52 protein-coding genes, 3 tRNA genes and 1 riboswitch (2 of these 56 cut by a window edge) are annotated in these 55035 nt (G+C 64.7%); of the genes, 21 read left to right on the top strand and 34 right to left on the bottom strand.

Features of this window, described 5'->3' with window-relative positions:
* Together PVE35_RS21500 and yjiA are read left to right on the top strand one after the other, a co-directional pair.
* Positions 1–37, top strand: the final stretch of a protein-coding gene (locus tag PVE35_RS21500; RefSeq protein ID WP_268179114.1) for a hypothetical protein. Its footprint begins 113 nt before the window's first position; the window shows 37 of its 150 coding nt (coding positions 114–150); its start codon lies beyond the left edge, outside the window; the stop codon is at positions 35–37.
* 1013 nt (positions 38–1050) lie between these two features.
* A complete protein-coding gene (gene yjiA, locus PVE35_RS21495) occupies positions 1051–2031 on the top strand; it encodes a GTPase (protein ID WP_277372928.1) in 981 nt (326 codons plus the stop codon).
* Between the two features lie 11 nt (positions 2032–2042).
* On the opposite strand, the gene PVE35_RS21490 is transcribed toward yjiA, so the two are convergent.
* Positions 2043–2414, bottom strand: coding sequence for a PilZ domain-containing protein (locus PVE35_RS21490; RefSeq protein ID WP_268179112.1), 372 nt, complete (start codon positions 2412–2414; stop codon positions 2043–2045).
* Between the two features lie 166 nt (positions 2415–2580).
* Here PVE35_RS21490 and PVE35_RS21485 point away from each other — a divergent pair, with 166 nt between their 5' ends.
* Positions 2581–3087, top strand: a complete 507-nt coding sequence (locus PVE35_RS21485; RefSeq protein WP_277372927.1) for a DUF3015 domain-containing protein — start codon at positions 2581–2583, stop codon at positions 3085–3087.
* A gap of 62 nt (positions 3088–3149) precedes the next feature.
* Here PVE35_RS21485 and glyA read toward each other — a convergent pair whose 3' ends face one another.
* Together glyA and PVE35_RS21475 are read right to left on the bottom strand one after the other, a co-directional pair.
* Positions 3150–4403, bottom strand: coding sequence for a serine hydroxymethyltransferase (gene glyA / locus PVE35_RS21480; RefSeq protein ID WP_268179110.1), 1254 nt, complete (start codon positions 4401–4403; stop codon positions 3150–3152).
* A 184-nt stretch (positions 4404–4587) separates the two neighbouring features.
* A complete protein-coding gene (locus PVE35_RS21475) occupies positions 4588–8700 on the bottom strand; it encodes an EAL domain-containing protein (RefSeq protein WP_268184388.1) in 4113 nt (1370 codons plus the stop codon).
* Positions 8701–9086: 386 nt separating this feature from the next.
* Between PVE35_RS21475 and ettA the strand changes: the two genes are divergently transcribed.
* On the top strand, positions 9087–10754 hold the full coding sequence (gene ettA / locus PVE35_RS21470) for an energy-dependent translational throttle protein EttA (RefSeq protein WP_268179109.1): 1668 nt from the start codon (positions 9087–9089) through the stop codon (positions 10752–10754).
* A 128-nt stretch (positions 10755–10882) separates the two neighbouring features.
* Here the strand turns inward: ettA and PVE35_RS21465 are convergent, their stop codons facing one another.
* Both PVE35_RS21465 and PVE35_RS21460 read right to left on the bottom strand, forming a co-directional pair.
* Positions 10883–11215, bottom strand: coding sequence for a PilZ domain-containing protein (locus PVE35_RS21465; RefSeq protein ID WP_268179108.1), 333 nt, complete (start codon positions 11213–11215; stop codon positions 10883–10885).
* 152 nt (positions 11216–11367) lie between these two features.
* A complete protein-coding gene (locus PVE35_RS21460; RefSeq protein WP_277372926.1) occupies positions 11368–13695 on the bottom strand; it encodes a DUF1631 domain-containing protein in 2328 nt (775 codons plus the stop codon).
* A gap of 360 nt (positions 13696–14055) precedes the next feature.
* Here PVE35_RS21460 and PVE35_RS21455 point away from each other — a divergent pair.
* The 3 genes from PVE35_RS21455 to PVE35_RS21445 all read left to right on the top strand — a co-directional run bounded on the left by PVE35_RS21455 (position 14056) and on the right by PVE35_RS21445 (position 14299).
* Positions 14056–14131, top strand: a tRNA-Asn gene (locus tag PVE35_RS21455).
* A gap of 9 nt (positions 14132–14140) precedes the next feature.
* Positions 14141–14217 (top strand) — tRNA-Pro (locus PVE35_RS21450).
* Between the two features lie 6 nt (positions 14218–14223).
* Positions 14224–14299, top strand: a tRNA-Lys gene (locus PVE35_RS21445).
* A 59-nt stretch (positions 14300–14358) separates the two neighbouring features.
* On the opposite strand, the gene PVE35_RS21440 is transcribed toward PVE35_RS21445, so the two are convergent.
* From PVE35_RS21440 to PVE35_RS21420, 5 genes are all read right to left on the bottom strand, one after another.
* Entirely contained in the window at positions 14359–16194 is a 1836-nt protein-coding gene (locus PVE35_RS21440) for a potassium transporter Kup (RefSeq protein WP_277374921.1), read from the bottom strand.
* A 91-nt stretch (positions 16195–16285) separates the two neighbouring features.
* Complete coding sequence (locus PVE35_RS21435) at positions 16286–17587, bottom strand: NAD(P)/FAD-dependent oxidoreductase (protein ID WP_268179106.1); 1302 nt, start codon at positions 17585–17587, stop codon at positions 16286–16288.
* Positions 17588–17650: 63 nt separating this feature from the next.
* Positions 17651–17824, bottom strand: a complete 174-nt coding sequence (locus PVE35_RS21430) for a DUF3094 family protein (RefSeq protein WP_268179105.1) — start codon at positions 17822–17824, stop codon at positions 17651–17653.
* A 27-nt stretch (positions 17825–17851) separates the two neighbouring features.
* Positions 17852–18367 (bottom strand): MOSC domain-containing protein, encoded by a 516-nt coding sequence (locus tag PVE35_RS21425; RefSeq protein ID WP_277372925.1) that lies wholly within the window; start codon positions 18365–18367, stop codon positions 17852–17854.
* Entirely contained in the window at positions 18364–18993 is a 630-nt protein-coding gene (locus PVE35_RS21420; RefSeq protein WP_268179103.1) for a DUF1780 domain-containing protein, read from the bottom strand. The genes PVE35_RS21425 and PVE35_RS21420 overlap by 4 nt, the downstream gene beginning before the upstream one ends.
* 100 nt (positions 18994–19093) lie before the next feature.
* Here PVE35_RS21420 and PVE35_RS21415 point away from each other — a divergent pair, with 100 nt between their 5' ends.
* Positions 19094–19783, top strand: coding sequence for an energy-coupling factor ABC transporter permease (locus tag PVE35_RS21415; protein WP_268179102.1), 690 nt, complete (start codon positions 19094–19096; stop codon positions 19781–19783).
* Between the two features lie 101 nt (positions 19784–19884).
* Positions 19885–20100, top strand: a complete 216-nt coding sequence (locus PVE35_RS21410; RefSeq protein WP_268179101.1) for a hypothetical protein — start codon at positions 19885–19887, stop codon at positions 20098–20100.
* Positions 20101–21060: 960 nt separating this feature from the next.
* Here PVE35_RS21410 and yacG read toward each other — a convergent pair.
* The 6 genes from yacG to miaB form a co-directional block, all read right to left on the bottom strand.
* Complete coding sequence (gene yacG / locus PVE35_RS21405; RefSeq protein ID WP_268179100.1) at positions 21061–21255, bottom strand: DNA gyrase inhibitor YacG; 195 nt, start codon at positions 21253–21255, stop codon at positions 21061–21063.
* Positions 21252–21863, bottom strand: a complete 612-nt coding sequence (coaE, locus tag PVE35_RS21400; RefSeq protein WP_268179099.1) for a dephospho-CoA kinase — start codon at positions 21861–21863, stop codon at positions 21252–21254. The genes yacG and coaE overlap by 4 nt, the downstream gene beginning before the upstream one ends.
* 85 nt (positions 21864–21948) lie before the next feature.
* Positions 21949–22788, bottom strand: coding sequence for an HlyC/CorC family transporter (locus PVE35_RS21395; RefSeq protein ID WP_268179098.1), 840 nt, complete (start codon positions 22786–22788; stop codon positions 21949–21951).
* Between the two features lie 6 nt (positions 22789–22794).
* Positions 22795–23274: an rRNA maturation RNase YbeY gene (gene ybeY, locus PVE35_RS21390; protein WP_268179097.1), complete on the bottom strand. Its 480-nt coding sequence runs from the start codon at positions 23272–23274 to the stop codon at positions 22795–22797.
* Positions 23267–24259, bottom strand: coding sequence for a PhoH family protein (locus PVE35_RS21385; protein ID WP_268179096.1), 993 nt, complete (start codon positions 24257–24259; stop codon positions 23267–23269). The genes ybeY and PVE35_RS21385 overlap by 8 nt, the downstream gene beginning before the upstream one ends.
* Before the next feature lie 87 nt (positions 24260–24346).
* Positions 24347–25690 carry a tRNA (N6-isopentenyl adenosine(37)-C2)-methylthiotransferase MiaB gene (miaB, locus tag PVE35_RS21380; RefSeq protein WP_277372924.1) on the bottom strand — a complete coding sequence of 448 codons (1344 nt, stop codon included), beginning with the start codon at positions 25688–25690 and terminating at the stop codon, positions 24347–24349.
* Positions 25691–25954: 264 nt separating this feature from the next.
* Between miaB and PVE35_RS21375 the strand changes: the two genes are divergently transcribed.
* Positions 25955–26278, top strand: a complete 324-nt coding sequence (locus PVE35_RS21375) for a DUF1820 family protein (protein ID WP_013717157.1) — start codon at positions 25955–25957, stop codon at positions 26276–26278.
* A gap of 92 nt (positions 26279–26370) precedes the next feature.
* On the opposite strand, the gene PVE35_RS21370 is transcribed toward PVE35_RS21375, so the two are convergent.
* From PVE35_RS21370 to PVE35_RS21350, 5 genes are all read right to left on the bottom strand, one after another.
* Positions 26371–26919 (bottom strand): tetratricopeptide repeat protein, encoded by a 549-nt coding sequence (locus PVE35_RS21370; RefSeq protein ID WP_268179093.1) that lies wholly within the window; start codon positions 26917–26919, stop codon positions 26371–26373.
* 106 nt (positions 26920–27025) lie between these two features.
* A complete protein-coding gene (locus PVE35_RS21365) occupies positions 27026–27658 on the bottom strand; it encodes a hypothetical protein (protein WP_277372923.1) in 633 nt (210 codons plus the stop codon).
* The gene (gene hemL / locus PVE35_RS21360; protein WP_277372922.1) at positions 27658–28947 is read right to left on the bottom strand and encodes a glutamate-1-semialdehyde 2,1-aminomutase; all 1290 of its coding nucleotides are present in this window, start codon (positions 28945–28947) and stop codon (positions 27658–27660) included. Before hemL ends, PVE35_RS21365 begins: the two co-directional genes overlap by 1 nt.
* A 22-nt stretch (positions 28948–28969) precedes the next feature.
* Positions 28970–29593 carry a thiamine phosphate synthase gene (gene thiE / locus PVE35_RS21355; protein WP_277372921.1) on the bottom strand — a complete coding sequence of 208 codons (624 nt, stop codon included), beginning with the start codon at positions 29591–29593 and terminating at the stop codon, positions 28970–28972.
* Positions 29590–30387 (bottom strand): hydroxymethylpyrimidine/phosphomethylpyrimidine kinase, encoded by a 798-nt coding sequence (locus tag PVE35_RS21350; RefSeq protein WP_277372920.1) that lies wholly within the window; start codon positions 30385–30387, stop codon positions 29590–29592. Before PVE35_RS21350 ends, thiE begins: the two co-directional genes overlap by 4 nt.
* Positions 30388–30641: 254 nt before the next feature.
* Between PVE35_RS21350 and PVE35_RS21345 the strand changes: the two genes are divergently transcribed.
* The 3 genes from PVE35_RS21345 (at position 30642) to PVE35_RS21335 (ending at position 35521) form a co-directional block, all read left to right on the top strand.
* Entirely contained in the window at positions 30642–33035 is a 2394-nt protein-coding gene (locus PVE35_RS21345) for a hybrid sensor histidine kinase/response regulator (protein WP_268179088.1), read from the top strand.
* 198 nt (positions 33036–33233) lie between these two features.
* A complete protein-coding gene (locus PVE35_RS21340; protein ID WP_277372919.1) occupies positions 33234–33875 on the top strand; it encodes a TetR/AcrR family transcriptional regulator in 642 nt (213 codons plus the stop codon).
* Positions 33872–35521, top strand: coding sequence for an acyl-CoA dehydrogenase family protein (locus tag PVE35_RS21335; RefSeq protein ID WP_277372918.1), 1650 nt, complete (start codon positions 33872–33874; stop codon positions 35519–35521). The genes PVE35_RS21340 and PVE35_RS21335 overlap by 4 nt, the downstream gene beginning before the upstream one ends.
* A 233-nt stretch (positions 35522–35754) precedes the next feature.
* Here the strand turns inward: PVE35_RS21335 and PVE35_RS21330 are convergent, their stop codons facing one another.
* Positions 35755–36498, bottom strand: a complete 744-nt coding sequence (locus PVE35_RS21330) for a carbonic anhydrase (protein WP_277372917.1) — start codon at positions 36496–36498, stop codon at positions 35755–35757.
* A 324-nt stretch (positions 36499–36822) separates the two neighbouring features.
* A riboswitch (cobalamin riboswitch) is annotated at positions 36823–37026 on the top strand.
* Positions 37027–37064: 38 nt separating this feature from the next.
* On the opposite strand from PVE35_RS21330, the gene PVE35_RS21325 reads away from it, so the two are divergent.
* Together PVE35_RS21325 and amn are read left to right on the top strand one after the other, a co-directional pair.
* Positions 37065–37748 carry an energy-coupling factor ABC transporter permease gene (locus PVE35_RS21325; RefSeq protein ID WP_277372916.1) on the top strand — a complete coding sequence of 228 codons (684 nt, stop codon included), beginning with the start codon at positions 37065–37067 and terminating at the stop codon, positions 37746–37748.
* 100 nt (positions 37749–37848) lie between these two features.
* Positions 37849–39321, top strand: a complete 1473-nt coding sequence (gene amn, locus PVE35_RS21320) for an AMP nucleosidase (RefSeq protein WP_277372915.1) — start codon at positions 37849–37851, stop codon at positions 39319–39321.
* Positions 39322–39424: 103 nt separating this feature from the next.
* Here the strand turns inward: amn and PVE35_RS21315 are convergent, their stop codons facing one another.
* Positions 39425–40396 (bottom strand): threonine dehydratase, encoded by a 972-nt coding sequence (locus PVE35_RS21315; RefSeq protein WP_277372914.1) that lies wholly within the window; start codon positions 40394–40396, stop codon positions 39425–39427.
* Between the two features lie 80 nt (positions 40397–40476).
* On the opposite strand from PVE35_RS21315, the gene PVE35_RS21310 reads away from it, so the two are divergent.
* Entirely contained in the window at positions 40477–41820 is a 1344-nt protein-coding gene (locus tag PVE35_RS21310) for a PLP-dependent aminotransferase family protein (RefSeq protein ID WP_277372913.1), read from the top strand.
* A gap of 93 nt (positions 41821–41913) precedes the next feature.
* Here PVE35_RS21310 and PVE35_RS21305 read toward each other — a convergent pair whose 3' ends face one another.
* Positions 41914–42360, bottom strand: coding sequence for a GNAT family N-acetyltransferase (locus PVE35_RS21305; protein WP_277372912.1), 447 nt, complete (start codon positions 42358–42360; stop codon positions 41914–41916).
* A 59-nt stretch (positions 42361–42419) separates the two neighbouring features.
* Positions 42420–43451 carry an NAD(P)-dependent alcohol dehydrogenase gene (locus PVE35_RS21300; RefSeq protein WP_268179079.1) on the bottom strand — a complete coding sequence of 344 codons (1032 nt, stop codon included), beginning with the start codon at positions 43449–43451 and terminating at the stop codon, positions 42420–42422.
* A 174-nt stretch (positions 43452–43625) separates the two neighbouring features.
* Here PVE35_RS21300 and PVE35_RS21295 point away from each other — a divergent pair, with 174 nt between their 5' ends.
* Positions 43626–44195, top strand: coding sequence for a pseudouridine synthase (locus tag PVE35_RS21295; protein ID WP_277374920.1), 570 nt, complete (start codon positions 43626–43628; stop codon positions 44193–44195).
* A 146-nt stretch (positions 44196–44341) separates the two neighbouring features.
* On the opposite strand, the gene PVE35_RS21290 is transcribed toward PVE35_RS21295, so the two are convergent.
* The 5 genes from PVE35_RS21290 to PVE35_RS21270 form a co-directional block, all read right to left on the bottom strand.
* Positions 44342–44734 carry a globin gene (locus tag PVE35_RS21290; RefSeq protein ID WP_268179078.1) on the bottom strand — a complete coding sequence of 131 codons (393 nt, stop codon included), beginning with the start codon at positions 44732–44734 and terminating at the stop codon, positions 44342–44344.
* Between the two features lie 53 nt (positions 44735–44787).
* Positions 44788–45006, bottom strand: coding sequence for a DUF2788 domain-containing protein (locus PVE35_RS21285; protein WP_268179077.1), 219 nt, complete (start codon positions 45004–45006; stop codon positions 44788–44790).
* A gap of 90 nt (positions 45007–45096) precedes the next feature.
* Entirely contained in the window at positions 45097–45576 is a 480-nt protein-coding gene (locus PVE35_RS21280; RefSeq protein WP_277372911.1) for an Lrp/AsnC family transcriptional regulator, read from the bottom strand.
* Positions 45577–45903: 327 nt separating this feature from the next.
* Positions 45904–46785 (bottom strand): cation diffusion facilitator family transporter, encoded by an 882-nt coding sequence (locus tag PVE35_RS21275; protein ID WP_268179075.1) that lies wholly within the window; start codon positions 46783–46785, stop codon positions 45904–45906.
* 4 nt (positions 46786–46789) lie between these two features.
* Positions 46790–47209, bottom strand: a complete 420-nt coding sequence (locus PVE35_RS21270; protein ID WP_268179074.1) for a polyribonucleotide nucleotidyltransferase — start codon at positions 47207–47209, stop codon at positions 46790–46792.
* Between the two features lie 175 nt (positions 47210–47384).
* Here PVE35_RS21270 and hrpB point away from each other — a divergent pair, with 175 nt between their 5' ends.
* Together hrpB and PVE35_RS21260 are read left to right on the top strand one after the other, a co-directional pair.
* Complete coding sequence (gene hrpB / locus PVE35_RS21265) at positions 47385–49919, top strand: ATP-dependent helicase HrpB (protein ID WP_277372910.1); 2535 nt, start codon at positions 47385–47387, stop codon at positions 49917–49919.
* A gap of 7 nt (positions 49920–49926) precedes the next feature.
* Positions 49927–50733, top strand: coding sequence for a TlpA disulfide reductase family protein (locus PVE35_RS21260; protein WP_277372909.1), 807 nt, complete (start codon positions 49927–49929; stop codon positions 50731–50733).
* Positions 50734–50737: 4 nt separating this feature from the next.
* Here the strand turns inward: PVE35_RS21260 and PVE35_RS21255 are convergent, their stop codons facing one another.
* A complete protein-coding gene (locus tag PVE35_RS21255) occupies positions 50738–51388 on the bottom strand; it encodes a transporter substrate-binding domain-containing protein (RefSeq protein ID WP_277372908.1) in 651 nt (216 codons plus the stop codon).
* Between the two features lie 178 nt (positions 51389–51566).
* Positions 51567–52658, bottom strand: a complete 1092-nt coding sequence (locus tag PVE35_RS21250) for an endonuclease/exonuclease/phosphatase family protein (RefSeq protein WP_268179058.1) — start codon at positions 52656–52658, stop codon at positions 51567–51569.
* A gap of 123 nt (positions 52659–52781) precedes the next feature.
* Between PVE35_RS21250 and PVE35_RS21245 the strand changes: the two genes are divergently transcribed.
* The gene (locus tag PVE35_RS21245; RefSeq protein ID WP_277372907.1) at positions 52782–53627 is read left to right on the top strand and encodes an SDR family oxidoreductase; all 846 of its coding nucleotides are present in this window, start codon (positions 52782–52784) and stop codon (positions 53625–53627) included.
* 119 nt (positions 53628–53746) lie between these two features.
* Here the strand turns inward: PVE35_RS21245 and PVE35_RS21240 are convergent, their stop codons facing one another.
* A complete protein-coding gene (locus PVE35_RS21240; protein WP_268179056.1) occupies positions 53747–54151 on the bottom strand; it encodes a VOC family protein in 405 nt (134 codons plus the stop codon).
* A 31-nt stretch (positions 54152–54182) separates the two neighbouring features.
* A complete protein-coding gene (locus PVE35_RS21235) occupies positions 54183–54851 on the bottom strand; it encodes a YciC family protein (RefSeq protein WP_277372906.1) in 669 nt (222 codons plus the stop codon).
* 157 nt (positions 54852–55008) lie between these two features.
* On the opposite strand from PVE35_RS21235, the gene PVE35_RS21230 reads away from it, so the two are divergent.
* Positions 55009–55035, top strand: the start of a protein-coding gene (locus tag PVE35_RS21230; protein ID WP_268179054.1) for an NYN domain-containing protein. 453 nt of this gene lie beyond the right edge of the window; 27 of the gene's 480 nt are visible here — the first part of the coding sequence; its start codon is at positions 55009–55011; its stop codon lies beyond the right edge, outside the window.

The following is a 55035-nucleotide window of genomic DNA, read 5'->3' as shown; positions in this document are numbered from 1 at the left end:
TCGCCAGGCCGCCGAGGCAGCCTGCCGCGCTCACTGAGGTAGGCTTGCAAGCAGCGGGGTAGGGTGGCATCCCCAGGGTTCGGACGGACGCTGTCTGAACCCGCAATCCTTGTGGCTTCCTTCACGGTGGTCAGCCCGTGGGTCAAGGTGTCGGTGTAAAGTCGGTCTTGATACCGGATTGGCAAGTTTGTGTGTTGGGTGGTGGCTTGCTTGGTGTTTTGGACGCCGCTTTGGGTGTCTTCAGATATTCCGGGTTTCGCCCCCTCGGGCGACTCACTTTTCTTTGAACTGCGCAAAGAAAAGTAAGCAAAAGAAACGCACCCCCGCCATCCGGCCCCGGCTGCGCCGGGGTTCGTTCGCTCCATCGTCGCTCCTAGGGTCGGCGTACATGGGCCATCCCTGGCCCATTACGCCTCTCGCGGCATCCATGCCGCTCGCCCCTCTGCGCAACGATTCCACTCACCCTCCTGAAGGGGGACTTTCGCGCGCCTGAGCGAACCGGCATTTCAGGGTATGCGCAGTGTGTTCTGGTAGCTATGAAGTAGCGATGTGGCTACCGAGTTAAACCAATACTTTCATTCGCGTAGTTTCATCTCGCCGGCTTTCAGCCGGCATCCCGGTCAGCCCTACGGCTGACCTCATGTTCAAGCACTGCGCACTACTTCTGGGTTACCGCAGGTTCAGGCGTGTGCAGAGCCCGCCCAGGAGGGTGAGCGGAATCGTCGTGGAAGAGGTTGAGCGACATGGATGTCGCGAGAGCCACGATGGGCCATGGATGGCCCACCGTGGCGGGCCTCTGGAGCGGCGATGGAGCGAACGAACCCTGGCGCAGCCAGGGCCGGATGATCGGGCGGAGGGTTTTGGTTACTTTTGCCCGTCAAAAGTGACTCGCCCGGGAGGGCGAAACCAAAGACATCAACAAAAACGCGGCAATGCGGAACAGGCACAAAAACAACCAACACCGTATTGCCAATCCGGTATCAACCAAGCATTCCCCTCCCTAAAATGCGCGTCACCTTCAATCTTGACGCCCCCGCGAGGATTCACCGCATGTCACCTGCCGCCATTCCCGTCACCGTGCTCACTGGCTTTCTCGGGGCCGGCAAGACCACTCTGCTGCGCCATATGCTCAAGGCCGAGCATGGGCTGCGCCTGGCGGTGATCGAGAATGAATTCAGCACCGCGCCCATCGATGGGCAGTTGCTCGGTGACGACCCGGTGAAGCTGGTCACCCTGGCCAACGGCTGCCTGTGCTGCTCGATCCTTGGCGAACTGGAGAAGGCCTTGTTGCTGCTGCTGGAGAAGCTCGACAAGGGTGAGCTGGCCTTCGAGCGCCTGGTGATCGAGTGCACCGGCCTGGCCGACCCCGCGCCCGTGGCGCAGACCTTCTTGTCCACACCGGAGCTGAGTGAACGCTATCGGCTCGATGGCATCGTCACCCTGGTCGATGCCGTCAACGCCGAGCGCCACCTGAGCGAAACCATCGCCCAGGCACAGGTCGGCTTTGCCGATCTCATCCTGCTGAGCAAGACCGATCTGGCCGTTGCTGGCAGCGTCGAGGCGCTGCGGGCGCGTTTGCAACGGATCAACCGGCGTGCGTCGATCCAGGCGGTCGAGCATGGCCGCATCGAGCTCGCTACCTTGCTCGACCTGCGTGGCTTCGACTTCGAGCCCAGGCCGACGCGCGGCTTGATGCTGCGGCCGCTGGCGCCTGTGGCGAACAAGCCGGATCGTATCCAGACCCTGGTGCTGGAAAGCGCCGAAGCCATCGATGCGCAGCGCCTCAGCGCCTTCATCGAAGGCTTGCTGGGGCGCTTCGGCAATGCGCTGCTGCGCTACAAGGGGGTGCTGGCTGTGGCGGGAGAGCCGCAACGCCTGGTGTTCCAGGGCGTGCTGCGCTTGTACAGCTTCGACTGGGGCAGCGAATGGGGCGTGGACGAGCCACGCGAAAGCGTGCTGGTGTTCATCGGGGACGACTTGCCGGAGCAGGAGATTCGCCAGGGCTTCGCCGAACTGACCCAGCCTGGCTGAACCGAGCCGCTTCAGGCCTTGCTGCCAAGTGCCGCCAGTTCGCGCTCCAGCAGCTCTTCGTCTCCAAGGTTGAGTTCTACCAGGCGGCGCAGGTGGCTGATCGACTCCAGGTCGATATGGTGGCAGACGAAACCGAGAAAACCGGGTTGGGTGCGGGTCAGCGCGACCTGCATCTTCACCGGCGTGCCGTCGCTCAGTTGCAGCGATGCCTCGAAGCCCTGCTCCGGATCGCCGTCCCAGCCTGCGGGTTCTTCCACCAGCAGGCCTTTCAGCGACAGGTCGTGCAGCACCACCTCCCAACGCCGATCGCCCTGCGCGAGGACAGTGGGGGCGTCGAAAGCGATGCGCTGGAAGCGCCGACGCTCGTTGGCTGTATCGCTCATGCTGGAACTCCGATTCAGATTTCTCACAACTATAGTCAAGGCTGCCGAACACGTTGTGAATTCGTGCACAAGGCCGCGAGTAGTTCTTTCAATTGTTTGACAGTTGGGCAAGTCTCGCCAAAGCTGTTGGTGCGGTTTTTATTACTCGATATTGCGGAGCGACAATATGGACAAGCGACTTCTGAGCAAGGGTTTGATCTTTGGTGTGCTGAGCATGGCCAGCGTCGGTGCCTTCGCCGATGCGGCAGGGGGCAATGGCTGCGGTTGGGGCAACATGTTGTTCGAGGGCCAGCGTGGCATGGCTCCGCACTTCCTGGCCACCACCACCAATGGCACCTCGGGTAATGCCACCTTCGGCATGACCTCCGGCACCAACGGCTGCGATACCAGCGGCGCGCTGGGCTACAACGGCCGCTCCATGCTGGCGATGAACGGCATGCTCGACTCCATCGCCGAAGACATGGCCATGGGCCAGGGCGAGGCGCTGGATGCCTATGCCACCCTGCTGGGTGTGGAGGCCAAGGATCGCGCGCATTTCGCCAAGGTGACTCATGACAACTTCGGCACCATCTTCAGCCAGGCCGACGCCACCAGCGAGCAGGTGCTGGCCGCCACCCTGGATGTGATGAGCCGCGACGCGCAACTGGCGCGCTATGTGAAACAACCGGCCTGAGGCAAATCCCAGGCAAAAAGAAGCCCGCCAATTTGGCGGGCTTCTTTCGTTTAGATGCAGCCTCAGTTGCCGTAGACCGGGAACTTCGCGCACAGCGCCTTGACCTGCTCACGCACGCGGCCTTCGACTTCGTCGTTGCCGATGTTGGCCAGCACTTCGCAGATCCAGCCAGCGAGCTGGCGGCACTCGTCTTCCTTGAAGCCGCGAGTGGTCACGGCCGGGGTGCCGATGCGTAGGCCGGAGGTGACGAACGGCGAGCGCGGGTCGTTCGGTACGCTGTTCTTGTTCACGGTGATGAAGGCGCGGCCGAGGGCAGCGTCGGCGTCCTTGCCGGTGATGTCCTGCTTGATCAGCGAGAGCAGGAACAGGTGGTTCTGGGTGCCGCCGGACACCACCTCAAAGCCGTTGTCGATGAACACCTGGGCCATGCTCTGGGCGTTCTTGATCACCTGGGCCTGGTAGGCCTTGAACTCCGGCTGCAGGGCTTCCTTGAAGCACACGGCCTTGGCGGCGATGACGTGCTCCAGCGGGCCACCCTGGCCACCCGGGAATACTGCGGAGTTGAACTTCTTCTCCAGCTCTTCGTTCTTGCGCGCCAGGATCAGGCCGCCGCGCGGGCCGCGCAGGGTCTTGTGGGTGGTGGTGGTAACCACGTCGGCGAACGGCACCGGGTTCGGGTACAGGCCGGCGGCGACCAGGCCTGCCACATGCGCCATGTCGACGAACAGATAGGCGCCAACCTTGTCGGCGATAGCGCGGAAACGCGGGAAATCCAGCACCTGCGAGTAGGCGCTGAAGCCGGCGATGATCATTTTCGGCTTGTGTTCCACGGCCAGGCGCTCGACTTCGTCGTAATCGATCAGGCCCTGGTCGTTGATGCCGTACTGCACGGCGTTGTAGATCTTGCCGGAGAAGCTGACGCTGGCGCCGTGGGTCAGGTGGCCGCCGTGGGCCAGACTCATGCCCAGCACGGTGTCGCCGGCGTTGAGCAGGGCCATGTACACGGCGCTGTTGGCCTGGCTGCCGGAGTGCGGCTGGACGTTGGCGTAGTCGGCGCCGAACAGCTCCTTGGCGCGGTCGATGGCGAGTTGCTCGACCACGTCGACGTACTCGCAACCACCATAGTAACGCTTGCCCGGATAGCCTTCGGCGTACTTGTTGGTCAGTACGCTGCCCTGGGCTTCCATCACCGCCGGGCTGGTGTAGTTTTCCGAGGCGATCAGCTCGATGTGCTCTTCCTGGCGCTGAGCTTCTTGCTCCATCGCGGCAAAGAGTTCGGCGTCAAAACGAGCGAGGGTCAAATCACGGCTGAACATGGCGGTCCCCTGAAAATCAGCTAGGCGAATGAGAGAGGGGGCGGATTCTACCGCAAGGGTCGCAAAAAGGCATATGAAGGTCGGTCATGAGACGGACGAAAGCGGCTCAAGAGCAGCTTAAAAGCAGCTACAAGCCTCAAGCTGCAAACTTCAAGTAAAAGCCCAGGGCGAAACGCCTGCAGCCTTAGTCCAGCATGAACAGCGTCCTGCCGCTGAGCTGCTCGCCGAGCTCGGCGGCCGCTGTCGGCCGTCCCAGCAGGAAGCCCTGCACCTCGTCGCAGCCGTGTTCGCGGAGGAAGTCCAGTTGCGCCTGGCTCTCCACGCCTTCGGCAATCACCATCATGTTCAGGCTGTGGGCCATGGCGATAATGGCACGGGCAATCTGGGCGTCCTGTTCGCCATCGGGCAGACCGTCGACGAAGCTGCGGTCGATCTTCAGCACATCGATGGGGAACTGCTTGAGGTAGTTCAGTGACGAGTAGCCGGTGCCGAAGTCGTCCACCGCGATGCACAGGCCCAGGCGCTTGAGGTCATTGAGGGTCTGCATGGCGCTGGCCACGTCGCGCATCAGGATGCTCTCGGTCAGTTCCACTTCCAGGCACGCGGGTGGAATGCCGATGGCGTCGATGATGGCGGCGATGCGGTTGGCCAGATCGCCTTCGGCGAACTGACGCGCGGAGAGGTTGACCGAGACCTTGGGGATGCGAATCTTCTCTTCGTGCCAGCGCTTGAGCTGGCGACAGGCCTCCTCCAGCACCCACTCGCCGACCTGCACCACCAGGCCGAGTTCTTCCAGCACGGGAATGAACTGGTCGGGCGGCACCAGGCCTCGGGTCGGGTGATCCCAACGCAGCAGGGATTCGACGCCGGTGAGGCGCTGGCCATCGCCGGAGAACTGCGGTTGGTAGTGCAGCACGAACTGGCCCTGCTCCTGGGCATGGCGCAGGTCGCTTTCCAGTTCCAGGCGTTCCAGCGCGCTGGCGTTCATTTCCGCCTGGTAGAACTGGAAGTTGTTCTTGCCACGTTCCTTGGCGTGGTACATGGCGGTGTCGGCGTTCTTCATCAGTTGGCTCAGCTCGTCGCCATCCTGGGGAGCGAGGGCGATGCCGATGCTGGCGGTGACGAAGAACTCGCGACCTTCGAGCACGAAGGGGCGCGCCAGGCTGGAGAGAATCTGTTCGGCGACGTGGATGGCGCGCGTCAGCGCCCCTTCGCGGCTGTTCTGTGGCTGCAGCAGCAGGGTGAACTCGTCACCCCCCATGCGCGCCACGGTGTCGTCGCCGTTGACGCAGGCCGACAGGCGTACGGCCACGTCCTTGAGCATGCGGTCGCCAGCGGCATGGCCGAGGGAGTCGTTGATCGGCTTGAAGCGGTCGAGGTCGAGGAACATCAGCACCACCCAATCGTCATTGCGCTCGGCGTGCTGCAGGGCGCTGTGCAGGCGATCCTGGAACAGGGTGCGGTTGGGCAGGTGGGTCAGGGCGTCGTAGTAGGCCAGGCGGTGGATGCGTTGCTCGCTGGCCTTGCGCTCGCTGATGTCGCTGAAGAAGCACACGTAGCTGACCAGATCGCCTTCTTCATCCTGCACGGCGGTGATGCCGACCCAGGCCGGGAAGTTCTCGCCGACGCGGCGCTTGAGCCACACCTCGCCCTCCCAGCTACCGCGCTGGTTGAGCTGGCCGAGGATGTACTGCACGTGGGAAGCCTGCTGACGGTCGGCGGTGAGCATGCTCGGTAGCTGATCCAGCACCTGGCCGGCGGAGTAGCCACTGATGCGGCTGAAGGCCTTGTTGACCTGCACGATGTAGCCTGCCGGATCAGTGACCAGGATCGCCGCACTGGAGTGCTCGAACACGGTGGCGGCCATGCGCAGATCCTTTTCCGCGCGGCGTTGCTGGCTGATGTCCCGGCCCACGCCGAGCAGCCCCTCGAAGCGGCCATTCTCGTCCCACATCAGCACCACGCGCAGTTCCACGGGGATCTTGTGGTCGTCGGCGCGCAGGCAGTCGAAGACGAAGAGCTGATCGGGCAGTTCCTCGCGCAGGCGGTCGAGGCGTGAGCGTTCGTCCAGCGCATCGCGGATGCGTTCCAGCAGCAGGTTCAGGCCCTTGAGCTGCTGCGGGTTGGCCGCCAGGCGCTGCAGGCCGTGGCTCATCATCCAGTTCACCGTGTAGCCCAGCACCGGTTCCACCGAGGGGCTGACGTAGTTGAGCTTGAGGCTGCTGTCGGTGGAGAAGATCACGTCGCTGATGCTTTCGGCCAGCAGGCGATAGCGCTGTTCGCTGTCACGCAGCGACTGGTTCTGTTCGATCTGTTCGGTGATGTCCTTGGCCACGCCGATCAGGCGGCTGACCCGGCCATGCTCGTCGCGCGCCAGGGCCTGTTCGCGAATGCTGAACCAGCGCCATTGGCCATTGCGGTGACGCCAGCGCAGCACGGATTCGAGCAACATGCCGTCGCCCACCACCTTCTGCAGGTTGCGGATGCGCCAGTAATAGTCGCTGTCGTCGGGGTGCAGCACCTCCACCCAGAAGTCATCGTCCATGGCCTTGAGTTCATCGCTGCTGTAGCCCAGCTTGAGTCCCAGGCTGTGGTTGCTGAACAGCACGCGTTTGTTCTGCAGGTCATGCACGTAGAGCAGGTCGGGCACCGAACGCACCACCTCGGACCAGAAACGCTCGCGTTCGATCAGCGACAACTCGATGCGCTTGCGGCTGGTGATGTCGCTGATGCTCAGGGTTACCGCCTGGTAGTCCTGGATCATCTCGGGTAGGCGCAGCACCAGCCAGACGTGACGCTTGAGGCCCTGGCGGGTGACGAGCTGGGTTTCCAGCTCAACCAGATTGGGGCCTTCGGCTATGGCCACGGCCAGCCTGAAAGGCAGGTCATCGGCGCCCATCGCGGCGCTCTCGAAGAGCTGCTGCCACGCCTGCTCGGTGGTGTTGGCGCCCAGCAGGTTGAGTGCCACCTGGTTGGCTTCGGTGATGTGCAGGTTCTGCAGCAGTTGCGCGTGATGCTCCGGGTTGGCGGCCAGCCAGCGTTGCAAGCCGGCGCTGTCGCGTATGCGCTGTTGCAGGAGGAAGCTGCGCAGCTCCGACAGGTCGAGTACGCACAGGGCGACCCCGGTGCCCTCGAAGATATCCTGATAGCGCCGCCGGGTTTCCTGCAGCACGCGCATGGCCTGCTGTTCATCGGTGACGTCACGCAGCACCCAGACGAAGCCGCCCAGCCGGGAGCCGTCGCTGATGTCGTTGCGGGTCACGGCGAACAGACGCACGCGGCCGGGGGTTTCCAGGCGCACCAGTTCGGCGGCCATGTTGCAGGCCTGTTGCGAGCCGATCAGCAGCAGGGGGGCGAGATCGGGCAGCAGATCCAGCAGATGGGTAGTGCCGGCGGCCTTGTTGTCCAGGTCGAAGACCTGTTCGGCCTTGGGGTTGAGATAGTTCAACGTGCCATCGGTCTGGGTCACCAGGATGCACTCTTCGACCGCTGCCAGCGCGCTGGCAGCCTGGCGTAGCGAGCGCCGTGACTCGGCATTGAGGCGCTGCAGGCTGCGCCGCTCACGCTGCAGGCCATGCAGGGCGATCAGCGTCAGCAGGGCCAGCAGGCCGAACAGCAGGAGCTTGCCGGCGAGGATCGGCATGAGCTGGCGGCTGATCTGCGCGGAATCGAACAGGGTGCGCAGTTGCCAGTCGCTGCCCTCCAGGGGAAAGAACTGCAGGCTGCTGGCATGTTCCTGAGCGGTTACCTGAGACAGCAGCGGCGGGGCCGCTGCGAAGGTCTTGGCGCGGGCCAGTACGCGCCGGCTGGCGATATCTTCCAGCAGCCAGTCGTTATCGCTCTGGCCGGTTTCGCCGAGCCATTGGCTCACCGCGCTGCTGCTCAGGCACAGCACGCTGATGCTAGCGTCTGGCTGGCGTAGCAGCAGGTAGAGCATCTGGCTGTCGTAGGGGTTGAGGCTGTAATGGTAAGGCGCCTTGCCGCTGCGTAGTTGCAGGCTGCGGATGAACGGCAGGTCGCTGCGCGCTGGCGCCTCGGTATCGAGTTGCTGACCTTCGGCATCGAGCTGAACCACGGCGCTCAGCGAAGGGAACAGGCTATGCAGAGCGTTGAGCTGTCCTGCACTGAGCGGTTGCGCATCACCTTGCACAATGGCCTGGGCCGAACGAGCCTTGAGGCGCATGTTCTGGTTCAGGTGGAGGGCGAGTTGGCTGGCGTAGTGCTGACTCAGACGGCGCTGGTTGTCCAGAAGCTGTTGATGCTCCTGCAGTAGCTGCCAGGCGAGCAGACCGAGCATGGCCAGCACCAGCACGATCAGGGCTCGTCGCAATGGCTCGCGACGTCTGGGTTGCGCTTCTCCCGGCGACGATGAAGGCGGTGTGGGGGGCATCGACACGTCTGGTGGACCTGCTACTGACAACGACTGAGCGGTAAGGAGAGAACGCGGGCAGCGTGCAAGCGGGCTAGCATGCCTATAAATGTGGCGAAGTGCCAGTGCGAGGCCGAGCATGGGTTTGCCCTGCCCGGCACATTCCGGTAGCTTTGCGACGCACACGGGCTGCATCGGCCCGTGCATCATCCGCGCGATACCCAGGTGGCGTTCGCCGCCTCAGGCTGCTGAAATTTCTGCACATTGTAGCCTTCGCGCAGCGTTTTCACTCTTTTTATTCAAGTCAGGTTCTCATGGCTCAGTACGTCTATAGCATGCATCGGGTCAGCAAGGTCGTCCCGCCGAAGCGTGAAATTCTCAAGGACATTTCTTTGTCGTTCTTCCCGGGCGCCAAGATCGGCGTACTGGGGCTCAACGGTGCCGGTAAGTCCACGCTGCTGCGCATCATGGCCGGCGTCGACACCGAGATCGACGGCGAAGCCCGGCCGATGCCCGGTATCAAGGTCGGCTACCTGCCGCAGGAGCCGCAGCTCGATCCGGCCAAGACGGTGCGTGATATCGTCGAAGAGGCGGTAGGCGAGATCAAGCAGGCCCAGGCACGCCTCGACGAGGTATACGCCGCCTACGCCGAGCCGGACGCCGATTTCGATGCGCTGGCCGCCGAGCAGGCCAAGCTCGAAGCCATCCTGCAGGCTTCCGACGGCCATAACCTGGAGCGCCAGTTGGAAGTCGCCGCCGACGCCCTGCGCCTGCCACCATGGGACGCCAAGATCGAACACCTGTCCGGTGGCGAGAAGCGCCGCGTGGCGCTGTGCCGCCTGCTGTTGTCGGCGCCCGACATGCTCCTGCTGGACGAACCGACCAACCACCTGGACGCCGACTCGGTGGCCTGGCTGGAGCGCTTCCTGCACGACTTCCCAGGCACAGTGGTAGCGATTACTCACGACCGTTACTTCCTCGACAACGTTGCCGGCTGGATCCTCGAACTCGACCGCGGCCATGGCATTCCCTACGAGGGCAACTACTCCGGCTGGCTGGAATCGAAGGCCAACCGCCTGGCCCAGGAAGCCAAGGCCGAGGCCTCGCACGCCAAGGCCATGAAAGCTGAACTGGAATGGGTACGTCAGGGTGCCAAGGCGCGTCAGTCGAAATCCAAGGCGCGTCTGCAACGCTTCGAGGAAATGCAGTCGCAGGAATTCCAGAAGCGCAGCGAGACCAACGAGATCTACATTCCGGCCGGCCCGCGCCTGGGTGACAAGGTCATCGACTTCCACAACGTGTCGAAGTCCTTCGGCGACCGCGTGCTGATCGACAACCTGTCCTTCAGCATCCCCAAAGGTGCCATCGTCGGCGTGATCGGCGGCAACGGTGCAGGCAAGTCCACACTGCTGCGCATGATCACCGGCAAGGAACAACCGGATTCCGGCACCATCGAGATTGGCGAAACCGTGCAGATCGCCAGCGTCGACCAGAGCCGTGACCAGCTCGAAGGCAACAAGACCGTGTGGGAGCAGATTTCCGACGGTTTCGACATGATCAAGGTGGGCAACTACGAGGTGCCGTCGCGCGGTTATGTCGGTCGCTTCAACTTCAAGGGCGCTGATCAGCAGAAGTTCGTCAAGGATCTCTCCGGCGGTGAGCGCGGTCGTCTGCACATGGCGCTGACCCTCAAGCAGGGCGGCAACGTGCTGCTGCTCGACGAACCGTCCAACGACCTCGACGTGGAAACCCTGCGCGCGCTGGAAGAGGCGCTGCTGGACTTCCCCGGCGCCGCCATCGTGATCTCCCACGATCGCTGGTTCCTCGACCGTATCGCCACCCACATCCTCTCCTACGAGGACGATGGCAAGGTCAGTTTCTTCGAGGGCAACTACAGCGAGTTCGAGGCCGACCGCAAGAAACGCCTGGGCGACGCCGCCGCGCAGCCGCACCGCGTGCGTTACAAGAAGCTGGCGCAGTAAGCGTCGGTCATAAAAAACGGAGCCTTCGGGCTCCGTTTTTCGTTGTGGAGGGTGCTCAATCTCGTAGGGTGCGCTGTGCGTACCGGTTGCGGGGATCATAGTTGTTGCGCACGGCTTATCCTGTGTCCTCAGAGCTTAGCCAGCAGGCTCTCCAGCGCTCGGGCCTGATCCTCGGACAGGTCGATGATATGAAAGCCTGCCCAGCAATGCTGGTTGTCCGCCCCTGGCCGGCTCCACAGGCAATCGGCGCCCAGGCGCACTTCATCGAATCGCTCGTTGCCAGCCTGGCACACCAGACGACATTGGCAGACGGCATCGGCTGCCAGTGGAGTGTCGCTGAACAGCATGAAGCCATCTATCGACAGGTCGACGACACGGCCCAGGCGCAGCCCCGTATTGACATCGAAGACCTCCAGTTGCAGCTCGGTGCCGTGACGGCTGTGTCGGCGACGTTCTTGCATGTGGGCTCCTAGCAGGCTGTTGAAAAACTATCTACGTTGCCATTGCTGCGTTAAAAGCAGGCTCAAAATGCTCATTTACAGCTCGTAAACTCCGCTTTTTCGCCTGTTTTTGCCTTGCACTGGCTGCCTCGCCTACGCTTTTCAACGGCCTGCTAATGAGGCTCGGCCGCGCGCCCGGTAAAGCGCTGCAGCACCCGGTAAATGGCGGTAAGGGCACGATCCATCAGGGGCGTGGCATGCTCGGGAGGAAGGATACGCGCCAGGCCCTGTTCCATCTCGCAGGCCAGCAGGGTCAACGGCTTGACCGCCACGCGCTGGCCCTGATGGTCGACGAACATGTAGTTGTGCGTCGTCGGGCTGAACCAGGACAGCTTGAGCAGGCGGCGCTGGCCATTGCTGACGAACTCGAACCAGGTGCCGAACTCGAGCTTGGCCAACTCCTGGCTCAAGGCTTGCGCTCGGGGCGAGAGTTCCGCTCTGGGCGGTGCCTGGCGCGCCAGGTCGGCGTCTTCGCCGAGCATGGCCCCCAGCGGGCTCTGTGGCAGGTTCGGTTTGAGCTGGGCGGCCAGTTGCGGCTGCCTGGCTTGCACGGCGTGCTGGCAGGCCACCAGATCCTGCAACAGGCGACGGATGCCGTCCTCGTGATAGCCGCCGAGCAGCTCCAAGCCTTTGCGCAGGTCGCTTAGTAATGGGATGCGCAGCTCCTGCAAGCGCTGGCGCTCGGTCTCGGGCAGCGGGGTGCCGCTCCAGGCCAGTTGCTCGGCCACTTCGCAAGCGCGTTGCCATTCTTCACTGCGTTCGCCATGGCGCAGCAGGCCGAAGACCAGCACATCGGCCCAGGTCAGCTCGAGGAAGTTGCGGATGATCAATGGCAGGTCACGCTGCGCAACGCTCTGCTGGATCACCCCAAGCGCCCGTTCGCGGGCGGCCAGCAGGCGGTCACGGCCCTTGGCCGCCTCCACCGCCCGGCGCTCGCGCAGCTCCATCTTGTGGCGCAGGGTGTCGGCGTACTCATTGAATTCACGCAGCAGTTCGTCGAACAAGGCCAGGTCGCCGGTGAAATCCTGGATGACCCGCTCCACCACCCAGCGCATCTTCGCCAGCAGGCCGTGTTCCTCAACCTCGTTGGCATGCAGCACGCCGGCCTGGGCCATGGCATTGAGCAGGCGCCGGGCTGGATGATCGTGGCGGGTGAACAGCGCCTTGTCCTGCAGGGCGATCTTCAGATAGGGCGTGTGCAGGTGCGACAGGGCGGTCTTGCAACTGTCCGGCAGGTTGCCGTCGTCGAGGATGAAGTCGAACAACATGCCCACCAGGTCGATCACGTCGGCTTCCTGGTCGGCCACCTTGCTCTGCTGGGCTCGCGCGCTGTGCGTGGCCAGTTGCGCTTGCAGTGCGGCCTTGAGCCCTTCTACCGGCTGCGGCTTGTGCAGGCGTTGCGCCAGCTCCTGCGCCGATTGCCGCTGCATGCGGTTGAGGGCCTCGAGCAGCTCGCTTGCGCTGTAGGTGCGGCTGGCGCTACGTGGGGAGAAGCTGGTGATGCTGGGGGTACCGCCGAGCAGCGGTTGCTCGGGGTTCTGCCGGCGATGCTCGCCCAGCAGGCTGGCCAGGCCGCTGAACAGCGCGCCCGGGTCGCTGGGCGGTGGTGCGTTGAGGTCGAGCATGCCGGCGACCGTGGTCGGGGCGCTGGCGCTCTGGCCGCCGGGCGTCGGCGCGGCCACTGGCGTCTGCTCGGCTGGCGCCGGTGGCGGCGTTTCGGGCTGCGATCCGCTGGGGCTGATGCGCGCACGGTACTTGAGGTTGGGCAGGATATCGGCGTCGATCAGGCGCTGGTTCAGGGCCTCGTACAGGTCGTCCAGGCCGTGCATCACGTGGCGGTCGAAGAGGGTGTAGAGGACGGTCTTGATCTGCAGCGGAAAAGGGCAGGGCGCCAGCGCCTGGCGGAAGGCCTGGGCAATGGCCTGCGGGCCGAAGGGGTTGCTGTCCTCGTCGAGTTTCTGGCCATTGTTGAGCAGGGCCAGGCGTTGATCCAGGGCGAACAGGGCTTGGCTGCAGCGTGCCTTGACGCGGCTGGCCATGTTGGTCACCAGCAGGCTTTCTTCGTAATCCTCGTTCTGCACCAGGGTCAGGTGCTCGGCGTCCAGTTCCGTCGGGGCGATGGTCTGCAGCTTGCCTTCGAGGAAGTCGGCGAGGTTGTGTGTGACGTACTGATGATAGCGGCGCTCGATCTGCGCTCGCTGGCGGCGGATTTCCCGCATGTTGTCGAAGAACAGCGTCTGTACGCTGTTGTTCTCGGCTTTCTCGGCGCACTCGAAGAGGGTGTCGTCGACCTGGCCGAAGACCCCGTTCAGGTGTTCGGCCAGGCGATTCATCACCAGCTTGCGACAGGCCTGCGCCAGATCACCGAAGCGCGGCTGTATGCCTCGGCTGGCGAGGTTGATCACCTTCGGCTGACTCGGCGGCTTGTCCTGAGTGCTCATGGACGATCCTGAAAGCTGTGCGTGCGGCCCTTTGCCGACAGTAGGGCACCTCTAAAAACTACCTACGTAGCCATCGCGGCGTTAAAAACAGGCTCGTGCGCGAGTCCGATCAGAATGCTCATTTACAAAACGTAAACTGCGCTTCTTCGCCTGTTTTTGCCCTGCGCTAGCTGCCTCGCCTACGTTTTTAGAGGTGCCCAGTGCGCGGCAATGCTCTCCAGTGTAGTCGATATGCCCGACGCAAGGCATTGTCATAAAAGCAGTTTGTGGGGGTTGACAGGGGTAATTTGCTGCGTAAAATGGCGCGCCTCTGAAGCGGTAAAGCAAAAGCCGAAACGCCAAGAGATGGAAGACCGAAGTTCCGCGATAGCTCAGTCGGTAGAGCAAATGACTGTTAATCATTGGGTCCCTGGTTCGAGTCCAGGTCGCGGAGCCAACTTCCTAACGGGGTATAGCGCAGTCCGGTAGCGCGCTTGCTTTGGGAGCAAGATGTCGGGAGTTCGAATCCCCCTACCCCGACCATTTTTAGGGTCGTTAGCTCAGTTGGTAGAGCAGTTGGCTTTTAACCAATTGGTCGTAGGTTCGAATCCTACACGACCCACCATATAGAACGACGAAGCCCGCCCTGTGCGGGCTTCGTCGTTTCTGGCTCTTGTCTTCGTGTCAGATTTCCACCTGGGTGCCCAGCTCGATCACCCGGTTCAGCGGCAGGTTGAAGAAGCGCAGGCTGCTGTTGGCGTTCTTGATCATGAAGGCGAACAACAGCTCGCGCCAGCGCGCCATGCCGGTACGGGGGCTGGCGATCACGGTTTCGCGGCTGAGGAAGTAGGTGGTGTGCATCGGCGTGAAGTCCACCGCCTCGTCCTGGCATAGTGCCAGGGCGCGTGGCACGTCCGGGCGTTCGCTGAAGCCGAAATGCAGGATCACCCGGTAGAAGCCCTCGCCATGTTCGTGCATCTCCAGGCGCTGGCTCGGGGCGACGCGGGGGCTGTCTTCGGTGACCACCGTGAGCAGCACCACACGTTCGTGCAGCACCTGATTGTGCAGCAGGTTGTGCAGCAGGGCGTGGGGTACGGCATCCACGCGTGCGGTGAGGAACACCGCGGTACCACGCACGCGTAGCGGCGGCTGGCGGCTGATGCTGTCGATGAAGGTGGCCAGCGGCAGGGCGTTTTCCAGCAGACGTTCGACGAGGATTTCCTTGCCGCGCTTCCAGGTGATCATGAGGGTGAACAGAATCACCCCGGCGATCAACGGGAAGGCGCCACCGGCGACGATCTTCGGCAGGTTGGCGGCGAAGAACAGGCTGTCCACCAGCAGGAAACCGAGCAGCAGCGGGATCGACAGCCACTTGGGCGTCTTCCACAGCAGCAAGACCACCGCCGCCGCCAGCAGGGTGGTGATTAGCATGGTGCCGGTCACCGCCACGCCGTAGGCCGAGGCCAGTGCGCCGGACGAGCCGAAGCCCAGCACCAGCAGCACCACGCCGATCATCAAGGCCCAGTTCACCGCACCGACGTAGATCTGCCCCTGCTCGGTTTCCGAGGTGTGCTGCACGAACATGCGCGGCACGTAGCCGAGCTGGATGGCCTGGCGGGTCAGGGAGAAGGCGCCGGAGATCACCGCCTGCGAGGCGATCACCGTGGCCAGGGTCGACAGCAGCACCATCGGCAGCAAAGCCCAGCCAGGTGCCAGGCGGAAGAAGGGGTTGTGCGCCACCTCCGGGTCGCTGAGGATCAGCGCGCCCTGGCCCAGGTAGTTGAGCAGCAGGCCCGGCAACACCAGGTAGAACCAGGCGCGGGCGATGGGTTGGCGACCGAAGTGGCCCATATCGGCGTACAGCGCCTCGGCACCGGTCAGCGCCAGCACCACGGCGCCGAGTATGGTCACGCCGATGCCCGGGTGGGCGATGAAGAAGTGTACGCCCCAGTAAGGATTGAGGGCGCGCAGGACTTCGACGTGTTGGGCGATGCCGTAAATCCCGAGGCCAGCAAGGGTGAGGAACCAGACCAGCATCACCGGCCCAAAGAGAATGCCGATGCGCGCCGTGCCGTGTTTCTGGATCAGGAACAGGCTGATCAGGATGACCAGGGCCAGCGGCACGATCCAGCTATCGATGCCATCGAACGCCACCTCCAGCCCTTCCACCGCCGAAAGCACCGAGATGGCCGGGGTGATCATGCTGTCGCCGAAGAACAGCGCGGCGCCAAACAGGCCGAGCAGCAGCAGGATGCGGCGCAGGCGCGGATAGTCGCGGGCGGCGCGTTGGGCCAGGGCGGTGAGCGCCATCACGCCGCCTTCGCCGTCGTTGTCGGCACGCAGGATGAACAGCACGTACTTGATCGACACCACCCACACCAGCGACCAGATGATCAGCGACAGCACGCCGAGCACGCCGTCGTGGTTGGCTTGCACGCCGTAGCTGAACACTTCGCGCAGGGTGTACAGCGGGCTGGTGCCGATATCGCCATAGACCACGCCGGTGGCGGCGATGAGCAGGGCCAGGGCGGACTGAGGTGAAGCCGACGAATTGTCGTTAGCCAAGTGAGCTGTCCTGAAAGTGGGCATCCCTGCCCAGTGTAGATGGCCTCTAGTGCAGCTTGAGGCGTGGTTCGGTACTGCGTCCGATGCGGTCGCTGAGCATCAGCAGGGCCGTGCGCAGCGGGCCGTACAGGGCCATCTGGTGCATGCGGTAGAGCGACACGTAGAACATCCGCGCCAGCCAGCCTTCGAGCATCACGCTGCCGGTGAGGTTGCCCATCAGGTTACCCACGGCGGAGAAGCGTGACAGCGAGATCAGCGAGCCGTAGTCGCGATAGCGATATTCCGGCAGCGGGCCGCCGACCAGCTTCTGGCGCAGCGATTTCACCAGCATCGAAGCTTGCTGATGCGCGGCCTGGGCACGTGGCGGGACATTGCGCCCCTCGCTGCCAGGCTGCGGGCAGGCCGCGCAGTCACCGAAGGCGAAGATGTCATCGTCCAGCGTGGTCTGCAGGGTCGGGCGCACCAGCAGTTGGTTGATGCGGTTGCTTTCCAGGCCGTCGAGCGCCTTGAGAAAGCCCGGCGCACGAATGCCGGCGGCCCAGACCTTGAGGCTGGCCTTGATGAACTGGCCATCGGCGGTCTTCAGACCATCGGCCGTGACCTCGCTGACGGCGGCACCGGTCAGCACGGTGACGCCCAGCTTCAGCAGCGTCTGGTGCACCGGGGCGGCGATGCGTTCGGGCAAGGCGGGCAAAACGCGCGGGCCGGCTTCGATAAGGGTGATGCGCATGTCTTCCGGGCGAATCCGGTTCAGGCCATAGGCCGCCAGTTGCTGCGCGGCGTGGTGCAGCTCGGCGGCCAGCTCGACGCCAGTGGCGCCGGCGCCGACGATGGCCACGTCGATCTGCGTACCCTGGGCCTGCTCGTTGGCGTGGGCGCGTAGGTAATGACTCAGGAGCTGGCGATGGAAGCGTTCGGCCTGCGCACGGGTGTCGAGGAACAGGCAGTGCTCGGCGGCGCCCTGGGTGCCGAAGTCGTTGGTGGTGCTGCCGACTGCGATCACCAGGCTGTCATAGGCGATCTGCCGTTCGGGCATCAGCACCTTGCCGTCTTCGTCCAGCGTCGGCGCCAGGGTGATGGTCTTGCCGGCGCGATCGAGGCCGGCCATGCGCCCGAGCTGGAACTCGAAGTGGTTCCACTTGGCCTGGGCCACGTAGTTCAGCTCGTCTTCCGAGGAGTTCAGCGAGCCGGCGGCGACTTCGTGCAGCAGCGGTTTCCAGATATGGGTCAGGTTGGCGTCGACCAGAATGACGCGCGCGGCGCCGCTCTTGCCGAGTTTTCTACCCAGGCGGGTAGCCAGCTCCAGGCCGCCGGCGCCGCCGCCGACGATCACGATGCGATGGGTCATGGTGAATGCTCACAAGGCTTTGAAAAAGACGTTGCGAGTCGAGCCGGGCGAGTGCGGGGCAGCTCATAGCACCAGTCGACTCAGAAGACGGCTGAGAATGCCCAGGCCGATGACCACCAGCAGGATGAAGGCCAGCAGGCGCCAGACCCGGAAGGGTGGGCGTTCGACCTGGTGCTGGGGGGTGCTCAGATACTGGTCGACCTTTTGCTGGTCGTCGGGGCTAAGGCGGCTGGTCATCGGGGCCTCTCTGATATGGCGGCCATTCTAGGCTTGGCCGGTGGTATTGGCGAGTATAGGTCCCAGGCTTTGCACCGCGTCGCCCTGGCGAATGATGCCGCCCTGCACCACCCGTGCGGTAATGCCCCCGTGTCCGCGCATGGCCTGGAAGGTGCCTTTGCCCAGGCGGGCTTCCAGCTTGGCGCAGGGCTGGCACCAACCCGTGGTCTCGAAAATCGCCTGGCCGATGCGAAAACGCCGGCCCTTGAGGCTGAACAGGTTGATGCCGGCCACGGCGATATTGCGCCGCAGTTCGCTCGGCTGCAGGGGCGCGTCACGGCCGAGCAGGGCGCCGACCACCGCCAGGTGCTCCCACTGGATCAGCGTCACCTGTCTGGCGTTGCGCGGGCCGGGGCGGCTGTGGTCACCGGTCAGGCCTGCCTGCAGACGGCTTTCCACCACCTCCACTTCAAGCATCGGCGCGCCGCGTTGCGGGCGCACGCCGAGCCAGCGCACCTGACCGATCTGCGGCACCTCGGCGAGCAGTTCCGGCAGCGTATTCACAGGCCGATCCCGACGTCGAACAGCAGGCTGCGCCCCAGGTTCTGGCGCAGGAAGTCCGGGGCGTCCGGGTGGGCGAACAGCACACGAGCGAAGCGCGGGCCGACCATCGACAGCGAGCGCCAGCCCTGGCGCAGGTATTCGGTGGGCGGCGGGAAGAAGCTGTTGCAGTCCAGCTCGGCGCGCTTGAGGCTGACGAAGGCGACCAGATCCAGCTCGCCCAGGTCGATGCCGCGCTCCTGGTAGTTATGCGCCTTCTTGCGCAGCGTCGGCGCCAGGCGTGCTTGCAACTCACTGGCGGGGATGCGCTTGGGGCGCGCCTCGCGCCGCACCAGTTGGCTGAGGGAAAAGGCGCTGCGGCGGCGTTCCAGCTCGGCGCGCCATTCATCGTTGAGGCGGCGGCCTTCGTCGAGCACGAAGAACACCTCGAAGTTGGCGTCACGGAACAGCACGTCCGGCGGCTCCTGGCCGCTGGGGGTGAAGTCTTCGCTGCGCTGGCGCACGTTCAACGCCTGCAACAGACGCTGGCAGACCCAACGCTCACGCTCCCACTTCTTGGCGTTGGAGAGAAAGGCGTTGGCCTGTTCGGCTTGATGGGTGAGCAATCGCAGATAGTCTGAATCGTCCATGGCGCCAGCTTAGCCGCATGCCGGGGCGTCATGCCAGCGTCGGCAGCGCAAGCACCTCGGTGTAGACTGCGGGCGCGATGAACGAATGAGAGGGCCATGCATGATCGCTTCCAACCTGCTGGCGTTCAGCACCTTGTTGGTGGGCTGGCTGATCTACTTGCCGGTGCTGCTCTGGGCCGTGCTGCGTGCGCCCTGGCTGGAGCTGTTCAGCGATCTGCGCCGTCAGCACCTGCTGTTTGGCACCATGCTTGGCCTGTTCCTGCTGTGGCTGGTGCGCCGCGACTTCGATTCCGGCCTGTCCTATCACTTCATCGGTATGACCGCCGTGACCCTGCTGCTGGACTGGCCGCTGGCCATCCTCGCCGGCCTGGCGGCGCAGCTCGGCCTGTTGCTGATGGGGCGTCTGGATCTCGCCGCACTGGGCGTCAACGGCATCCTGCTGATCCTGCTCCCCGTACTGATCACCGAGTTGTGCGCGCTGTACGTCGAGCGCCGGCAGCCGCGCAACCTGTTCGTCTACATCTTCTGCTGCGGCTTCTTTCCGGCGGCGCTGGCCACCCTGGTGACGCTGCTCAGCGGCCTGGCGCTGTTGTGGATGGACGGGCTGTTCCCCATGCCGCCCTGGCTCGAAGACTTCGCCGGCTACCTGTGGCTGGTCATTTTCCCCGAGGCCTTCATCAACGGCACCGTGGTCACGGCCCTGGTGGTGTTCTACCCGGACTGGCTGGAAACCTTCAATCGCAGCCGCTACCTGCAGGCGCCCTGGAAGGACAACGAGCGTGATGGCTGATCGGTCTTCATCAGCTTGCTGAATGCAGGGTTTCGTGTTGATCCGTGTCAAGTGTGTCGCTGTCGCTGGCGCCATCCTGTGGCAAAGCGCAGGAGGTGATCATGGGGATTCATGCATGGGCGAGGGCGGCATTGCAGGCCGACCTGCAGGCCGCTGAAGAGCAGGGTTTCGACAGGCTGCTGGTGCTGCGCACGCTGCTCAGCGAAGTGGTGCAGATGAACAAGGCGCAGCGCGAGGCGCAGGAGCTGGCGCATGAGCTGCAGTTTCTTGCCGATAATCTTGATGATGAGCGGGAGTATGTCTTTATGCGGCCGTAGGGCCTGTCCATCTCTTGGTAGGGATGTAGATATAAGCTCTTTGCGGGGTTACGGGTTTATACCGGACTGGCAAGTTTGTGTGTTGTTCTTGGTGTTCAAGCTGATTATCGGTGTTCTGCTGAAAGCTCCCGTTTCGCCCCCCGGCGACCTTCTTTTGTCAAACGCCACAAAAGAAGGCAAAAAGGCTTGGCCTCGCCATCCGGCCCCGGCTTCGCCGGGGTTCGTTACTCGCTTCGCTCGCCCTGCGGGCCAGCCTTCGGCTGTTACTCCGCTTCGCTCCATCGTCGCTCCGAGGGTCGGCTTACAAGGGCCGTCCCTGGCCCTTTAAGCCTCTCGCGACATCCATGCCGCTCGCCCCTCTGCGCAACGATTGCGCTCTCCCTCCTGAAGGGGCCATTCGCGCGCCTGAACGAACAGGTATACCAGGTTAGTCCTGCGTGCTCTGGCGGCTGTGAAGTCGCGATGTGGCTGTCGAATTAAACCAATACTTTCATTCGTACAGTTTCACTCACTTGAATAGTTTGCCGGCCTGCGGCCGGCATTCTGGTCAGCCCTAAGGCTGACCTCATATTCAAGCACTCCGTACTACTTCTGGGTTACCTCGGGCTCAGGCGCGTGCAGAGCCCGCCCAGGAGGGCGAACGGAGTCGTCGTGGAAGAGGTCGAGCGACATGGATGTCGCGAGAGCCACGATGGGCCAGGGATGGCCCACCGTGGCGGGCCTCTGGAGCGGCGATGGAGTGAGCGAACCCTCGCGCAGCGAGGGCCGGATGATCGGGCGGAAGGTTTTGGTTACTTTGCCCGCAAAGTGACTCGCCCGGGAGGGCGAAACCAAAGACATCAGCAGAATGCCGATAATCAGCTTGAACACCGAAAACAACCGAGACCAGCACACAAACTTGCCAGCCCTGTATCAATACCCCACAAGGCTGTTGCATGCACTCTAGCGGGTGTGCGCCGCTCAGTGCGGCCTGGTCGGCAGATCACCGCTGAACAGCTCATCTTCCAGATCGTTGCCAGGAATGGCGTGCTCTTCGGCCGCCCAGGCCCCCAGGTCGATCAGCTTGCAGCGTTCGCTGCAGAACGGCCGATAGGTACTCTCGGCTTTCCATTCCACGGGTGCGCCACAGGTCGGGCATTGAACGAGGGTGGTCATGCTTGGCCTCCACGCAGGGTCAGATAAAAGTCATGCAGGCGCTCGACCTCGCGATCCAGCCAGGCCAGATCACGGTCGTTGCACAGCACGTCGTGGGCATGGCGCAGGCGCTCTTCGCGGCTGGCCTGTGCCTGCAGAATGGCGCGCACCTGCTCTTCGTTGGCACTGTCGCGGGCCATGGTGCGTTCGATCTGCAGTTCTTGCGGCACATCCACTACCAGCACCCGGTCGGTCAGGCGATGCTGGCCGGACTCGATCAGTAGCGGCGACATCAGAATCGCGTAGGGCGACTCGGCACGGGCCAGCACCTGCACGATCTCCTGGCCGATCAGCGGGTGCAGCAGGGCTTCCAGCCAGCGCCGCTCTTCAGGGGCGGCGAAGATGCGCTGGCGCAGGGCGGCGCGATCCAGCGTGCCGTCGGCCTGCAGGATGTCCGCGCCGAAGTGCTCGACGATTTTCGCCAGCGCCGGGCGGCCCGGCTCGACCACCCAGCGTGCGGCATGGTCGGCGTCCACTGTGTGCACGCCGCGGTCGATGAAGGCCTGGGCGACGGCGGTCTTGCCGCTGCCGATGCCGCCGGTCAGGCCGAGAATCCAGGGTTTCATCACGAGGTTGCGATCCCGTTGCTGCTCAAGGGCGCGATTGTAGGGGGGATTGCCCGAGGACGCGAACGTCGCGCCTCGGGCCGGAGGCTCAGCGGCTGACTGGGGTCAGGCGCAGCAGGTGGATGCGCCGGCTGTCGGCGTTGAGCACACGGAAGCGGAATTCGCCGATCTCGGTGACTTCGTTGCGCTTGGGCAGATGGCCGAAAGCGTTCATCACCAGGCCGCCGACGGTGTCGTACTCGTCGTCGGAGAACTGGCTGTCGAAGGCCTCGTTGAAGCTGTCGATGGGGGTCAGCGCCTTGATCAGGTAGTCGCCGGAGGGCAGCGGCTTGATGTAACCGTCTTCCTCGACATCGTGCTCGTCCTCGATGTCGCCGACGATCTGCTCCAGCACGTCTTCGATGGTCACCAGGCCGGCGACGCCGCCATATTCATCGATCACCACGGCCATGTGGTTGTGGTTGGCGCGAAACTCGCGCAGCAGCACGTTGAGGCGCTTGGACTCGGGCACGAAGGTGGCCGGGCGCAGCAGATCCTTGATGTTGAAGTTGGGCTGGTCGCCCTGCAGGATCAGCGGCAGCAGATCCTTGGCCAGGAGGATGCCGATGACGTCGTCGAGGCTTTCACCTATCACCGGGTAGCGCGAGTGGGCCGCCTCGATGATGGCCGGGAGGAACTCCTGCGGCGTCTGGCTGGCCTTGATGCTGATCATCTGCGAGCGCGGCACCATGATGTCGCGTACCTGCAGGTCGGCGACCTGAATGGCGCCTTCGACGATGCTCAGCGCTTCGCTGTCGAGCAGTTTGTTCTGGTGGGCTTCGCGCAGGACTTCCAGTAGTTCCTGGCGGTTTCTCGGCTCATGAGCAAAAGCCTGGGTCAGCTTGTTGAACCAGGACTTCTGCTCGTTGCTCGATCGGTCTTCGCTCATGGCGTTTTACTCGGGGTCCTTTTCATTAGGAGGTTCGTCACCGGCATAAGGGTCGGGATGACCCAGTTCGGCGAGCAATTGTCGTTCCAGATCTTCCATCTCGAGGGCTTCGTCTTCCTCGATATGGTCATAGCCCAGCAGGTGCAGGCAGCCGTGGATCACCAGATGTGCCCAGTGCGCTTCCAGTGCCTTGCCTTGTTCGGCCGCTTCGCGCTCGACTACCGGCACGCAGATCACCAGGTCGCCCAGCAGCGGGATGTCGAGAATCCCATCGGGAATCTCGGCGGGGAAGGACAGGACGTTGGTGGCGTAGTCCTTGTGCCGCCAGGTGTGGTTCAGCTCGCGGCCTTCGGCTTCGTCGACCAGGCGGATGGTCAGCTCCGAGTCGGCTGTGCGCTGGCGCAGGGCCAGTTCGCACCAGCGGCGCAGTTGCGCCTCGTCCGGGTGCTGGCCGTCAGTGGCCAGTTGCAGGTCGAGTTCAAGCATCCTTGTTCTCGACCTTGGCGTTCACACGGGCATCGTGGCGCTCGTACGCTTCGACGATGCGCTGCACCAATGGGTGGCGCACCACGTCCTTGGGTTGGAAGTGGGTGAAGCTGATGCCCGGCACGTCGCGCAGTACTTCGATGACGTGGGCCAGGCCACTCTTGGTGCCGCGCGGCAGGTCGACCTGGGTGATGTCGCCGGTGATCACGGCGGTGGAGCCGAAACCGATACGGGTGAGGAACATCTTCATCTGCTCGACGGTGGTGTTCTGACTCTCGTCGAGAATGATGAAGCTGTTGTTAAGCGTGCGGCCGCGCATGTAGGCCAGCGGCGCGATCTCGATCACCTGCTTCTCGATCAGCTTGGCCACGTGGTCGAAGCCGAGCATTTCATACAGAGCGTCGTACAGCGGGCGCAGGTAGGGGTCGATCTTCTGCGCCAGGTCACCGGGCAGGAAACCGAGTTTCTCGCCGGCTTCCACCGCTGGGCGCACCAGCAGGATGCGCCTTACCTGCTCGCGCTCCAGCGCGTCCACCGCGCAGGCCACGGCCAGGTAGGTCTTGCCGGTACCGGCGGGGCCGATGCCGAAGTTGATGTCGTTGTCGAGGATCGCCTTGACGTAGCGCTGCTGGTTGGCGCCGCGCGGCTTGATCACGCCCTTGCGCGTGCGCAGGGTCACCTGCGGCGCATTGCTGGGGTTGACCAGCTCCTCGACGCCGGACTCCTGCAGGTACAGGTGCACCAGGTCGGGCGACAGCTCGGTGGCTTTGGTTTCGCGGTACAGCTTGCGCAGCAGGGTCTCGGCAGCCTGGGCCTTGTCGGCACTGCCGAGCATCTCGAACTGATTGCCACGGTTGCGGATTTCCAGACCGAGGCGCTCTTCGATCAGGCGCAGGTGCTCGTCGAACTGGCCGCAGAGGTTGGCGAAACGGTGGGCCTCGAAGGGCTCGAGGGTGAAGCGATGAGGTTCTAGGGAAGCGTTCAAGGTGATGGTGTGATCGTCACTTGTCTGGGTATGGAAAGGCAGCATAACGCCGGGCGCCGACAACGCAAAGTGGGGGCGCCCGCGACGTTAGTGGAGGGTGTCCGTATCCAGCAGGGTGCCGCGCAGCGAATGGGGCAGGGCATCGTCGATATGCACGTCGACGAACTGGCCGATCAGGCGTGGATTATCACAGCGGAAGTTGACGATGCGGTTCTGCTCGGTGCGGCCCTGGAGCATGCCGGGGTCTTTCTTCGAGTAGTCGCTGACCAGGATGCGCTGCACCGTGCCGACCATGCGTCGGCTGTTCTCGAAGCCGTTCTGGTTGATGCGGTGCTGGAGCAGGGCCAGGCGCTGCTTCTTCACCTCTTCCGGGGTGTCGTCGACCAGATCGGCGGCCGGGGTGCCCGGGCGCGAGCTGTAGATGAAGGAGAAGGAGAAGTCGAAACCGACGTCCTCGATCAGCTTCATGGTCTGCTCGAAATCCTTCTCGGTCTCGCCGGGGAAGCCGACGATGAAGTCCGAGCTGATCAGGATGTCCGGCACGGCGGCGCGCAGCTTGCGGATGCGCGACTTGTACTCCAGCGCGGTGTGGTTGCGCTTCATCGCCGCGAGAATGCGGTCGGAGCCGGACTGCACCGGCAGGTGCAGGTATTTCACCAGCTGCGGAATCTCGGCGTGAGCCTGGATGATGGCGTCGGAGAACTCCAGCGGGTGGCTGGTAGTGTAGCGGATGCGCTCGACGCCATCGAGCGCGGCCACGGCATGCAGCAGCTCGGCGAAGTCGGCGATATGGCCGTCCGGGGCTTGCCCGCGATAGCCGTTGACGTTCTGCCCGAGCAGGGTGACTTCCTTCACGCCCTTCTCGGTAAGGGAGGTGATTTCCATCAGCACGTCGACCAGCGGGCGGCTGACTTCCTCGCCACGGGTGTAGGGCACCACGCAGAAGGTGCAGTACTTGCTGCAGCCCTCCATCACCGAGACGAAGGCGCTGGGGCCGTCGACGCGTGGCTCGGGCAGGCGGTCGAACTTCTCGATCTCGGGGAAGCTGATGTCCACCTGGGCGGTCTTGGTCACGCGCGCGGCGTCGATCATTTCCGGCAGGCGGTGCAGGGTCTGCGGGCCGAATACCACGTCGACATAGGGTGCGCGGTCGCGGATCGCCGCGCCTTCCTGGCTGGCCACGCAGCCGCCGACGCCGATCACCAGATCCGGGTTTGCCTGCTTCAGCTCACGCCAGCGGCCGAGCTGGGAGAACACCTTGTCCTGCGCCTTCTCGCGGATCGAGCAGGTATTGAGCAGGATCACGTCGGCTTCTTCGGGTTTTTCCGTGACCTCCAGGGCCTGATGCTCGCCCAGCAGGTCGACCATGCGCGAGCTGTCGTACTCGTTCATTTGGCAACCGTGGGTTTCGATATAGAGCTTCTTGGTCATGGCACTGTCTGAGGTGGTTAAAAAATGACCGCGCATTATAGGGGAGCGGCGGGCGACAGGCTACAAGCTTCAGGCCGCAGGCAAGCGCACAAAACCGTAGTCGGGTAGCCCGGATGCAATCCGGGGGCTTGCGCCGTTCATTCCCGGATTGCATCCGGGCTACGCTTGCTTGCAGTTTGCAGGGGGCGGCCATCCGTCTTGCAGCTTGCAGCTTCCGACCTTGTGCTATCCTGCGCGCCCCGTTTTTCCTGCCTTCGAGTCTTCATGAGCAAGCGTGATCCCATCTACAAGGTGATTTTCCTCAACCAGGGCCAGGTGTACGAGATGTATGCCAAGCAGATCTACCAGAGCGATCTTTGGGGCTTTCTGGAGGTGGAGGAGTTCGTCTTCGGTGAGCGCAGCCAACTGGTGGTCGACCCCAGCGAGGAAAAGCTCAAGGCGCAGTTCGAGGGCGTGGTGCGCAGCTTCGTGCCGATGCACGCGATCATCCGTATCGACGAGGTGGAGCGCCTGGGCACGGCGAAGATCAGCGAGGCCAAGGGCGGCGGCAACGTGATGCCGTTCCCCATGCCGATGCCGGACAAGTAAGCGACAAGCTGCAAGCCATAAGCTTCAAGCTGGCTAGGTGCATGTCTTGGCTTTTACTTGCTGCTTGAGGCTTGCAGCTTGCGGCTGCTCTTTCAGGGCAAGGGCGCGAAAGGTGAGCGGCTTTCGGCGGTCTGCAATTCCAGCAGGTAGCTGCGGAAGATCTGCCCCAGCACCTGGGTGGCGATTTCCAGTTCGTCTCGACGCATCTGCGCCGACACCAGGTCGGCGGTGTCCATGGCTTCGTCCGAGCCGTTGACCGAGGCCATCTTCAACACGATGTAAGCCTGCACGTTGTTGGCCGGTACGCCTTCGCCACGGAAGAACATGGTGCCCAGGCGCAGTTGCGCTTCGGCATGGCCCTGCAGCGAGGCGCGCTCGAACCAGCTCAGCGCCTGCTTGAGGTCGCGCGGGGTGCGCTTGCCGTCGTAGTAGTACTCACCCAGATCAAAGGCGGCCTGAACGTTGCCGCTGCGCGCCATCTCCTGGCAACTGGCAAGGGCTTCGGGCATGTCTTCGGCTGGGCCGCTCAGGGCACAACTGCCGGTCGCCGGGATCAGCAGTGAGTTGCCGCCTGCGAACGCAAACAGCGGGAGGAAAAGCAACAGGCAGCCCATGGACAGGCTGCGGCCGGTGCGAGTCATCTGAATAACGGTGCCTCAGCGGTTCGGGGCGGGTTACGGGCCCGGCCGGCGCGATACGTGCCGACCGATGCATTATGGAATAAACCGCGCGCTTGTTACAAAGCCTTTACCGCACCGGGTTGCGGGCGCTCCCCGGCAGGCTCAGCAGTAGCCAGGCCAGCAAGGGGTAAGCCGCTGCAAGCAGCAGGTGGTACAGGTCGACACGGCGCAGCGGCCCGATCACGCCCTCGCTGCCCACCGCCAGGCCAGCCAGCAGCAACAGGCCCACCACGGCGGCTGCAGTAATCGCGGGGGTACGGCGTGGCCACTGCAGCGCACCGGCATAGAGGATCAGCGCCAGCGTCGCCAGATGCAGCGCCAGGCGATAGTCCTCCAGATGGCCGAACTGGCGGAACAGCTCGAAGAAGGCGCACAGCCCGAGGACGATGCGCCCCCAGTTCGGCCGGCTCCAGGCCCAGCCACGGCCCAGTGCCAAGGCGGCGGCGCCGAGCAGCGGCAGGCCGAGAAAGGCGCTGGCCTGGGAGAGCCACAGGTGCGCGGCCTGCCAGCTCGGGTCGAGGCCGTAGCGAATCACGCCGACACTGGCCGCTGCCGCCGGCAGCAGGAAACCGAGCAGGGCGCAGAACAGCGCCGGCTGATCGCCCTCGCCATGCCGCCTGCGTGCCCGAGCAATCAGCCAGGCGCAGGTGGCGCAAGCCAGGGCCAGCAAGGCATCGCTGAAGGCGGTGCTGTACTGCATCAGGCTTTTTTCAGCTCGGCGAAGGCGCGCTCGGCAGCGGCGAAGGTGATTTCCAACTCCTTGTCGCCATGGGCGATGGAGGTGAAACCGGCCTCGAAGGCGCTCGGTGCCAGGTATACGCCGCCGTCCAGCATCAGGTGGAAGAAGCGGTTGAAGCGCGCGCTGTCGCTGGCCATCACGTCGGCGAAGGTGACGATGTCGTCGGCGCCGCTAAAGTACAGGCCGAACATGGCACCGGCCTGGGTGGTGACGAAGGGAATGCCGGCGGCATCGGCGCGTTGTTGCAGGCCATCGAGCATGCGTGTGGTGTAGTCGCTCAGCTCGGCGTGGAAGCCAGGACGGCTGATCAGCTTGAGGGTGGTCAGGCCGGCGGCCATGGCCAGCGGGTTACCCGACAGGGTGCCGGCCTGGTACACCGGGCCGAGCGGGGCGATGCACTCCATGATCGCGCGCTTGCCGCCGAAGCAGCCGACCGGCATGCCGCCACCGATGATCTTGCCGAAGGTGGTCAGATCCGGGGTGACGCCGTAGTGCGCCTGGGCACCACCGAGGGCGACGCGGAAGCCGGTCATCACTTCGTCGAATATCAGCACCACGCCATGCTTGTCGCACTGCTCGCGCAGGCCTTCGAGGAAACCCGGCGCCGGCGGCACGCAGTTCATGTTGCCGGCCACCGGCTCGACGATGATGCACGCCACTTCCTTACCGACCTGCGTCAGGCATTCGGCCACGGCGTCGATGTCGTTGAACGGCAGGGTCAGGGTGTGCTTGGCGAAGGCCGCCGGCACGCCAGCGGAGTTCGGCACGCCCTGGGTCAGGGCGCCAGAGCCGGCCTTGACCAGCAGGCTGTCGGAGTGACCGTGGTAGCAGCCCTCGAACTTGATGATGCTGTCGCGGCCGGTGTAGCCACGGGCCAGGCGGATGGCGCTCATGGTCGCCTCGGTGCCGGAGCTGACCATGCGCACCATCTCCATCGACGGCACCAGCGAGCACACCAGCTCGGCCATCTCGGTTTCCAGCGCGGTCGGCGCGCCGTAGGACAGGCCATGCTCCAGTTGCCGGCGCACCGAGTCGAGCACGTCCGGGTGGCTGTGGCCGAGGATCATCGGGCCCCAGGAGCCGACGTAATCGACGTAGCGCTTGTCGTCTTCGTCCACCACATAGGCGCCTTCGGCGTGCTTGAAGAACAGCGGCGTGCCACCGACGCTGCGGAAGGCGCGCACCGGTGAGTTGACGCCGCCGGGGATGTGCTTCTGGGCGTAGGCGAAGAGGATTTCGGAACGGGACATGACAGGTTCTCTCTGCAAAAGGTCAATCGAACAGCGCGGCAAAGGCGCGGGCGCGGTCTTCCACCTCAAGGGCGGAGTCCGCAGCGAACAGGGCGTGGATCACCGCGACCAGGCTGGCGCCGTGGGCGATCAGGCCGGGGGCGGTGTCCAGGGTCACGCCGCCGATGGCAACGATGGGCTGGGCAAAGCGTGCGCGGGCCTGATCCAGCAGCTCCAGGGTGGCAGCCGGCGCGCCGGGCTTGGTGTGGGAATTGAAGAAGCGGCCGAAGGCGATATAGCTGGCGCCTTCGACGACGGCACGTTCGGCCAGCTCTAGCTGGGCATGGCAGGTGCCGCCGAGCACCACATCTGCGCCGAGGTGGGCGCGGGCGGCGGCCAGCGAGCCGTCGCTCTGGCCCAGGTGCAGGCCGACGCCCAGGCGCGCGGCCAGTTCCAGGTCGTCGTTGATGATCAGCGTGGCGTCGTGGCGCTGGCACAGCTCGGCCAGGGCCTGGGCTTCATCGAAACGGCGCACGGCATCGGCGGACTTGTCGCGGTACTGCAGCAGACGCGCGCCGCCGCTCAGCGCCGCTTCGGCGTAGGGCAGCAGCTTGCCGCCGGCCAGCAAAGGCGTATCGGTAATGGCGTAGAGGCCGCGAAGATTCATGCACCGAAATCCAAAGGCAAGCGGCGTGGCACGTACTGGCCGTGGCCGGGTTGCTCGGCATCGCGCAGGGTGCGCCAAGTGTAATCCAGGGCACTGTTCACGGCGCTGACCAGTTCTTCGCCCAGGGCCAGGCGACCGGCCAGGGTGCTGGCCAGGGTGCAACCGGAGCCATGGTAGCTACCGGGCAGGCGCGCGCAGGTGAAGGTATGACGGCTGCCATCGCGGCTGTACAGGCGGTTGTGCACTTCGGCTTCGTCGCCATGGCCGCCGGTGATCAGCAGGTGCTCGATATAAGGCAACAGCTTTTCGGCGCATTCATCCGCGCTGCCTTCCGGCAGTTCGGCGAGGATGCGCGCTTCCGGCAGGTTCGGCGTGGCGATGGTGGCGGCGGCGAACAGGCGTTCGCGCATGGCATAGCCGACATCGTCCTTGCCCAGCGAACCGCCACCACCGGCGCGCAGTACCGGGTCGCAGACCAGCGGCACGCCCGGCAATTGGCTCATCACTTCGAGCACGGTGTCGACCATGTCCACCGAGCCGAGCATGCCCAGCTTGACGGCGGCCACGGGCATGTCGGCGATCACGGCACGGGTCTGGGCCAGCACCCAGCCGCGGTCGAGTACGCGAAAATCGCTGACATTCACCGTGTCCTGCACGGTCAGCGCGGTCACCGTCGGGGCGGCGTGGCAGCCCTGGGCGAGCAGGGCTTCGATATCGGCCTGCAGGCCGGCACCACCGCTGGGGTCGTGACCGGACATGCACAGCACTACGGGGCGAAAGTTTGGCGTTTTCATGGTGCGCGAGCTTATCACTAACAGGCCGTTGAAAAACGTAAGCGAGGCAGGCTGGCCTAGGCAAAAACAGCCGATTAACCGTTGTTGCAGGCCGCTGCTGTGACGCTGTCCGGCAGAAAAGTGGGTCGAATCTGGCCAAGTGCCCAGGCAGCCCCTAGAGTAGTGCGTTTCGTTTATCAAGTTTCCCTGGCGCAGCGATACGGGCGGTGGAGTCACGCACTCCCGCTGGCGCTCGACAGGCTTCGTGGGGTCGTATGGGTCGCCTGTTCCTGCTCGTGTTGAGCCTGGTTCTTTCTTCGTTCGTCGCTGCAGCCACCTTCGACGAGCAGATGCGCGCGCTGCCGCTGGGGCAGAGCATCTATGTGTTCGAGGACGTGCGCGGTGACGCCAGCATCGACGATATCGTCTCGCCAGCGCTGGAGCGCAGCTTCATCCAGCATGATCAGTCCGTGCTCAATGCCGGTTACTCGCGCTCGGTGTTCTGGTTACGCCTGGATCTGGAGTATCGGCCGCAGCAGTCGAGCGGCCCGCGTTCCTGGTTGCTGGAGCTGGCCTACCCGCCTCTCGACCATGTGGAGCTCTACGAGCAGGAAGGTGGCGGACGTTTCCATCTGACCCAGCGCACGGGCGATGCCCTGCCATTCGACAGTCGCCAGCTCCGCCAGAACAACTACCTGTTCGAGCTGCTGTTGCACCCCGGTGAGCCCAAGCGCCTGTACCTGCGTCTGGAGAGCCAGGGGTCGATCCAGGCGCCGCTGACCCTGTGGGCACCCAACGCTTACCTGGAAGACCAGCCAGGGCGCATCTACGTGCTCGGCATCATCTACGGCGTGCTGCTGGTGATGCTGGTGTACAACCTGTTCATCTACCTCAGCGTGCGTGACACCAGCTACCTCTACTACATCCTCTACATCGCTTCGTTCGGCCTGTATCAGGTGTCGGTCAACGGTGCCGGCATCGAGTACTTCTGGCCCAACAGCCCCTGGTGGGCCAATGCCGCCACGCCCTTTTTGATCGGTTCGGCGTCCTTGTTCGGCTGCCAGTTCGCCCGCAGCTTCCTGCACACCGCCGAGCACAGCCCCTGGGTCGACCGCGGGCTGATGTTGCTGATGGCCTGTGGTGCGACGGTGATGGTGCTGGCACTGACCATCAGCTACGCCACGGCGCTGCGCCTGGCCACCTACCTGGCGCTGTGTTTCACCGTGCTGATCTTCGCCGCCGGCATCCTGGCCTGGCTGCGCGGCATGCGCGTGGCGCGTTACTTCATCTTCGCCTGGACGGCCTTCCTAGCCGGTGGCGCGATCAACACACTGATGGTGCTGGGTTATCTGCCCAACGTATTCCTCACCATGTACGCCAGCCAGATCGGTTCGGCCATCGAGGTCGGTCTGTTGTCGTTGGCGTTGGCCGACCGTATCAACGCGATGAAGGAAGAGCGTGCGCGGATCCTCCAGGATGCCAGCCACAAACTCGAAGCGCTGAACCAGGAGCTGGCCGACAGCAACCGCTTCAAGGACGAGTTCCTCGCCACCGTCACCCATGAGCTGCGCACGCCGATGAACGGTGTGATCGGCTCGCTGGAACTGATGCAGACGGTGAAGATGGATGTCGAGCTGGAGCAGTACCAGAAGACCGCTGCCGCCTCGGCGCGCGACATGATGCGCATGGTCAACGACATCCTCGCGCTCACCGAGCTGCAGGCCGGCAAGCTCTACCCACGGCGGCAGGTCTTCAGCCTGCGTAGCCTGTTCGATGACCTGCGCGCGCAGTACGCCCCCCGGGCCGAAGACAAGGGCCTGGTGTTCCATCTGAGCCTCGACGACAGCCTGCCGGACGTTGTCGAAGGCGACGCCGACAAGCTGGCCCAGGCCCTGGGTTACCTGCTGGACAATGCCATCAAGTTCACCCACGAAGGTGAGGTTCGCCTGCAGGTCATGGCCGCTGGCCGGGCGGGGGACAGCGTGCCGCTCAGGGTTCAGGTCAGCGACACCGGCATTGGTTTCGACCCTGACCAGGACATGCTCTACCAGCGCTTCCGCCAGATCGATGGTTCCATGACGCGCAAGTACGGCGGCCTCGGCATCGGCCTGGCATTGTGCAGGCAACTGGTGGATCTGCTCGGCGGCAGCCTGGAGCATCATTCCGTGCCAGGACAGGGCAGTCGCTTTCTCGTCGAGGTGCCTCTGACGCAGCCGCAGCAGGTGGCTGGCAGCGTACCGCGCCCGGCGCGTGGCCCGGTGGGCAAGGCCGTGCGCACGCCACAGCAATGCACGGTACTGGTAGTCGAGGACAATGCCATCAACCAGTTGGTGACGCGCGGCATGCTGCTCAAGCTCGGCTACCGCGTGCGCACTGCCGACAACGGCGCCGATGCCCTGGAACTACTGCGCAACGAACGGGTGGATGCCGTACTGCTGGACTGCCAAATGCCGATCATGGATGGCTTCGCTACCTGCCGCGCGTTGCGCACGCTGCCAGGCTGTGCTGAGGTGCCGGTGCTGGCGATCACTGCCCATAGCCACAGCGGCGACCGCGAACGCTGCCTGGCGGCCGGCATGAGCGACTACCTGGCCAAGCCGGTGAAGTTCGACGAGTTGCGCGTGCTGCTGCATGACTGGGTGCTGTGCCGCGCCCCGGCGAACGCCTGACCCCTGCGTCCAAACTCCCCTTCCTGTAGGAGCCGGCTTGCCGGCGATGCTCTTCGTCGGTGGCGCGATGATCGCCAGCAAGCTGGCTCCTACAAACAGCACCCCAATGCCTGGTTCGTCCGCCTGTTTGGCCGAAACGCCTCTTTAGCCAAGGTCTGAATCCTGATTCACTCAAGCCAGTGAACGAGGATTCAGACCATGGCCTACCGCCTCAGCGAAGCTCAACTCGACCGTGACCAAGCCCTGCGCGCGCGCATACTCGACTGCGCCCTGCTGCGGGTGGTGGAAGGCGGTTTCGCCGCCCTGACCATGCAGGCCCTGGCCGAGGACGTTGGCATCGCCACCGGCAGCCTGTACCGGCACTTTCGCAGCAAGGGCGAACTGGCTGCTGAGGTCTTTGCCGTGGCCAGTCAGCGTGAGGTGGATGCCCTGGCCGCGGATCTACGCGGGCCAGGGAGTGCCGCTCAGCGCTTGTGCCTGGGCCTGGAAAAATTCGCCGCCCGCGCCTGGCATAGCCGGCGCCTGGCCTTCGCGCTGATCGCCGAGCCGGTGGATACCCAGGTCGACGAGCAACGCCTGCTCTACCGTGAGGCCTACGCCGAACTGTTCATCGACCTGCTCGAGGAAGGTGCGCGCAGCGGCGAGTTTCAGGTCGAGCAGATCGGCCTGGTGGCGGCCTGCCTGGTCGGCGCCATCGCCGAGGCGTTGGTCGGGCCGCTTTCCCCGCCGGCGCGCGCTGCCCGTGAAGCCGGATATCCCACCCTGGAACTGGCCCAGGTCAGCGCCAGCCTTGCCACCTTCTGCCTGCGCGCCGTTGGCGCCAAGGAGACCATGCGATGAAACCCAGCCTGCTCGCCGAAACCCACGAGGTGTTCAACCAGGTGCCTAGCCTGGATGGTGCCAATCTCTATCGCCTCGACCTGCCGCTGCAGGAGTGGGTGCGCCGCTATGGCGGCGCCTGGGCGGACGAGCGCCTTGTTGCCTATGGCGCCCTCGCCGGTGGTTCCCTGATGCAGGCAGGCTTTCTCGCCAACGAAAACAAGCCGCAGTTCAAGAGCCATGATCGCTACGGCAACCGCATCGACCTGGTGGAATTCCACCCGGCCTATCACGAACTGATGCGCACGGCCATCGAGCATGGCCTGCCTTCGCTGCCCTGGATCGACCCGCGTGCTGGCGCCCATGTCGTACGCGCCGGCCTCACCTACATGCACAGCCAGGCCGAGGCGGCCAGTGGCTGCCCGCTGACCATGACCTTCGCCGCCGTGCCGGCCATCCGCCTGCAGCCCAACGTGGCTGAGCAGTGGCTGCCGAAGATCCTGGCCACCGAGTACGACCCGCGCAACCTGCCGATGGAGCAGAAAGCCGGGGTCACCATCGGTATGGCCATGACCGAGAAACAGGGCGGCACCGACGTGCGCGCCAACACCACCCGCGCCTATCCCATCGGCATCGGTGGGCCGGGGCAGGGCTACGAACTGGTCGGGCACAAATGGTTCTGCTCGGCGCCGATGTGCGATGCCTTCCTCACCCTGGCCTACACCGACAAGGGCCTCTCCTGCTTCCTGCTGCCGCGTCACCGCCCGGACGGCACGCGCAACGCCTTCTACATCCAGCGTCTGAAGAACAAGCTGGGCAACTGGGCCAATGCCTCCAGCGAAGTGGAATATCGCGGTGCATTCGCCTGGATGCTCGGCGAGGAAGGGCGTGGCGTACCCACCATCATCGAAATGGTGGCCATGACCCGCTTTGACTGCATGGTTGGCTCCAGTGGCCTGATGCGCCAGGCGTTGACCCAGGCCGCGCACCACTGCGCACACCGCCAGGTGGGCGGCAAGCGGCTGGCCGACCAGCCGCTGATGCAGAACGTGCTCGCTGACCTGGCGCTGGAAAGCGAAGCCGCGCTGGCGCTGTGCATGCGCATGGGCCGCGCGCTCGATCACCTGCATGACGAACAGGAAGACAAGTTCGCCCGCCTGGTCACCGCCGTGGGCAAGTACTGGATCTGCAAGCGCGCGCCGGAAATGATCTATGAAGCCAGCGAATGCATGGGTGGCGCCGGTTACGTCGAGGAAACCATCATGCCGCGCTTGTACCGCGAGGCGCCGGTCAACTCCATCTGGGAAGGCTCGGGTAACGTGCAATGCCTGGACGTGCTGCGTGCGCTGTCCAAGGAGCCCGGCGTGCTCGATGCCTTGTTCGCCGAACTGGGCGACGGTCATGGCGATGCCCGCCTCAAGGCCCATGTTCAGCGTCTGAAAGCCGACTTCGCCGACACCGCCGACATCCAGTATCGCGCCCGCCAGCTCACCGAAGACATGGCCGTGGCATTGCAGGCCAAACTGCTGCTGGAGGCCGGCAACAGCGTGTTGAGCGACGCCTTTATCGCCAGCCGCCTGGAAGGCCGTGGCCGTGTCTACGGCACCTTGCCGCGTGGTGTCGATGTCGAGGCGCTGCTGGCGCGTAGCACGCCGCATCTGCTTTGATGCCGGAGCGCTCTTTAACAGGGAAAAGTTGGTAGATTTTTAGCGGCTGATTTTTCCCTTTCGGAACAGTTGGTTACGCTAAGTGTGTTCCCCGCGTGAGCGAGGTTGAACCAATCAGGTAATGCTCAACCCGGAGCGTGGAGGCGTGTTTCTCACGCCGAAGTAGCCAGGGGCTCAGGTCAAGTCCGCGATGATGCGATGCACCGGTCATTCAGCCGGTGCATCAGAGCGTTTCAGTCTTCGCTCTCCAGGACGGCTCGCCCATTGAGCGCCTGGATCGGGCGGGCGTTCTTCGCGTATAGGTGCTGGAACTGCGCCAGTTGTTCGTGGGACAGCTCGACTGGCTGTTTAAGTACGCGCCATTGCACGTCTTCACTGCATGGCGGGGTGGTCAGCGAGCCGGCGAAGGCGTAGTAGCCCTGTTGCTGCGGTAGTACGGTTTGTGGTGCGAAGTTGCTTGCCAACTCGACTTTTTCCCCTGCCTTGTCCGGCATGGCCTTGAACACTGAGTCCAGTGCCTGGTTTTTCGCACCTTCCTTGAACAGCACAGCCACTACCGCCAAATGACCATCGGTAGACTGGTGAACGAAGTGCGCCACCATCGGGAAGCCCTTGCCTGCGATGTGCTCTTCGCTGGGTGTGTGGAAATGAAATTGCACCAGGCGGTAGGGTTTGCCGTCGATCTCGATGCCGCCAGCATTGCTCAGATTCACCTGCACGGTGTGACCATTATTCACCACTTCGGCTGGGCTGGCCTGGTAGTCGAAGGCAATGCGAGGCAGCGATGCGCGGGTGGCATGGCTGATGTCGATCGGCGATTGCGCATGGCCGAGCGCGCAGGTTTCGTAGCCTGGATCCAATTGTGCCCAGTGTTCGGGGCCTTCCTTGCCTTTGTAGCTCCAGTGCGGTTGCTGTTCGGCCGCCATGGCGCCGGTTGCGAACAGAGCTGTTAACGCAACGATCAGGGTCTTCTTCATGTGCGCTCTCGTTACTGGATGATGGTTCTAAAGGCTCGCATGGCCCGTAGCCGGTGCGAGTTCGGAAATACTGCGCATGGCTTGTAATAAAGAGTTACATCCGCCTGGTCATAGTGTGATGCACCGCTTATCTGCGGCAGCTTCGGCTGAGTTCAGGACAGCATCCGTTCAGGTGGCGAGGCTTTTTGGCAACGGAAGCATCTCGGCGTCTCGCACAGCCAGTTGGCGTAGGGGGGCAAGCTCGGATTGTCGACGAAGCACATTGCGCGGGGCTGAGGTGGGCGGAGCCTTGAGCGCGAGTACTGTCTTTTGCCCAAGCTGCGGAGTAAGGTTGCCATCGATGGTTCCTCCGCGCCCCGGCGCGTGTGGATGAAAAGGGAACAGGGTGCGGCGAACTCGCCAATGCCCTGGCTGCCCCCGCAACTGTAAACGGCGAACGATGCCCTTCATGCCACTGACTGCGGTCGGGAAGGCGGGCGGAGTACCAAGCCGTGAGCCAGGAGACCTGCCATCGACCCCATCGATCCTCCAACTCGTCGCGCGGTGGGCGCGGCCAAGGAACTCGCATGCATATCGAACCGGGCGTCGTCGAAGGCGCCAAGATCTTCCTCAGCTACGCAACGGCGGTCGGCGCTTTCGGCCTGACGGCCAAACTGGCGCGTGATGCCATTCGCGACAATGGCGGGGCGGCTGCCCTGGCCCTGCGCAGCCTGCTGACCACAACGCTGGTGTTCTGCTTCTTCGAGGTGTTGCCGCACCATCCCGTGGGCGTTTCCGAGGTGCACCTGATCCTCGGCTCCACCCTGCTGTTGCTGTTCGGTGCGGGGGCCACCGCCATAGGCCTGGCCGCTGGGCTGCTGTTGCAGGGCCTGCTGTTCGCCCCGTTCGATCTGCCGCAGTACGGCATGAACGTCACCACCCTGCTGGTGCCGCTGTGGGCCATCAGCGTGCTGGCCAAGCGCATCGTTGCGCCAGGCACCGCCTATGTCGACCTTTCCTACAAGCAGGCGCTGGCACTGTCGACCGCCTATCAGGGTGGCATCGTCGCCTGGGTCGGCTTCTGGGCCTTCTACGGCCACGGCTTCACCAGCGACAACCTGGCAGCCGTGGGCAGCTTCGGCCTGGCCTATATGAGCGTGATCCTGGTCGAGCCATTGATCGACCTGGGTGTGCTGGCCGGGGCCAAGGCGCTGGCGCGTTTCAGCCAGGGGCCGCTGTTCAACGTGCGTTTGCATCAGGCGGCGGCCTGATGAGGTGGCGCGGCGGCCGAATTCTTCGGTCGCCGCGCTATGTTTTGCCGCGAGGTTGCAGGCAAGATAGGGGCGTTCGTTCAGTCAGGAATACGCCCACGTGAAAGTCTGTTCCGATGATTTCGTCGTTGTTCACACCCCCGAAGAGGCGGTCGACCGCCTGGCCGCGTTGTATGAGGAAGCTACCGGCGCTCTGAGCCAGGCCCTCAAGCGCTATCTCAAGGCGCGCGTGCGCCCGGATGCCGACGAGCACTGCCTGTTCCGTTATCCCGAATTGCGCCTGGCCTACCTGTGTCAGGGCGAGGTGCCGACCACCGTGCGCGCCTATGCCAAGATTCAGGTGCCGGGCATCTACGCCATCACCGTGACCCAGCCGGCGGCCTTCCGCAAATACCTGCTGGAGCAACTGCGCCCGCTGATGAACGACTTCACCCTGCGCGTCGAGGTCGGCCGCAGCCAGCAGAACATCCCCTATCCCTACGTGGTGGAGGGCGGTGACGAGCTGGCCGGCAGTGGTGTGACCGCCGCCGAACTGGCGCGGGTATTCCCTAGCACCGATCTGTCTGCTGCCACCGACGGCACCGCCGATGGCCTGTACGACTGGGAGAACATCGACCCGCTGCCGCTGGCGCTGTTCGACGCGGCACGCACCGACTTCTCGCTCAAGCGCATCCAGCACTACACCGGCAGCGACTGGCGTCATGTGCAGCCGTGGATTCTGCTGACCAACTACCACCGCTACGTCGACCAATTCATCCGCCATGGCCTGGACATGCTGCAGAGTGACTCGCGTTTCACCCGCATGGTGCTACCGGGCAACGTGGTGGTCGAGCGCGGCATGGCCGAAGGCGAGATGCAGGCGATCATCGAGAACGTGGTCTGGCATCGTTACCAGATGCCGGCCTATCACCTGCAGGCCGCCGACGGCCACGGCATCACCCTGGTCAATATCGGCGTTGGCCCGTCCAACGCCAAGAACATCACCGACCACCTGGCCGTGCTGCGCCCGCACTGCTGGCTGATGATCGGCCACTGCGGCGGCCTGCGTCAGTCGCAGACCATCGGTGACTACGTGCTGGCCCACGCCTATATGCGCCGCGATGGCATTCTCGACCGCGTGCTGCCGCCGAATATCCCGCTGCCGGCGCTGGCCGAGGTGCAGCAGGCGTTGCAGGAGGCGGCCAAGCAGGTCACCGGCGAGCAGGGCGACGAGCTGAAGAAGCGCCTGCGTACCGGCACCGTGCTGACCTACGACGACCGCAACTGGGAACTGCGCTGGGCCCAGGAGCGACCGTTGATCAACCTGTCGCGGGCGGTAGCGGTGGACATGGAGAGCGGCACCATCGCCGCCCAGGGCTATCGCCTGCGGGTGCCTTACGGCACGCTGCTGTGCGTGTCGGACAAACCCCTGCACAGCGAGATCAAGCTGCCCGGCGCGGCCGGCGCCTTCTACGAACGCGCGGTGACCCAGCACCTGCATATCGGCATCGCTGCGCTGGAGCTGATGCGCAGCCAGCTCAATTCGCTGCACTCGCGCAAGCTGCGCAGCTTCGACGAGCCGCCGTTCCGTTGATGGGCAATTCAGTGGTGAAGGCTTGAACGGGGTCAGCAGGTTGCTGTTTGCCAGTGGTGCGCACAGCGCACCTACACCTTCAGCCACCGCTGGTAGGCGTAGCTCAGGCTGCTGCCGGGGGTTCGTCGCGCAGCAGTTCGGCCAGGGCCTGGCGGTCGATATTGGCGCCGCTGAGCACCACGGCCACGCGCTGGCCGGCGTTGGCTTCGCGCTCCTGCATCATGGCGGCGAGGGCGGCAGCGCCGGCACCTTCGGCGAGGTTGTGGGTGTCTTCGTGGTAGGCGCGGATGGCGGCGCGAATTTCCTCATCATCGACTCGCACGATGCGTGCGGCGCCGGCGCGGAGCATGTCCAGCGTCAGTTGTTGCGGCTGGCGGCAGGCCATGCCGTCGGCCAGGGTCTCGGCGCGTTCGGTCTGCACCAGGCGACCTTGCTCGAAGCTGCGTGCATAGGCATCGGCGCCGCTGGCGACCACGCCAACGATCTCGGTGTCGAGGCCGAGCAGGTCGCGGGTGCGGATCATCGCGCAGATGCCCGAGCCGAGGCCGATGGGCACATAGACCCGGCGCAGATTGGGCACTGCTTCCAGCAGCTCCAGGGCATAGGTGGCCACGCCGCGCACCAGATCCTCATGCAATGACGGCACCCAATGCAGGCCGTCGCGTTCGGCCAGGCGCGCGGCCTCGGTGCGGGCTTCGTCGAAGTCGCGGCCATGTTCGATCACCTCCGCACCGAGCGCGCGCATTGCCGCGTTCTTCTCGCGGGCGTTGCCGTGCGGCACCAGAATGCGAATCGCCAGACCGGCTGCGCGTGCCGCCAATGCCAGGCTCTGGCCATGGTTGCCACGGGTGGCGGTAACCAGGCCGCGCACCTGCGGCTCGCGGCGCAGCAGGGCGTCGATATAGACCAGCCCGCCGCGCACCTTGAAGGCGGCGGTGGGCGCGTGGTTCTCGTGCTTGACCCATAGCTCGCAACCCGTGCGCTGGCACAGCAGCGGCCAACTCAGTTGCGGCGTAGGGGCCATATGGTGGTGAACCAGTTGGGCGCTCTGGCGCAGTTGGGCGAGGTCGAACATGGCGGGTGCTCCGGGTGGCGTTGACCCGGATGCTAGTGCGGCGCATTGTATGGGTAAATCTTTATATTGCATGGCAAGCAATGTGGCTTCCTGATCTGCAAGACAGCTCCTTACCCACTTACCTGGCACTGGTCGAGGCCATCGCCGCCGCGATCGGCCGTGGCGAACTCAAGCCTGGCGAACGCCTGCCGCCGCAGCGCCGCCTGGCCTGGACACTGGGCATCAACCCGAGCACGGTGATGCTTGCCTACCGCGAGGCGGCGCGCCGGCACCTGGTTTCCGGGGAGGTCGGGCGTGGCACCTACGTGCTGGCCGGCAGCCGTGAGGCGAGTCTTTTTCGCCTCAAGCAACCGGCCGCGCAGGGCGAGGTCATCGACCTGTCGACCAACGTGCCGGTGCATGACCCGGATAACCATGATCTTTCCGCCAGCCTTGCTGCGCTGGCTGAACGGGGCGAACTGGAGGCGTTGCAGGCTTACCCGTCAGCAGCGCTGGTCGAGCGTGCGCATCTGGCCGGCGCCACCTGGCTGCGCCGCCGTGGACTGGAGCTGGCGCCAGGCGGCCTGCTGCTCTGCGCCGGTGCCCAGCAGGGCGTTTCGGCGGCGCTGTTGGCGCTGTGCGAAGCTGGCGAGCCGATTCTGGTGGAGCGCTACACGGCGCCGGGGATCAAGGCCGCCGCGCGTCAGTTGCGCCTGCCGCTGCACGGCGTGGCGATGGACGCACGCGGCATCCTGCCCGATGACCTCGACCGCCTGGCGCGTGCCACCGGAGCCCGTGTCGCGGTGCTTACACCCTGTCTGCAGAACCCTACGGGCGCCAGCCTGGATGCCGAACGCCGCGCAGCCATTGCTGAGGTGGCGCGGCGGCGCGGGCTGTGGATCGTCGAGGATGACGTCTACGGCGTACTGGGCAACGAGGCGCCGCTGGCCGTGCAGGCGCCGGAGCGCTGCCTGCTGATCAGCAGTCTGTCCAAGAGCGTTGCGCCGGGCTTGCGTCTGGGCTTTATCGCGGGGGCGCCGGAGCTGCTCGAACGTATCGATCCCGAGGCCCAGGCCACGCGTTGGGCGGTCACGCCGCTGAGCCTGGCGCTGGCCTGTGAGTGGATCGAAAGCGGCATCGCCGAACAGCGCCTGGCTTGGCAGATCGACGAGCTGCAGCAGCGCTGGCGCCTGGCCGCGCGCGTGCTCGGGCCGCGCATGCCGCAGGGCAGGGCGGTGGCACCGCATCTGTGGCTCGATGGCACGCCGCCGGCCGGTTTGGCCGAGGCCTGCCGGCAGCATGGCGTGGAAGTGGTGCCGGCCGAGGTGTTCGCGGTGGAGGCCAATCCGGGGCATGCGGTGCGCGTCAGCCTCGCGGCGGCGGCCAGCCGGGTCGAACTCAAGCAGGCGTTGGAGGGGATAGTAGCGGCCTGGCCGATGGGGTAGGTGGGCGTGGAGGGTGCGTTTACATGGCCCGGCGGGCTGTGCGCTGGCGCTACGAGCGGCTGGCGCCCCGGACCGCCCTACGACTGGCCCGCGTTATGAGATTGCGAGTTGCATATGCAGGATCGGGAACGGCCGGCCGCCGCCGTCCAGGCGTGAGCGGTCGGTCACGACGAAGCCCAGATGCTGGTAGAAGCCTACGGCCAGCGGGTTCTGTTCGTTGACGTCGACGCGGGTGGCGCCCAGCTCGTCGATGGCATGGCGCATCAGCCGCTTGCCCACGCCCTGGCCGTGGCAGGCGGGGGCGACGAAGAGCATTTCCACCATGCCTTCGGTGGTGCCGAGAAAGCCCAGTATCCGACCCGACTCATCGCGTGCGCAGGTCAATTGCACAGCCGGGAAATACTGCCCGCGCAGCAACGGCTTGATCACCTGCAGGTCGCTTTCCGGCAGGAAGTGATGGGTGGCGCGCACGGCGGCCTCCCAGATTTCCACCAGGGTGGGCAGTTCGGCGTCGGTAGGGGTGTCGAGAATCAGCGGCATGATGGCAGTTATCTTGAGCAAAGCAGGGCGCAGAGCGTGCCAGCTCTGCGCCCGTGCTGTCATTTGCTGGCGTCCAGCACCACGCGGTAGCGCGCCTTGCCGCTGCGCAGATGGTCGATGGCCGCGTTCACCTGGCTCATGGGGAACTGCTCGACCTGTGGCAGGATCTGGTGCCGCGCGCAGAACTCGAGCATGGTGGCCATGGTTTTCGGCGAGCCCACCGGGGAGCCGGAGAGGCTCTTCTGCTGCGGGATCAGATTGAACACATGCACCGGGATAGCGCTGGGTACGATGCCGACGAAGTGCAGCCGGCCCTTGCCGCGCAGGGTGCCAATCAGCGCTGGCCAGTCGAGGTCGGCACTGGCAGTGACCAGGAGGAAATCCAGGGTACCGGCAATGGCCTTCAGCGCCGCGCTGTCGGTGGAAGCCACCACCTTGTGCGCACCCAGGCGCTTGGCTTCATCCTGCTTGTTCAGCGACGAGGTGAAGGCGGTTACCTCGCAGCCCCAGGCGTTGAGAAAGCGCAACGCCAGGTGGCCGAGGCCGCCGATGCCGACCACGCCGACGCGGTCGGTGGGCTTGATGTCGAATTCCAGCAGCGGGCTGAACACTGTCGAGCCGGCACAGAACAGCGGGCCGACCAGCGCCGGGTCGAGGCCATCGGGCAGCGGCACGGCCCAGGCCCAGTGCGAGCGCAGGCGGTCGGCGAAACCGCCGTGGCTGCCAACGATGGTCGGCTTCACCGAGCGGCACAACTGGTGCGAGCCTTCCATGCACGAGCCGCAATGCATGCAGCTACCCTTGTACCAGCCGATGCCGACCCGTTGCCCCAGCTTGAGGCCACGCGCCTGTTCGCCGAGGCGGACGATGGTGCCGACCACCTCATGGCCGGGGATGAAGGGGTAGCGCGCGTTGCCCCATTCGTTGTCGATCATCGACTGGTCGGAATGGCAGATGCCGCAGTATTCCACCGCGACCTCGACTTCTTCGGCTCCGAGCGGGCCAGGGTCATAGCTCAGGCGCTCCAATGGCGCCTTGGGCGTGGTGGCGGCCCAGCCGGTGAAGGTGGCGAGTTCGGCGCTATTGCTCATCGGTGGCTCCTGCATGCAGAGGGTGAATCAGCAGCTTAGCTGCCATTGTCGATCAGGGAAGCACCATCAGCGGCGTTTATCGTGAGTTACACTGCGTAGCCCTGTCTGACCGAAGTTCGTTGCATGTCGCGCCCTCGTTCCCCCTCCAGTCGCCGCCCCGTTGCCCCTCGTCGCGTGGCCAAGGCGCCACCTGCACAGCCGCGCCTGTTGATCCTCAACAAGCCGTTCGATGTGCTCACCCAGTTCAACGACGATCAAGGCCGCGCCACCCTCAAGGATTTCGTCGGAGTGCCTGGCGTCTATCCGGCCGGGCGCCTGGATCGCGACAGCGAAGGCCTGCTGCTGCTGACCAACGACGGCCGTTTGCAGTCACGCATCGCCGACCCCAAGCACAAGCTGCCAAAGACCTATTGGGTGCAGGTGGAGGGTGAACCGAGCGAGGAACAACTGCAGCAGCTACGTGATGGCGTGACGCTCAATGACGGCCCGACCCTGCCGGCCGAGGCGCGGCGCCTGGATGAGCCCGAGCTGTGGCCGCGCAACCCGCCGGTACGTTTTCGCAAGAGCGTGCCGACGGCCTGGCTGGAGCTGGTGATTCGCGAGGGGCGCAACCGCCAGGTGCGGCGCATGACCGCTACGGTGGGTTTGCCCACCCTGCGCCTGGTGCGCGTGGCCATTGGCCCCTGGCGGCTAGATGGCCTGCAGCCTGGGCAGTGGCGTGAGGTGCCGGCGCTGCTCCTGTGAGGATGGCGTGGCCGAGAGCAGAGGCCTTGGTGCGCATGGCACACCCTACCCACCCCGTAGGGTGCGCCATGCGCACCTAATTGGCGGCGCGCTCAGGATCGCGGGCGATTTGTCGCAGGTGGCGGCCCTGGCACAAATGACCTGGATCAATAACCGGCCTTGATCACGGCGATACCTTTGTTCAGCACTTCACGCCAGGCCTGGCCCACGTTGGCATCGTACTCCTTGTCGTGCTCGCTGATGGTCAGCAGCAGCGCGTCGAGCCACAGGTCGTAGAGTTCGGGGCGAATGTCCAGACGCTGGCGCGAGTGCGATTCGCCGAGGGCACGCAGCTTGGTGTCAGGCATGCCGCGGGCGTGCATCACCAGATTGAGGATGCCCTGACGTAGCAATTGCTTCTGCGCAGTCATGTCGGTATCGACGAATTTCTCGCGGATCAGCGGCGAGCTGGCGAGGAAGTGGCGGTAGAAAGCATCGAAGAAATCCGGGCTGGCGCAGCAGCGGCCATAGCTTTGCATCACACGATCGGCGGCGGTCATTGAGGTTCCTTGTGAATGACGAGTGGCAGGCAGCCTGGGTTTCCGGGTGAGGTTCAGCCGTGAATGCCGCGGGTGACCTCGATGATGTAGGTGATGATGGGCTTGGCCAGGAATGCGAACAAGCATAGCCCCAGGCCGAGAAACAGGATAGCGGTACCCAGGCGACCGGCCTTGGACTTCTTCGCCAGATCCCAGATGATGAAGAACATGAACAGGATCAGCCCGCCCACCAGGACGTACATCATCAGGGCTTCAAATTGTTCGGTTTCCATGGTGCCTCGTTATTCGCAGGGAAAGCGCAGGGCGAAAATTATACGCGCCCTGACCTGGTGCGCGGCATGATCGGTTTCACCCTGCGACTTTCAGTCGCGTAGGTGCTGCAAGGGCAACTGCGTGCTGGAGAGAATCTGCTGCAGCACGAAGCTCGAACGCACGCTGGAAACCCCGTCGATCCGCGTCAGCGTACCCAGCAGCAGCTTCTGGTAATGATCCATGTCCGGCACCACCACCTTGAGTTGGTAGTCTGCGTCCATTCCGGTGACCAGGCAGCACTCCAGCACTTCGGGGCATTTGCGAATCTCATCCTGAAAGTGCTCGAAGCGCTCGGGAGTGTGGCGATCCATGCCAATCAGCACGTAGGCGGTCAGGCTCAGGCCGAGCTTCTTGCGATCGAGCAGGGCCACCTGGCCGATGATATAGCCGTCGTCTTCCAGTTGCTTGACCCGCCGCGAGCAGGGCGAGGGCGACAGGCCGATGCGTTCGGCCAGCTCCTGATTGGACAGCGCAGCGTTGCGCTGCAATTCGGCAAGAATGTTCAGGTCGTAGCGGTCGAGTTTGCCCATTTTTTCATTGGCTCATTATTTGATTGCGCTAGATAGTGCTCCTTTGGTGATTGGTTGCGCAATCGGTAAGTTTGTAAGCAATATTCGCAATCTTCTCTCGGCGCAGCAGGCGTAAGCTTTCTCTCAGTTTCACGGCCCGGACGAAAAGTCCTACCGGCCTCGCCCAACCAGGCGAGCCGGCGCCGACGATCCCACCGGATCGCACCGGCACCCGGGCCCGCACTGCCCAACCAGGCAGGCGACGAAAGCGGCGACACCATTGCCAGCACCGGACAGATTTCCCGAGGGGGCCGCAAGGCCCCTTTTTAATGCGTGCGATTCGGCGGCTCAGTGGTGGACTACTTCGGGCGGGTCGGCATGCACCAGCACTTCGGCCTGCGGGTAGTTCTGGCGGATCGCTGCTTCCACCGCTTCGCAGTGCGCGTGGGCCTCGGACAGGCTCATCTCGCCGGGCAGTTCCAGGTGCAACTGGACGAACCAGCGCGTGCCGGAGATACGCGTGCGCAGGTCATGGGCACCCAGTACGCCGGGTACGGCTGTGGCCAGCGTGTACATGTGCCGGGAGGTTTCGCTGGGGAGTTCTTCATCCATCAGCACGGCGATGGCGCCGCGCACGATGCTGATGGCGCTCCAGAAGATGTAGAAGGCTATGCCGATGGCGAAGAGCGCATCCATTTGCTGCCAGCCTAAGCGGGTCAGCAGCAGGGCAAGCAGAATGCTGCTGTTGAGCATGATGTCGGAGCGGTAGTGCAGGGAGTCGGCATGGATGGCCGTGGAGCCGGTTTCGCGTACCACCTTGCGCTGGAAGATCAGCAAGGCGACGGTCAGGGCCAGTGACAGCAGCATCACGGCGATACCGGCGCCTTCGGCAGCCAGTGTCTGTGGCGATTGCAGACGCTCGACGCCCTGCAGGCCGATGAGGATGGCGCTGACGCCGATGAACAGCGCCTGGCCGAGACCGGCCAGCGCTTCGGCCTTGCCATGGCCGTAGCGGTGATCGTCGTCTGCCGGGCGCAGGGCGAAGTGCACGGCGATCAGGTTGATCAGCGAAGCGGCGCTATCGAGCAGCGAGTCGGTGAGCCCCGCCAGCAGGCTCACCGAACCACTCAGCCACCAGGCGATGGCTTTAGCCAGCACCAGGGTCAGCGCCACCGCCAGCGCTGCCCGGGTGGCCAGGCGCATCAGCCTGGCATGCTGCGGGTTGTGCATGATCTCAGGCGGCCGGACGCAGGCCGTAGGCGGCCAGTTGCTGGCTGCTGCCGCTGTGCTGGATCAGACGCGGGTCGTCAAGCGGCAGTTGCTGGCCGGTGCTGTTCTCGATCAGTTGCTTGAGCGCCAGTTGGTCGACCTGGCCATCGGCCCCGATGACCTGCTTGAGTTGCTGTGGATCGACCTGGGCGGTCTTGCCTTCCGGCAGGTAGATGGCGCCGGTGGCGAAGTCCACGGCGAAGGCGATCAGGCCGGGAATCACGTAGAAGAGGATGCCGATGGCGTTGGCACCGGCGATCAGCGGGTCGATCTTGCCTTCGATCTGGCCGCGACGATCCGGGTAGAAGATCGTGCCGCAGGCACTGAGTTGAGCGAGCAGGGTTGCGGCGACGACGCCAGCGATGACACGGGATTTCGTGCGCATGAGCACCTCCAGGAAAAAGTGGCGCAACTATAGCAGTTCGACATTGCAAAACCGTTGTTCGGGCCGGCTCGGCTGAGCCAGGGGGCTTCATCGTGCCGGCTTTACCGGTACTTCTCAGACCGGCCAGCACGCTGGCGGTTCGCCGTTATAATCGCCGGCCTGTTGCGGAGATTTCATGAACACCCTGCCCATCGATGCCCTGTTACCCGCCCTGCGCGATGCCCTGAGCGCCCGTCACGAAGTGGTGCTGGAAGCGCCGCCCGGCGCTGGCAAGACCACTCGCGTGCCGCTGGCCTTGCTCGATGCGCCCTGGCTCGCCGGGCAAAGCATCCTCATGCTCGAACCGCGCCGGCTGGCCGCCCGTGCCGCTGCTGAGCGCCTGGCCAGCGAGCTGGGCGAGCGCGTGGGCGAGACGGTCGGCTACCGCATCCGCCTGGACAGCAAGGTGGGGCCGAACACGCGTATCGAGGTGGTCACCGAGGGCATCCTTGCCCGCCGCCTGCAGGACGACCCGGCGCTGGACGGCGTCGGCCTGGTAATTTTCGACGAGTTCCACGAGCGCAGCCTGGATGCCGACCTGGCCCTGGCCCTGACGCTCAATGGTCGCGCCATGTTCCGCGCGGCGGACAGCGGCGAGGCACCGCTCAAGGTGCTGCTGATGTCCGCCACCCTGGAAGGCGAGCGCTTGGCCGCGCTGCTTGGCGAGGCACCGGTATTGCGTAGTGAAGGGCGCATGTTCCCGGTGGATATCCGCTGGGGGGCGCCGTTTCAGCCGGGCGAATGGATCGAGCCGCGCGTCGTGCAGGCGGTGCAGCAGGCCCTGGCCGACGAGCCTGGCAGCCTGCTGGTGTTCCTGCCCGGGCAGGCCGAGATCCGCCGCGTGGCCGAGCAACTCGGCGAGGTACTGGCGGGGCGCGACGACATCCTGCTCTGCCCGCTGCATGGCGAACTGGAGCTGGCCGCCCAGCGTGCGGCCATCGAGCCGGCGCCGACGGGCAAGCGCAAGGTGGTGCTGGCCACCAATATCGCCGAGACCAGCCTGACCATCGACGGCGTGCGCGTGGTGATCGATGCCGGCCTGGCGCGGGTGCCGCGCTTCGACCCGGCCAGCGGCATGACCCGTCTCGATACCCAGCGCATCTCCCGTGCGTCCGCTACTCAGCGCGCTGGTCGCGCCGGGCGTCTTGAGCCTGGCGCCTGCTATCGGCTGTGGTCGCAGGCGCAGCATGAGCAGCTCAGCGCCTATTCCAGTGCGGAGATCCTCCAGGCCGACCTGTCCGGGCTGGCCCTGCAACTGCTGCGCTGGGGCGTGACGCCGCAGGAGCTGAGCTGGCTCGACATGCCGCCGCCGGCTACCTACGCCCAGGCGCTGGATCTGCTCGGCCGCCTCGGCGCGCTGGACGAGCGCGGCGCACTCAATGTCCATGGCCAGGCCATGGCGGAGCTGCCCAGCCACCCGCGCATCGCCCATCTGCTGCTACGTGGCCAGGCGCTGGGCCTCGGCGCGCTGGCCTGCGACCTGGCCGCGCTGCTGTCCGAGCGCGATATTCTGCGTGGCGGTGGCGCCGATCTGCACAGCCGACTGGCTCTGCTCAGTGGCGAGAGCCGCGCCGGGCGTAACGCCATGGGCGGTGTGCAGCGTGCCCGGCAATTGGCCAAGCAGTTTCAGGGGCTGCTCAGGGGGAGGGCGGTGAGCCAGGCCGTGAGCGACCCTGAGCACCCGCGCTGGCTCGGCTGCCTGTTGGCCTTCGCCTACCCGGATCGCATCGCCCAGCAGCGCCGCGCTGGTGGTGCCGACTACCGCCTGGCCAATGGCCGCGCCGCGCAGTTCGGCGAAGCCGATGGGCTGATGAAGCACGAATGGCTGGTGGTGGCCGACCTGGGTAGCCGTCAGGGCCAGCGCGAGGAGCGCATCTATCTCGCCGCCGATCTCGACCCGGCGCTGTTCGAGGGCGAGCTGGCCGAGCAGGTGCAGACACTGGAGGTGCTCGACTGGGACGAGCGCGAAGGCGTGCTGCGCGCCGAACGCCAGCGCAAGGTGGGCGAGCTGGTGCTGGAGCGCCAGGCGTTGGCTGCGCTGGACGAGGAGGCGCGCTGCCGTGCCCTGGTCGGCCTGGTACGGCGCAAGGGCCTGGAACTGCTGCCCTGGACGCCCGAGCTGCGCCAATGGCAGGCGCGCGTGGCCTTGCTGCGCGAGTTGGACGTGCAGCAGCAGGGGCAGAGCGACTGGCCGGATCTGTCCGATACCGCGCTGCTGGCCAGCCTGGAGCAGTGGCTGACGCCATTCTTAAGCAAGGTCAATCGCCTCAGCCATTTCGCAGGCCTCGACCTGCCATCTATCTTGCACACGCTGCTGCCCTGGCCGCTGCCGCAACGCCTGGATGAGCTGGCGCCGCGCACCCTGAGCGTGCCGTCCGGCTCGCGCATCGCCATCGACTACACGGAGCACCCGCCGGTGCTCGCCGTGCGCCTGCAGGAGCTGTTCGGCCTGGCCGCGACGCCGCGTATCGCGGGTGGCCGCCTGGGGCTCAAGCTGCACCTGTTGTCGCCGGCACGCCGCCCGGTGCAGGTGACTCAGGATCTGGCCAGCTTCTGGGCCAATACCTATATCGAGGTGAAGAAGGACTTGAAGGGCAGATACCCCAAGCACTACTGGCCGGATGACCCCTTGATCGCCGAGCCCACGGCGCGAGCCAAACCGAGAAAGTGAGAAACCGATGCTGACCCTGAACATCGGGCCGCTGGCCCTGGGTATCACCCATGTGCTGCTGCTCGGCAGCCTGTTCGTGGCGACGCTGGTCGGCTGGCTGATCGGTCGCCGCCACGGCTGCAACCCCGAGCGCCAGTTGTTTCGCTCACTGCTGCTCGGGCTGCTGGTGGCGCGACTGGCCTTCGTGCTGGTGTATGCCGAGTTCTACCGCGATGCGCCGTGGCGCGTGGTGGATATCCGCGATGGCGGTTTCATCGCCTGGCCGGGCGCGCTCGCCGGGCTGGCGTTGGGCGCCTGGTACTGCTGGCGGCAGGTGCAGTTGCGGCGCTCCTTGGGCGTGGCGATGGGCGTCGGCCTGGCGCTATGGCTAGGTGGCAACCTGATGTTGCATGCGCTGGAGCAGGGCACACGATTGCCTGATCTGCAGGTGCGCGACATGCAGGGTAATCCGGTGAATCTGCGCGATTACTCCGGTCAGCCGTTGGTGGTCAATCTGTGGGCCACCTGGTGCCCACCCTGTCGGCGCGAGATGCCGGTGTTGATGCAGGCGCAGCAGCGCGAGGGCGCAATCGCCTTCCTCTTCGTCAATCAGGGGGAAAGCGCCGCGCTGGTGCATGAGTTTCTGGCTGCCCAGCAACTGAGTCTGGACAACCTGCTGCTCGACGAGCAGGTCAGACTGGGGCAACTGGTGGGCTCGCGCGCACTGCCCTCCACGCTGTTCTACGATGCCGAGGGGCGACAGGTCGGCAGCCATCTCGGCGAGCTGTCGCACGCCAGCCTGGAGCGAGCCTTGGCCCGATTGCGTGGCGATTGATGACTCAATACAGCCACAGCTCCTGGCCGGCATCCTTCAGCCGTTGATAGGCCTGGTCGAGTTCATCGCGCAGGCGCTCGGCACCCGGCGCATGGCGTGAGTAGATCAGCCGCAGCGGCAGGTGCTGCACCTCGACGAAGGGCAGATTGCCAATGCCCAGCGTGTTCATGGCCTGCTCGACGGGGGCGCGATAGTCCAGCAGGTAGTCAGCGCGCCCCCGCTGGAGCATTTCCAGTGCCGCGGTGTGGCTGCCGGTGCGGTGCTGGATGATGTTGCGTGCCGGATCGTGCAGCCATTGATTGATCTCCTGCCAGTAGCTGTAGCCCGTGATCAGGATGACCCCGCGCCCCTGCAACTCGTCTGGAATGATGGGGGCCGGCGTGTCGTAGCGAAAATACAGGTTGAGGGTGATCTCACCGAGCAGGTGGTGGCTTTCCAGGGTATGCCCGGCCAGCTCCGGCTTGCCGGGCGCGCCGAACCAGAGCTGCACGCTGCCGTCGCGCAGGCCGTTGTACAGGCGGGCGCCGGGATAGGCGCGAAATTCGGCCTCGTAGCCCGCCTCGTCGAGCAGGTGCGCAACCAGTTCCAGCCCCGAGCCGCTGGGCAGGCCCTGGTTGTCGGTGTAGGAATAGGGGGCAAATTCGTAGTAGCCCACGTGAATGCGTGGCTTGGCAGTAGCCTCCTGGATGAGGAGCGGCCATAGCAGAGTGAAGCATAGCAAGCAGAGGCGTCTTGGCATCCAGGTGTCGCGGCTCTTGGCCGTCTTGTCGTTAGGGTGGTGGTGCTGAAGCTGAGAATGGAGAAGTCGTGGCGGCCTGTCCAGCCTGCCGTGCCTACTCCTGATGCGGCAGGAAGAAGCGCCCGATGACCGGCAGATGGTCGGAGATGCGCTGCGTATCGTGCTGTCGTACCTGGCTGCTGAAGGGCGTCAGGCGCTGGCTGTAGAACAGGTAGTCGAGGGTGCGATCCGGGCCGCTGGCGGCGGGGTCGTTGGGGAAGTGGGTGTACCACTGCGCCTGTTCGGCGCCGTTGGCCTGAGACAGGCTGGGGATCATCGGGTAGCGACTGGCAAGGGCCAGCAGTTCGCTGTCGGCGGCGTACCAGCCACGCTGCGCGGGCGGCAGATGCTGGAACTGGCCAGGCGGCAGCAGGTTGAGGTCGCCGCCCAGTATCCAGGGCAGGTCATCTTTCTTTAGCTGCTGCAACAGCGTATCGGTCATCGCCACCTGGCGCTGCATGGTGTCATCGCCTTGGGCGAAGGCATCGAAATGGGTGTTGATGGCCACCAGCTCGCCGCCGCCACGGATCGGCAGGTAGCTGAGCAGCAGTGCGCGTTTGAGCTGGAACAGGCGGCTGATCGGGTCGCTGGGCATTTCCGGCAGTTGCAGGCGTTCGGCACGGGCGATCTGGAAGCGACTCAGGGTGCCGAGCTTCATGCCGACGCTGCCGAGGATGCGCGGGTGCGGGACGAAACCGGCCTTCCAGTAGAAGGCCTGGCTGGCGCAGGGGTAGAGGTCGCTCAGGCGTTCTTGCAGCAGCGCGAGCTGATCCTGGTAGTCGGTGGCCCGAGCGCCGTCGTGCAGTTCCTGCAGCAGCACCAGATCCGGTTTCTCCTCGCGCAGGATGCGCACCACCTCGTCGAGGTTGGTGGCCAGGTCGGCAGCGCTGGGGCGTTCGTCGGGGCCATCGCCATCGGGCAGGTCATACCAGAATACGTGGCGCTTACCGGCCAGATACTGCACGTTCCAGGTCATCACCTTGAGCGCCTGGCCCGGTTGCAGTGTTGGCACCTGGCCGTTGCAGGCGGTCGCTGCCGGCTCGCGCGCCTGGGGTTGCCAAGTCAGGGCGTAGATCAGCGCGCACAGGCCGCCGAGCAGTAGCACCAGGGCCAGTGCGAGCAGGCGAACGAGGCGAGGGAGAGGCATGGCGGTGACGGCGATCGGCTTTCAGGAGCGGGGCAGGATAACCGACTGCGCCGGTAACGCCCAGGCAAGGGTGGTGTGCAGCATGCCGGGGTGCTAGAAAGAATCGAGGACAGGAGAACGCTCATGCATCGCAAGGTATTTACCAACAAGGTATTCGAGCGCAAGGTGGTGGTGATCAGCGGTGGCTGTGCCGGGATCGGCCGGGCGTTGGCCTTGCGCATGGCCCAGGCCGGGGCGCGGTTGGTGATTCTCGACCTGGATCAGGCGGCGCTGGACAGCCTGGTGCAGCACCTGGCCGACCACCACAACGTCGAAGCCCTCGGCCTGCTCTGTGACGTGGCCGACGCCGACGCGGTGCAGCGGGCCATGGCGCTGGCGGTCGAGCACTTCGGCGGCATCGACGTGCTGATCAACAATGCCGGCGTCACCCACCGCAGTACCTTCGCCGATACCAGCCTGGCGGTATTCCAGCGGGTCATGGCGGTGAACTACTTCGGCGCCCTGCACTGCACCCAGGCGGCGCTGCCCAGCCTGATCGCGCGGGGTGGCCAGATCATCGTGCTCAGTTCCCTGTCGGGCATCGCCCCGCTGCTCTATCGCAGCGCCTACAACGCCAGCAAGCATGCGCTGCATGGCCTCTTCGAGACCCTGCGCTACGAGCTCAAGGGCTCGGGAGTCAACGTCATGCTGGTGTGCCCCGGTTTCACCGCCACCGACCTGCGCAAGAACGCCCTGGTGGGCGACGGCTCGGTGGCCGCGCAACCGCCATTGGCCATGGGCAAGGTGGCCTCGCCGAGGGACGTGGCCGAAGCCATCTACCGGGGCGCGCTCAAGCGCCGGCGTCTGCTGGTGCTGTCCAACGTCGACTGGCGCGCGCGGATTCTTGCGCGTTTCTTCCCGCGCCTGTTCGAGCGGGCGCTGCTGCCGCGCCTGTCCGGGCTCAAACCGGCACGTTCGCAGCGGTTTTGATGAGCCCTGGCGGCTGACGCACCTGGAGCAGCTACAGGCGGCGCTCGACAGCATGCTTGCCGACGGCTGGGGCACGCGTGCGGCGCAGCGTTAGCGGGCCGGCGAGGCCCCGGAGTGCCCTAAGCCAGGCTCTGATCCCAGAATGCCGCCTCGATCTTGTGGCCGTCGAGGTCGCGGACGAAACAGCCGTAGTAGGGCGCGCCGTAGTCCGGGCGCGGCCCTGGTTGGCCCTCGTCCTTGCCACCGGCTGCCAGTGCCGCCTGGTGAAAGGCATGCACCGCAGCCTTGTCCGGAGCGATGAAGCCGAAGTGGCAGCCATTGCCGAGCGTCGCCGGCTGGCCGTCGATGGGCGTCTGCACCCAGAACTCCGGGTAGTCGCGGCCGAAGGCCACGGCGCCGGGATGGCGCATGATCTCGCGGCAGCCCAGGGTGGCCAGTACCTGGGCATAGAAGGTGCTGGCCGCCTCGAACTGGTTGGTGCCGATGGAAACGTGAGACAGGATGCTGGGGTTGCTGTCACTCATGGTCGCGTCCTCGTGTGTCGAGTGTGCAAGCCTAGTCGCTGTCTCGCGGCTCTGCCGCCGGCTCGGGTTCGAGCAGCATGAATAGGCGGAAGGCCACTACCACGGCAAGCAGTTGGGCGAAACCGCTGGCCGTTTGTTGCAGCACCCAAGGCAGGCTGTCAGTGCGCTCCGGCAGCGTCCACCAGTTCAGCAGCCAGAGTGGCACCAGCACGCAGGCCAGGCAGGTGAATATTGGCAGGAAGCGCCCCTCGGTCATCGCGAAGCTATTCTGCAAGGCACGCAGCGGTGGCGCCTGGTGCAACACCAGGAAGAGTTCGGCGAAGGCCAGGCGCACCATGATCCAGATGCCCGGCACGATGAACAGCGATAGGCCGAGCATGATCGCCAGCGTACTCAAGCCAACCAGCAGTGCGAAGCGCGGCCAGAGCTGCAGGGCTGCCGCCAGCAATGGGCCCAGGTCGGCCTGCTGGCCATGGCTACGGGCATGCAGGAAGAGAATCAGCGGTGCGGCATACAGCGGGTAGAACAGCGCCCCGAGGAGGATGGCGTAGGCCGGGTTGGCGTTCTCGCCGAGCTGCGCGGCGAGCAGGGCCTGGCAGATGGCCTCGAGCAGCAGCAGTGGCAGGCACAGGCGGGCAATGCTGAACAGGTTGCGGCTGAAGAAGAACCAGGCGTCGCTCAGCACGGACAGAGCATTCATCGGTGGGCTACCTGTGGCGCGAAGGGGGCAAAGCGATTCAAGAGAACTCCTGGGAGGCAATCGAGCATGGCGCAAGGATAGGGCGCGTGACATGACCAGACCAGCCCCATCAGGCTCTGGCATACTGACTCGACTCATTTTCCCCAGAGGAGTCCCGGTGAAGAAGATCGCCGTATTCGCCGAC

The organism is Pseudomonas sp. AA-38 (assembly GCF_029457475.1).
Taxonomy (GTDB): Bacteria; Pseudomonadota; Gammaproteobacteria; order Pseudomonadales; family Pseudomonadaceae; genus Aquipseudomonas.
This window is presented reverse-complemented; position numbering and strand designations above follow the sequence as displayed.

Bases quoted from the DNA above. Each gene is read 5' to 3' on its own strand.
- yjiA (WP_277372928.1), top strand. From the start codon at position 1,051: ATGTCACCTGCCGCCATTCCCGTCACCGTGCTCACTGGCTTTCTCGGG.
- hrpB (WP_277372910.1), top strand. From the start codon at position 47,385: ATGAACACCCTGCCCATCGATGCCCTGTTACCCGCCCTGCGCGATGCC.
- thiE (WP_277372921.1), bottom strand. From the start codon at position 29,593: ATGAATCTTCGCGGCCTCTACGCCATTACCGATACGCCTTTGCTGGCC.
- PVE35_RS21325 (WP_277372916.1), top strand. From the start codon at position 37,065: ATGCATATCGAACCGGGCGTCGTCGAAGGCGCCAAGATCTTCCTCAGC.
- PVE35_RS21340 (WP_277372919.1), top strand. From the start codon at position 33,234: ATGGCCTACCGCCTCAGCGAAGCTCAACTCGACCGTGACCAAGCCCTG.
- PVE35_RS21395 (WP_268179098.1), bottom strand. From the start codon at position 22,788: ATGAGCGAAGACCGATCGAGCAACGAGCAGAAGTCCTGGTTCAACAAG.
- PVE35_RS21280 (WP_277372911.1), bottom strand. From the start codon at position 45,576: ATGGGCAAACTCGACCGCTACGACCTGAACATTCTTGCCGAATTGCAG.
- PVE35_RS21460 (WP_277372926.1), bottom strand. From the start codon at position 13,695: ATGAGCACTCAGGACAAGCCGCCGAGTCAGCCGAAGGTGATCAACCTC.
- PVE35_RS21350 (WP_277372920.1), bottom strand. From the start codon at position 30,387: ATGAAAACGCCAAACTTTCGCCCCGTAGTGCTGTGCATGTCCGGTCAC.
- PVE35_RS21465 (WP_268179108.1), bottom strand. From the start codon at position 11,215: ATGCAAGAACGTCGCCGACACAGCCGTCACGGCACCGAGCTGCAACTG.
- PVE35_RS21315 (WP_277372914.1), bottom strand. From the start codon at position 40,396: ATGTTCGACCTCGCCCAACTGCGCCAGAGCGCCCAACTGGTTCACCAC.
- yacG (WP_268179100.1), bottom strand. From the start codon at position 21,255: ATGACCACCCTCGTTCAATGCCCGACCTGTGGCGCACCCGTGGAATGG.
- PVE35_RS21410 (WP_268179101.1), top strand. From the start codon at position 19,885: ATGGGGATTCATGCATGGGCGAGGGCGGCATTGCAGGCCGACCTGCAG.
- PVE35_RS21370 (WP_268179093.1), bottom strand. From the start codon at position 26,919: ATGACTCGCACCGGCCGCAGCCTGTCCATGGGCTGCCTGTTGCTTTTC.
- PVE35_RS21435 (WP_268179106.1), bottom strand. From the start codon at position 17,587: ATGACCCATCGCATCGTGATCGTCGGCGGCGGCGCCGGCGGCCTGGAG.
- ybeY (WP_268179097.1), bottom strand. From the start codon at position 23,274: ATGCTTGAACTCGACCTGCAACTGGCCACTGACGGCCAGCACCCGGAC.
- PVE35_RS21420 (WP_268179103.1), bottom strand. From the start codon at position 18,993: ATGGACGATTCAGACTATCTGCGATTGCTCACCCATCAAGCCGAACAG.
- PVE35_RS21285 (WP_268179077.1), bottom strand. From the start codon at position 45,006: ATGGAAACCGAACAATTTGAAGCCCTGATGATGTACGTCCTGGTGGGC.
- PVE35_RS21485 (WP_277372927.1), top strand. From the start codon at position 2,581: ATGGACAAGCGACTTCTGAGCAAGGGTTTGATCTTTGGTGTGCTGAGC.
- PVE35_RS21250 (WP_268179058.1), bottom strand. From the start codon at position 52,658: ATGCCTCTCCCTCGCCTCGTTCGCCTGCTCGCACTGGCCCTGGTGCTA.
- PVE35_RS21430 (WP_268179105.1), bottom strand. From the start codon at position 17,824: ATGACCAGCCGCCTTAGCCCCGACGACCAGCAAAAGGTCGACCAGTAT.
- PVE35_RS21330 (WP_277372917.1), bottom strand. From the start codon at position 36,498: ATGAAGAAGACCCTGATCGTTGCGTTAACAGCTCTGTTCGCAACCGGC.
- PVE35_RS21475 (WP_268184388.1), bottom strand. From the start codon at position 8,700: ATGCTCGGTCTGCTCGCCTGGCAGCTACTGCAGGAGCATCAACAGCTT.
- PVE35_RS21300 (WP_268179079.1), bottom strand. From the start codon at position 43,451: ATGAGCAATAGCGCCGAACTCGCCACCTTCACCGGCTGGGCCGCCACC.
- PVE35_RS21260 (WP_277372909.1), top strand. From the start codon at position 49,927: ATGCTGACCCTGAACATCGGGCCGCTGGCCCTGGGTATCACCCATGTG.
- PVE35_RS21290 (WP_268179078.1), bottom strand. From the start codon at position 44,734: ATGACCGCCGCCGATCGTGTGATGCAAAGCTATGGCCGCTGCTGCGCC.
- PVE35_RS21490 (WP_268179112.1), bottom strand. From the start codon at position 2,414: ATGAGCGATACAGCCAACGAGCGTCGGCGCTTCCAGCGCATCGCTTTC.
- PVE35_RS21365 (WP_277372923.1), bottom strand. From the start codon at position 27,658: ATGCAGTACAGCACCGCCTTCAGCGATGCCTTGCTGGCCCTGGCTTGC.
- ettA (WP_268179109.1), top strand. From the start codon at position 9,087: ATGGCTCAGTACGTCTATAGCATGCATCGGGTCAGCAAGGTCGTCCCG.
- PVE35_RS21235 (WP_277372906.1), bottom strand. From the start codon at position 54,851: ATGAATGCTCTGTCCGTGCTGAGCGACGCCTGGTTCTTCTTCAGCCGC.
- PVE35_RS21415 (WP_268179102.1), top strand. From the start codon at position 19,094: ATGATCGCTTCCAACCTGCTGGCGTTCAGCACCTTGTTGGTGGGCTGG.
- PVE35_RS21305 (WP_277372912.1), bottom strand. From the start codon at position 42,360: ATGCCGCTGATTCTCGACACCCCTACCGACGCCGAACTGCCCACCCTG.
- PVE35_RS21275 (WP_268179075.1), bottom strand. From the start codon at position 46,785: ATGCACAACCCGCAGCATGCCAGGCTGATGCGCCTGGCCACCCGGGCA.
- PVE35_RS21335 (WP_277372918.1), top strand. From the start codon at position 33,872: ATGAAACCCAGCCTGCTCGCCGAAACCCACGAGGTGTTCAACCAGGTG.
- PVE35_RS21310 (WP_277372913.1), top strand. From the start codon at position 40,477: ATGTGGCTTCCTGATCTGCAAGACAGCTCCTTACCCACTTACCTGGCA.
- PVE35_RS21375 (WP_013717157.1), top strand. From the start codon at position 25,955: ATGAGCAAGCGTGATCCCATCTACAAGGTGATTTTCCTCAACCAGGGC.
- glyA (WP_268179110.1), bottom strand. From the start codon at position 4,403: ATGTTCAGCCGTGATTTGACCCTCGCTCGTTTTGACGCCGAACTCTTT.
- miaB (WP_277372924.1), bottom strand. From the start codon at position 25,690: ATGACCAAGAAGCTCTATATCGAAACCCACGGTTGCCAAATGAACGAG.
- PVE35_RS21270 (WP_268179074.1), bottom strand. From the start codon at position 47,209: ATGCGCACGAAATCCCGTGTCATCGCTGGCGTCGTCGCCGCAACCCTG.
- hemL (WP_277372922.1), bottom strand. From the start codon at position 28,947: ATGTCCCGTTCCGAAATCCTCTTCGCCTACGCCCAGAAGCACATCCCC.
- PVE35_RS21345 (WP_268179088.1), top strand. From the start codon at position 30,642: ATGGGTCGCCTGTTCCTGCTCGTGTTGAGCCTGGTTCTTTCTTCGTTC.
- PVE35_RS21245 (WP_277372907.1), top strand. From the start codon at position 52,782: ATGCATCGCAAGGTATTTACCAACAAGGTATTCGAGCGCAAGGTGGTG.
- PVE35_RS21240 (WP_268179056.1), bottom strand. From the start codon at position 54,151: ATGAGTGACAGCAACCCCAGCATCCTGTCTCACGTTTCCATCGGCACC.